The sequence below is a fragment of the Actinomadura macra NBRC 14102 genome (genome assembly GCF_001552215.1).
Classification (GTDB): Bacteria; Actinomycetota; Actinomycetes; order Streptosporangiales; family Streptosporangiaceae; genus Spirillospora; species Spirillospora macra.
The window spans coordinates 1-53,090 of sequence record NZ_BCQT01000010.1 but is presented as its reverse complement, the minus strand read 5'-3'; the positions used below and the strand labels follow the sequence as shown (position 1 = coordinate 53,090).

The 53,090-nt window shown below is 69.3% G+C and carries 63 protein-coding genes, 1 tRNA gene and 1 riboswitch (1 of these 65 running past the window's edge); of the genes, 38 read left to right on the top strand and 26 right to left on the bottom strand.

The annotated features are described in order from the left end of the window. Nucleotides 1–93, bottom strand: the beginning of a protein-coding gene (locus AMA02S_RS16945) for an RNA polymerase sigma factor (RefSeq protein ID WP_067459306.1). 1,089 nt of this gene lie to the left of the window's left edge; 93 of the gene's 1,182 nt are visible here — the first part of the coding sequence; it begins with the start codon at nucleotides 91–93; the stop codon falls past the left edge of the window. Beyond that, nucleotides 94–441 carry a YciI family protein gene (locus tag AMA02S_RS16940; protein WP_067459303.1) on the bottom strand — a complete coding sequence of 116 codons (348 nt, stop codon included), beginning with the start codon at nucleotides 439–441 and terminating at the stop codon, nucleotides 94–96. A gap of 163 nt (nucleotides 442–604) precedes the next feature. Between AMA02S_RS16940 and AMA02S_RS16935 the strand changes: the two genes are divergently transcribed. Further along, nucleotides 605–680: transfer RNA gene (locus tag AMA02S_RS16935), tRNA-Thr, on the top strand. Here the strand turns inward: AMA02S_RS16935 and AMA02S_RS40335 are convergent. The 3 genes from AMA02S_RS40335 to AMA02S_RS16925 all read right to left on the bottom strand — a co-directional run bounded on the left by AMA02S_RS40335 (nucleotide 659) and on the right by AMA02S_RS16925 (nucleotide 3,111). Continuing rightward, entirely contained in the window at nucleotides 659–1,597 is a 939-nt protein-coding gene (locus AMA02S_RS40335; protein WP_157430641.1) for a site-specific integrase, read from the bottom strand. The genes AMA02S_RS16935 and AMA02S_RS40335 overlap by 22 nt on opposite strands. A 142-nt stretch (nucleotides 1,598–1,739) precedes the next feature. Further along, the gene (locus AMA02S_RS40330) at nucleotides 1,740–2,267 is read right to left on the bottom strand and encodes an Arm DNA-binding domain-containing protein (protein ID WP_084265241.1); all 528 of its coding nucleotides are present in this window, start codon (nucleotides 2,265–2,267) and stop codon (nucleotides 1,740–1,742) included. Nucleotides 2,268–2,286: 19 nt separating this feature from the next. After that, entirely contained in the window at nucleotides 2,287–3,111 is an 825-nt protein-coding gene (locus tag AMA02S_RS16925) for a helix-turn-helix domain-containing protein (protein ID WP_157430640.1), read from the bottom strand. 160 nt (nucleotides 3,112–3,271) lie between these two features. Between AMA02S_RS16925 and AMA02S_RS44180 the strand changes: the two genes are divergently transcribed. Both AMA02S_RS44180 and AMA02S_RS16915 read left to right on the top strand, forming a co-directional pair. After that, a complete protein-coding gene (locus tag AMA02S_RS44180; protein ID WP_245667603.1) occupies nucleotides 3,272–3,628 on the top strand; it encodes a hypothetical protein in 357 nt (118 codons plus the stop codon). Then, nucleotides 3,625–4,425, top strand: coding sequence for a phage antirepressor N-terminal domain-containing protein (locus AMA02S_RS16915; protein ID WP_067459297.1), 801 nt, complete (start codon nucleotides 3,625–3,627; stop codon nucleotides 4,423–4,425). Before AMA02S_RS44180 ends, AMA02S_RS16915 begins: the two co-directional genes overlap by 4 nt. On the opposite strand, the gene AMA02S_RS41835 is transcribed toward AMA02S_RS16915, so the two are convergent. The 4 genes from AMA02S_RS41835 to AMA02S_RS16900 all read right to left on the bottom strand — a co-directional run bounded on the left by AMA02S_RS41835 (nucleotide 4,398) and on the right by AMA02S_RS16900 (nucleotide 6,326). Then, nucleotides 4,398–4,556, bottom strand: coding sequence for a hypothetical protein (locus AMA02S_RS41835; RefSeq protein WP_157430639.1), 159 nt, complete (start codon nucleotides 4,554–4,556; stop codon nucleotides 4,398–4,400). The two genes, AMA02S_RS16915 and AMA02S_RS41835, sit on opposite strands and share 28 nt — an antisense overlap. Nucleotides 4,557–5,444: 888 nt before the next feature. After that, on the bottom strand, nucleotides 5,445–5,777 hold the full coding sequence (locus AMA02S_RS16910) for a hypothetical protein (protein ID WP_067459294.1): 333 nt from the start codon (nucleotides 5,775–5,777) through the stop codon (nucleotides 5,445–5,447). After that, nucleotides 5,767–6,030, bottom strand: a complete 264-nt coding sequence (locus AMA02S_RS16905; protein WP_067459291.1) for a hypothetical protein — start codon at nucleotides 6,028–6,030, stop codon at nucleotides 5,767–5,769. The genes AMA02S_RS16910 and AMA02S_RS16905 overlap by 11 nt, the downstream gene beginning before the upstream one ends. After that, complete coding sequence (locus AMA02S_RS16900; RefSeq protein ID WP_067459288.1) at nucleotides 6,027–6,326, bottom strand: hypothetical protein; 300 nt, start codon at nucleotides 6,324–6,326, stop codon at nucleotides 6,027–6,029. Before AMA02S_RS16900 ends, AMA02S_RS16905 begins: the two co-directional genes overlap by 4 nt. A 140-nt stretch (nucleotides 6,327–6,466) precedes the next feature. Here AMA02S_RS16900 and AMA02S_RS16895 point away from each other — a divergent pair, with 140 nt between their 5' ends. Continuing rightward, nucleotides 6,467–7,720, top strand: coding sequence for a helix-turn-helix domain-containing protein (locus AMA02S_RS16895; RefSeq protein ID WP_218005001.1), 1,254 nt, complete (start codon nucleotides 6,467–6,469; stop codon nucleotides 7,718–7,720). Here the strand turns inward: AMA02S_RS16895 and cutA are convergent. The 3 genes from cutA to AMA02S_RS41830 form a co-directional block, all read right to left on the bottom strand. Beyond that, entirely contained in the window at nucleotides 7,698–8,018 is a 321-nt protein-coding gene (gene cutA, locus AMA02S_RS16890; protein ID WP_084265240.1) for a divalent-cation tolerance protein CutA, read from the bottom strand. The genes AMA02S_RS16895 and cutA overlap by 23 nt on opposite strands. A 239-nt stretch (nucleotides 8,019–8,257) precedes the next feature. After that, the gene (locus AMA02S_RS16885) at nucleotides 8,258–8,533 is read right to left on the bottom strand and encodes a hypothetical protein (protein ID WP_067459285.1); all 276 of its coding nucleotides are present in this window, start codon (nucleotides 8,531–8,533) and stop codon (nucleotides 8,258–8,260) included. Beyond that, nucleotides 8,530–8,721 (bottom strand): hypothetical protein, encoded by a 192-nt coding sequence (locus tag AMA02S_RS41830; RefSeq protein ID WP_157430638.1) that lies wholly within the window; start codon nucleotides 8,719–8,721, stop codon nucleotides 8,530–8,532. Before AMA02S_RS41830 ends, AMA02S_RS16885 begins: the two co-directional genes overlap by 4 nt. A 141-nt stretch (nucleotides 8,722–8,862) precedes the next feature. Here AMA02S_RS41830 and AMA02S_RS41825 point away from each other — a divergent pair, with 141 nt between their 5' ends. Then, a complete protein-coding gene (locus tag AMA02S_RS41825; RefSeq protein WP_157430637.1) occupies nucleotides 8,863–9,033 on the top strand; it encodes a hypothetical protein in 171 nt (56 codons plus the stop codon). Between the two features lie 440 nt (nucleotides 9,034–9,473). Here AMA02S_RS41825 and AMA02S_RS16880 read toward each other — a convergent pair whose 3' ends face one another. Further along, the gene (locus tag AMA02S_RS16880; RefSeq protein ID WP_157430636.1) at nucleotides 9,474–9,791 is read right to left on the bottom strand and encodes a tyrosine-type recombinase/integrase; all 318 of its coding nucleotides are present in this window, start codon (nucleotides 9,789–9,791) and stop codon (nucleotides 9,474–9,476) included. Nucleotides 9,792–9,943: 152 nt separating this feature from the next. Between AMA02S_RS16880 and AMA02S_RS16875 the strand changes: the two genes are divergently transcribed. The 4 genes from AMA02S_RS16875 (at nucleotide 9,944) to AMA02S_RS16865 (ending at nucleotide 12,245) form a co-directional block, all read left to right on the top strand. Beyond that, nucleotides 9,944–10,186 (top strand): hypothetical protein, encoded by a 243-nt coding sequence (locus AMA02S_RS16875; RefSeq protein ID WP_067459279.1) that lies wholly within the window; start codon nucleotides 9,944–9,946, stop codon nucleotides 10,184–10,186. 857 nt (nucleotides 10,187–11,043) lie between these two features. Beyond that, complete coding sequence (locus AMA02S_RS41820) at nucleotides 11,044–11,181, top strand: hypothetical protein (protein ID WP_157430635.1); 138 nt, start codon at nucleotides 11,044–11,046, stop codon at nucleotides 11,179–11,181. After that, the gene (locus AMA02S_RS16870) at nucleotides 11,175–11,672 is read left to right on the top strand and encodes a nuclear transport factor 2 family protein (protein WP_218005000.1); all 498 of its coding nucleotides are present in this window, start codon (nucleotides 11,175–11,177) and stop codon (nucleotides 11,670–11,672) included. Before AMA02S_RS41820 ends, AMA02S_RS16870 begins: the two co-directional genes overlap by 7 nt. A gap of 24 nt (nucleotides 11,673–11,696) precedes the next feature. Then, a complete protein-coding gene (locus AMA02S_RS16865; protein WP_218004999.1) occupies nucleotides 11,697–12,245 on the top strand; it encodes a hypothetical protein in 549 nt (182 codons plus the stop codon). Between the two features lie 8 nt (nucleotides 12,246–12,253). Here the strand turns inward: AMA02S_RS16865 and AMA02S_RS16860 are convergent, their stop codons facing one another. Then, the gene (locus AMA02S_RS16860) at nucleotides 12,254–13,075 is read right to left on the bottom strand and encodes an integrase (RefSeq protein ID WP_245667601.1); all 822 of its coding nucleotides are present in this window, start codon (nucleotides 13,073–13,075) and stop codon (nucleotides 12,254–12,256) included. A 147-nt stretch (nucleotides 13,076–13,222) separates the two neighbouring features. Here AMA02S_RS16860 and AMA02S_RS16855 point away from each other — a divergent pair, with 147 nt between their 5' ends. Then, entirely contained in the window at nucleotides 13,223–13,957 is a 735-nt protein-coding gene (locus AMA02S_RS16855) for a histidine phosphatase family protein (protein ID WP_245667599.1), read from the top strand. Here AMA02S_RS16855 and AMA02S_RS16850 read toward each other — a convergent pair. Then, a complete protein-coding gene (locus AMA02S_RS16850) occupies nucleotides 13,954–14,235 on the bottom strand; it encodes a hypothetical protein (RefSeq protein WP_157430634.1) in 282 nt (93 codons plus the stop codon). The two genes, AMA02S_RS16855 and AMA02S_RS16850, sit on opposite strands and share 4 nt — an antisense overlap. Nucleotides 14,236–14,721: 486 nt before the next feature. Here AMA02S_RS16850 and AMA02S_RS16845 point away from each other — a divergent pair, with 486 nt between their 5' ends. Further along, nucleotides 14,722–15,411, top strand: coding sequence for a hypothetical protein (locus AMA02S_RS16845; protein ID WP_157430633.1), 690 nt, complete (start codon nucleotides 14,722–14,724; stop codon nucleotides 15,409–15,411). Between the two features lie 52 nt (nucleotides 15,412–15,463). On the opposite strand, the gene AMA02S_RS16840 is transcribed toward AMA02S_RS16845, so the two are convergent. Beyond that, complete coding sequence (locus AMA02S_RS16840) at nucleotides 15,464–15,964, bottom strand: Lrp/AsnC family transcriptional regulator (protein WP_084265239.1); 501 nt, start codon at nucleotides 15,962–15,964, stop codon at nucleotides 15,464–15,466. A gap of 109 nt (nucleotides 15,965–16,073) precedes the next feature. Between AMA02S_RS16840 and pdhA the strand changes: the two genes are divergently transcribed. Genes pdhA through AMA02S_RS16825 form a run of 3 tightly spaced genes read left to right on the top strand, consistent with a single transcriptional unit; the run spans nucleotide 16,074 to nucleotide 19,431 of the window. Next, on the top strand, nucleotides 16,074–17,174 hold the full coding sequence (gene pdhA / locus AMA02S_RS16835) for a pyruvate dehydrogenase (acetyl-transferring) E1 component subunit alpha (protein ID WP_218004998.1): 1,101 nt from the start codon (nucleotides 16,074–16,076) through the stop codon (nucleotides 17,172–17,174). Continuing rightward, nucleotides 17,171–18,181, top strand: coding sequence for an alpha-ketoacid dehydrogenase subunit beta (locus tag AMA02S_RS16830; RefSeq protein WP_067459261.1), 1,011 nt, complete (start codon nucleotides 17,171–17,173; stop codon nucleotides 18,179–18,181). Before pdhA ends, AMA02S_RS16830 begins: the two co-directional genes overlap by 4 nt. Beyond that, nucleotides 18,178–19,431, top strand: coding sequence for a dihydrolipoamide acetyltransferase family protein (locus tag AMA02S_RS16825; protein ID WP_067459259.1), 1,254 nt, complete (start codon nucleotides 18,178–18,180; stop codon nucleotides 19,429–19,431). Before AMA02S_RS16830 ends, AMA02S_RS16825 begins: the two co-directional genes overlap by 4 nt. A 9-nt stretch (nucleotides 19,432–19,440) precedes the next feature. On the opposite strand, the gene AMA02S_RS16820 is transcribed toward AMA02S_RS16825, so the two are convergent. After that, nucleotides 19,441–20,052 (bottom strand): TetR/AcrR family transcriptional regulator, encoded by a 612-nt coding sequence (locus AMA02S_RS16820; RefSeq protein WP_067459257.1) that lies wholly within the window; start codon nucleotides 20,050–20,052, stop codon nucleotides 19,441–19,443. A gap of 105 nt (nucleotides 20,053–20,157) precedes the next feature. On the opposite strand from AMA02S_RS16820, the gene paaZ reads away from it, so the two are divergent. From paaZ to AMA02S_RS16765, 11 genes are all read left to right on the top strand, one after another. Then, complete coding sequence (gene paaZ / locus AMA02S_RS16815; protein WP_067459254.1) at nucleotides 20,158–22,197, top strand: phenylacetic acid degradation bifunctional protein PaaZ; 2,040 nt, start codon at nucleotides 20,158–20,160, stop codon at nucleotides 22,195–22,197. 1 nt (nucleotide 22,198) lies between these two features. Continuing rightward, nucleotides 22,199–23,128 (top strand): 1,2-phenylacetyl-CoA epoxidase subunit PaaA, encoded by a 930-nt coding sequence (gene paaA / locus AMA02S_RS16810; protein ID WP_067459251.1) that lies wholly within the window; start codon nucleotides 22,199–22,201, stop codon nucleotides 23,126–23,128. Continuing rightward, nucleotides 23,128–23,457 carry a 1,2-phenylacetyl-CoA epoxidase subunit PaaB gene (gene paaB / locus AMA02S_RS16805; RefSeq protein ID WP_067459248.1) on the top strand — a complete coding sequence of 110 codons (330 nt, stop codon included), beginning with the start codon at nucleotides 23,128–23,130 and terminating at the stop codon, nucleotides 23,455–23,457. The genes paaA and paaB overlap by 1 nt, the downstream gene beginning before the upstream one ends. 7 nt (nucleotides 23,458–23,464) lie before the next feature. Then, on the top strand, nucleotides 23,465–24,337 hold the full coding sequence (gene paaC / locus AMA02S_RS16800) for a 1,2-phenylacetyl-CoA epoxidase subunit PaaC (protein WP_067459245.1): 873 nt from the start codon (nucleotides 23,465–23,467) through the stop codon (nucleotides 24,335–24,337). Next, complete coding sequence (gene paaD / locus AMA02S_RS16795) at nucleotides 24,334–24,846, top strand: 1,2-phenylacetyl-CoA epoxidase subunit PaaD (protein WP_067460777.1); 513 nt, start codon at nucleotides 24,334–24,336, stop codon at nucleotides 24,844–24,846. The genes paaC and paaD overlap by 4 nt, the downstream gene beginning before the upstream one ends. Next, nucleotides 24,847–25,944: a 1,2-phenylacetyl-CoA epoxidase subunit PaaE gene (gene paaE, locus AMA02S_RS16790; RefSeq protein WP_305790698.1), complete on the top strand. Its 1,098-nt coding sequence runs from the start codon at nucleotides 24,847–24,849 to the stop codon at nucleotides 25,942–25,944. It begins immediately after the preceding gene. 80 nt (nucleotides 25,945–26,024) lie between these two features. Continuing rightward, complete coding sequence (locus tag AMA02S_RS16785; protein WP_067459242.1) at nucleotides 26,025–26,303, top strand: GlsB/YeaQ/YmgE family stress response membrane protein; 279 nt, start codon at nucleotides 26,025–26,027, stop codon at nucleotides 26,301–26,303. Nucleotides 26,304–26,546: 243 nt separating this feature from the next. Then, the gene (locus AMA02S_RS16780) at nucleotides 26,547–27,002 is read left to right on the top strand and encodes a DUF485 domain-containing protein (protein ID WP_084265237.1); all 456 of its coding nucleotides are present in this window, start codon (nucleotides 26,547–26,549) and stop codon (nucleotides 27,000–27,002) included. Then, complete coding sequence (locus tag AMA02S_RS16775) at nucleotides 27,002–28,666, top strand: monocarboxylic acid transporter (protein ID WP_067459236.1); 1,665 nt, start codon at nucleotides 27,002–27,004, stop codon at nucleotides 28,664–28,666. Before AMA02S_RS16780 ends, AMA02S_RS16775 begins: the two co-directional genes overlap by 1 nt. Nucleotides 28,667–28,871: 205 nt before the next feature. Continuing rightward, entirely contained in the window at nucleotides 28,872–31,184 is a 2,313-nt protein-coding gene (locus tag AMA02S_RS43340) for a S8 family peptidase (RefSeq protein WP_218004997.1), read from the top strand. 119 nt (nucleotides 31,185–31,303) lie between these two features. Beyond that, nucleotides 31,304–31,636 (top strand): SHOCT domain-containing protein, encoded by a 333-nt coding sequence (locus tag AMA02S_RS16765; protein WP_218004996.1) that lies wholly within the window; start codon nucleotides 31,304–31,306, stop codon nucleotides 31,634–31,636. 26 nt (nucleotides 31,637–31,662) lie between these two features. Here the strand turns inward: AMA02S_RS16765 and AMA02S_RS16760 are convergent, their stop codons facing one another. Then, complete coding sequence (locus AMA02S_RS16760) at nucleotides 31,663–32,289, bottom strand: MarR family winged helix-turn-helix transcriptional regulator (RefSeq protein WP_067459231.1); 627 nt, start codon at nucleotides 32,287–32,289, stop codon at nucleotides 31,663–31,665. Nucleotides 32,290–32,635: 346 nt separating this feature from the next. Between AMA02S_RS16760 and AMA02S_RS16755 the strand changes: the two genes are divergently transcribed. After that, nucleotides 32,636–32,953: a DUF3263 domain-containing protein gene (locus AMA02S_RS16755; protein ID WP_084265235.1), complete on the top strand. Its 318-nt coding sequence runs from the start codon at nucleotides 32,636–32,638 to the stop codon at nucleotides 32,951–32,953. Between the two features lie 20 nt (nucleotides 32,954–32,973). Beyond that, complete coding sequence (gene otsB / locus AMA02S_RS16750) at nucleotides 32,974–33,783, top strand: trehalose-phosphatase (protein WP_067459228.1); 810 nt, start codon at nucleotides 32,974–32,976, stop codon at nucleotides 33,781–33,783. Nucleotides 33,784–33,807: 24 nt separating this feature from the next. Here the strand turns inward: otsB and AMA02S_RS41810 are convergent, their stop codons facing one another. Continuing rightward, nucleotides 33,808–34,050 (bottom strand): hypothetical protein, encoded by a 243-nt coding sequence (locus tag AMA02S_RS41810; RefSeq protein ID WP_157430632.1) that lies wholly within the window; start codon nucleotides 34,048–34,050, stop codon nucleotides 33,808–33,810. A gap of 152 nt (nucleotides 34,051–34,202) precedes the next feature. Between AMA02S_RS41810 and AMA02S_RS16745 the strand changes: the two genes are divergently transcribed. After that, entirely contained in the window at nucleotides 34,203–34,739 is a 537-nt protein-coding gene (locus AMA02S_RS16745; RefSeq protein ID WP_157430631.1) for a hypothetical protein, read from the top strand. On the opposite strand, the gene AMA02S_RS16740 is transcribed toward AMA02S_RS16745, so the two are convergent. Then, complete coding sequence (locus AMA02S_RS16740; protein ID WP_245667597.1) at nucleotides 34,703–35,287, bottom strand: PadR family transcriptional regulator; 585 nt, start codon at nucleotides 35,285–35,287, stop codon at nucleotides 34,703–34,705. The genes AMA02S_RS16745 and AMA02S_RS16740 overlap by 37 nt on opposite strands. 200 nt (nucleotides 35,288–35,487) lie before the next feature. After that, nucleotides 35,488–37,698 (bottom strand): serine/threonine-protein kinase, encoded by a 2,211-nt coding sequence (locus AMA02S_RS44710; protein WP_439951599.1) that lies wholly within the window; start codon nucleotides 37,696–37,698, stop codon nucleotides 35,488–35,490. Between the two features lie 125 nt (nucleotides 37,699–37,823). Between AMA02S_RS44710 and AMA02S_RS16730 the strand changes: the two genes are divergently transcribed. Together AMA02S_RS16730 and AMA02S_RS16725 are read left to right on the top strand one after the other, a co-directional pair. Further along, nucleotides 37,824–38,375: an RNA polymerase sigma factor gene (locus AMA02S_RS16730; RefSeq protein ID WP_067459220.1), complete on the top strand. Its 552-nt coding sequence runs from the start codon at nucleotides 37,824–37,826 to the stop codon at nucleotides 38,373–38,375. A 169-nt stretch (nucleotides 38,376–38,544) separates the two neighbouring features. Continuing rightward, the gene (locus tag AMA02S_RS16725; RefSeq protein ID WP_067460769.1) at nucleotides 38,545–39,582 is read left to right on the top strand and encodes a sulfotransferase family protein; all 1,038 of its coding nucleotides are present in this window, start codon (nucleotides 38,545–38,547) and stop codon (nucleotides 39,580–39,582) included. 60 nt (nucleotides 39,583–39,642) lie between these two features. On the opposite strand, the gene AMA02S_RS16720 is transcribed toward AMA02S_RS16725, so the two are convergent. After that, complete coding sequence (locus AMA02S_RS16720) at nucleotides 39,643–41,100, bottom strand: alpha,alpha-trehalose-phosphate synthase (UDP-forming) (RefSeq protein ID WP_067459217.1); 1,458 nt, start codon at nucleotides 41,098–41,100, stop codon at nucleotides 39,643–39,645. 121 nt (nucleotides 41,101–41,221) lie between these two features. On the opposite strand from AMA02S_RS16720, the gene AMA02S_RS16715 reads away from it, so the two are divergent. The 6 genes from AMA02S_RS16715 to groL all read left to right on the top strand — a co-directional run bounded on the left by AMA02S_RS16715 (nucleotide 41,222) and on the right by groL (nucleotide 47,695). After that, on the top strand, nucleotides 41,222–42,232 hold the full coding sequence (locus AMA02S_RS16715) for a cation diffusion facilitator family transporter (RefSeq protein WP_084265345.1): 1,011 nt from the start codon (nucleotides 41,222–41,224) through the stop codon (nucleotides 42,230–42,232). Nucleotides 42,233–42,344: 112 nt separating this feature from the next. Next, a riboswitch (SAM riboswitch) is annotated at nucleotides 42,345–42,486 on the top strand. 14 nt (nucleotides 42,487–42,500) lie between these two features. Further along, nucleotides 42,501–43,745: a threonine synthase gene (gene thrC, locus AMA02S_RS16710; protein ID WP_067459211.1), complete on the top strand. Its 1,245-nt coding sequence runs from the start codon at nucleotides 42,501–42,503 to the stop codon at nucleotides 43,743–43,745. A gap of 18 nt (nucleotides 43,746–43,763) precedes the next feature. After that, on the top strand, nucleotides 43,764–44,042 hold the full coding sequence (locus AMA02S_RS16705) for a MoaD/ThiS family protein (protein WP_067459208.1): 279 nt from the start codon (nucleotides 43,764–43,766) through the stop codon (nucleotides 44,040–44,042). A 34-nt stretch (nucleotides 44,043–44,076) separates the two neighbouring features. Next, nucleotides 44,077–44,682, top strand: a complete 606-nt coding sequence (locus AMA02S_RS16700) for a nucleotidyltransferase domain-containing protein (protein WP_067459205.1) — start codon at nucleotides 44,077–44,079, stop codon at nucleotides 44,680–44,682. 144 nt (nucleotides 44,683–44,826) lie between these two features. Beyond that, entirely contained in the window at nucleotides 44,827–45,027 is a 201-nt protein-coding gene (locus AMA02S_RS16695) for a cold-shock protein (RefSeq protein ID WP_067459202.1), read from the top strand. Between the two features lie 1,039 nt (nucleotides 45,028–46,066). Further along, nucleotides 46,067–47,695, top strand: coding sequence for a chaperonin GroEL (gene groL / locus AMA02S_RS16690; RefSeq protein WP_067459199.1), 1,629 nt, complete (start codon nucleotides 46,067–46,069; stop codon nucleotides 47,693–47,695). Between the two features lie 316 nt (nucleotides 47,696–48,011). Here groL and AMA02S_RS16685 read toward each other — a convergent pair whose 3' ends face one another. The 4 genes from AMA02S_RS16685 to AMA02S_RS16670 form a co-directional block, all read right to left on the bottom strand. Further along, complete coding sequence (locus AMA02S_RS16685; RefSeq protein WP_067459196.1) at nucleotides 48,012–48,440, bottom strand: hypothetical protein; 429 nt, start codon at nucleotides 48,438–48,440, stop codon at nucleotides 48,012–48,014. Continuing rightward, entirely contained in the window at nucleotides 48,437–48,667 is a 231-nt protein-coding gene (locus AMA02S_RS16680; RefSeq protein ID WP_157430629.1) for a hypothetical protein, read from the bottom strand. Before AMA02S_RS16680 ends, AMA02S_RS16685 begins: the two co-directional genes overlap by 4 nt. A 184-nt stretch (nucleotides 48,668–48,851) precedes the next feature. Beyond that, the gene (locus AMA02S_RS16675) at nucleotides 48,852–50,042 is read right to left on the bottom strand and encodes a helix-turn-helix domain-containing protein (protein ID WP_067459190.1); all 1,191 of its coding nucleotides are present in this window, start codon (nucleotides 50,040–50,042) and stop codon (nucleotides 48,852–48,854) included. A 63-nt stretch (nucleotides 50,043–50,105) separates the two neighbouring features. Then, on the bottom strand, nucleotides 50,106–50,744 hold the full coding sequence (locus tag AMA02S_RS16670; protein ID WP_067459186.1) for an HAD family hydrolase: 639 nt from the start codon (nucleotides 50,742–50,744) through the stop codon (nucleotides 50,106–50,108). A 1,036-nt stretch (nucleotides 50,745–51,780) separates the two neighbouring features. Between AMA02S_RS16670 and AMA02S_RS16660 the strand changes: the two genes are divergently transcribed. Both AMA02S_RS16660 and AMA02S_RS16655 read left to right on the top strand, forming a co-directional pair. Beyond that, a complete protein-coding gene (locus AMA02S_RS16660) occupies nucleotides 51,781–52,371 on the top strand; it encodes a phospholipid scramblase-related protein (protein ID WP_067459180.1) in 591 nt (196 codons plus the stop codon). Nucleotides 52,372–52,456: 85 nt separating this feature from the next. Further along, entirely contained in the window at nucleotides 52,457–52,804 is a 348-nt protein-coding gene (locus AMA02S_RS16655) for a hypothetical protein (protein WP_157430628.1), read from the top strand. Nucleotides 52,805–53,090 lie beyond the last annotated feature (286 nt).

The following is a 53,090-nucleotide window of genomic DNA, read 5'->3' as shown; positions in this document are numbered from 1 at the left end:
GGCCTCCTCGGCGATGTCGACATCACCGAAGACCCGGACGAGCACGGCCACCGCCCGCCCATGCTCCTCCCGGAAGGCCCGCTCGACCTCCAATCAGACCTCGCCCTGGAACGGCCGCACCTCGATCGGCAGCCCGGTGATCCGGGCATACTGCCCAGCCCACTCCAGCGCCGCGTCCAGATCCTCGACCTTGATGATCGTGATCCCGCCGAGGAACTCCTTCCCCTCCGCGAACGGCCCGTCCGTGGCGACCACCTCGTCCCCCTGAAGCCGGACGACGGTACTGGCGTCCTGCGAATGCAGCCCGGCGCCGAACACCCACGCCTCCGCCGCCTCCAGCTCCCGCCGCACCTCCGCGAGCTCCGCCATCACCTTCCCCAGAACCTCCGGCGGCGGGATCGACCCCTCCGGCTGGAACATGTTCAGCGCGTACAACTTCATGCTTCCTCCTAGCGTCCGCGTCCGGGCCTGGCCGGCCCCTCACCCTCTACACGAACGCCCACCCGCCACATCGACACCCCGCACCAAAATCTTCACCAAGGCCCACCCCGGCCAACCCCCGAGCGAGCCCCCCACCACGTCGACTACGATGCGGGACGAGCCCGCCGGCGTAGCTCAATTGGCAGAGCATCTGTCTTGTAAACAGAAGGTTAGGGGTTCAAGTCCCCTCGCCGGCTCCATGATTCATCCTTGCTACCTGGGGTTTCTTAGCTTCCGATGAGCCTCTCACGCGCGGGCCGTCGTTCTGGGAGGCCAAGGGGAGGCCATCGCTCCCGGACTCGCTTACCGCGACCGCCCGGGGAACGAGCGCGACGGCCGCCTCCGCGGCCTGCCGGGCGACCTCCGAGAGCACGCTCGTGTACGTGTCCGAGGTGATCGTGATCGAGGAGTGCCGCAACATCGCTTGGACCAGCTTCATCTCCGCCCCGGCGGCGAGCATTAGCGTCGCCGCGCCGTGCCGCAGATCGTGAAGGCGGATCGGCGGAAGTCCCGCCTCGAACGCCAGGCGCTCGAACAGCTGGTAGACGTGGTCAGGGTGGAGGGCCTCCCCGTCCTCCCGGGTGAACACCTTCCCAGACTCGACCCACGCCTCGCCCCATGCGAGGCGCTCCTCGTTCTGCTGCGCCCGCCACACCTTCAGCACCTTCACCGAGGTGGAGTCCAGCGGGATCGTGTCGTCGCTGGCATCGGTCTTGGGCGCGCTGTCCTCGATGTCGGTGTAGGAGACCATGACTCGCTGGTTGCGGATCGCGATCTCTCCTGCGTCGAGGTTCATGTCGGCCCACTCGATACCGCACGCCTCACCGCGGCGCAGGCCGGTGAACGCCACCAGGTGGAACAGGGCGTACAGCCTGTGGAGCGCCGCACGGTCCAGGAACAGGCCGGTCTGCGCCGGGGTCCACACCATCACCTTCGACGGGCGGGGGAGACCCAGCCATATCCTCAACACGTTCACGGGGCGGCCGGCGGCGGCCGTGCGCGCGACCTCCACCTCCCTGTCGTACCGCTCCTGCCACACGCGGACCCGGTCCGCTGTCCATACCAGCGGCCTGGGGCGCTTTCCTGGGTCGAGCTTGACGAGCTTGGCGACGTTCACCTTCACTAGGCCCTCGGGCAGGGCGTCGTTCAGCGCCTTCCGAAGCGTCGCCTTGATTCGCTGTTTCGTCGCCGCGCTCGCCGGCCGCCGATGTGGCGGCAGCTCGGCCAGCTGGCCGAGAGCCTCCCGGTGCGCCTTCTTGTCACCGGCACGCCAGGCATCCCGCGCAGCAGCCCGCAGCCCGCAGCCCGCGTCGGTCCTCGTTCGCCTGCACAGTCACCGCGTTCTCCACGTCGATCGCCTCGAACATCGCGTCGAGGTGCTTCACGCGTAGCCGATGCAGCCTGATATGGCCGAGGTGCGGTTTCAGGTAATTGCGGATGTGCCCCTCGTAGAGTTGCCGAGTGGTCCGGCGCAGGCCCTTGTGTGCCTTTAGCCAGTCGTCGAGGTACGGCCCGGTGAGTTCGTCGGCCTGGGCGTTCCCGCCGCGAGCCTCCTTCTCCTTGGCCTCGTCCATCGCGTCCTCGGCATCGTCCTCGGACTCGAACCCGCCGCGGCGGAGCTTGCGGCGCTTTCCGTTCGGGCCGGGCTCCAGTTCGATCTGGAAGTACCACGTGCCGTGCCGAGGGTTCCAGGATCCGTCCTTACGGTGAAGCCTTGGGCAGTCGGCGCCGATCTCCTTGCCGTCGGCGCCGCGGCACCGGCACCTCTTGTAGGTGGAGCCCTTCATCTTCCCCCTCTCCTTGGGGCTACATCTCCAGAAGGAGACGCTTCGCTCGCTCAATCCATTCGCGTGTTGAATCGATCTCCCCCTGGGGGATTGTCAATTCCCCTCGGCGTCTTGCTAGCAAGGTGTAGAGGTCGCGACTCGTGATCCAGGTGCTCCTGACAGCCCGCGTGATGGTCTTCCGTTCGTCCAGAGTTGGCGGGTCTTTGGACTCTATTCGCTCAATCAGTTTACTTAGGTCATCGAGAAGCTCCAGCTGCTCATCTCGAAGCTTGTGCCATTCTTCTCCCGCCTCTGCGGCATTCTCGCGCAGGTCGGCAAGCTGATATCTAATAGCGGCCTCAGAGAGCCATCCTTCAATAACTGCTAGGGCGTCGAGATGGGAATATCCGAATCTTTTCAAGTCCTGTGTCAGACGGTTGACCACTTCCTTGTCTTGCAGGAGATCTTTCAGGCGGTCCCAAAGAGAGTTTGTTTCTTTGGCCAGATTCGCTCTTAGTTCGGTCAGGTGATTAATGTCCTGCATGAGCTTGCGAATCTCTTGGTTGAAAGCTGCCCCCATCGGCGACATCAACCCTTCCAGTGATGTCTCGAAGACCTTCGCAAACCCGATCGCCTCATCAACGCTGATCGTCCGCCGTTTTCCGTCTTTCGGCTTGATGATCTTCGAGATGGCCGACTGGTGGATCGGGTGTCCGGCCTTCGCCATCTCTGCGGCCAGGCGCTCTTGCGACCACCGGCGGTGACGCATCTCGTATTCGATGCGCTCAGCGAGGTTTTCCTCGCGCATGAGCCCTAGAGATCCCGGCTCCGGCCCGTTCGCTTCCGATGCGTGATCGTCCGTCACGTTCTGCCTCCATCCGAACGGGATGGACTCTACGCGCATCTGGGTTGCCGATCCAGTGAGACCGACCTATCCTGTTTATGTGCATGTCCCATCCGCATTGGATGACACGATCCGGCACGGTCCGACAGGCGGCAGCGTGCCCACCTGAAAGGTCAACTCCATGAAGGATCACGGCGCCATCAAGGCGAAGGGCAGGACCCTGGCGCGCGAGGAAGTCTTCGACTCTCCGACTGGGGAGGACCGAGACGAGCCCCGAGGGAAAGGCAGGCCCCTGACCCGGGACGAAGTGCTCGCCCTCCCGGTTGCCTTCGATCTCGTGACCGCAGGCCGAGCCTGGGACCTTGGCAGGACGAAGTCTCACGAGCTGGCACGCGCGGGCGAGTTCCCCTGCCCCGTCCTGCGCATCGGCAGCCAGTACCGCGTTACGCGCGCCGATCTCCTGCGCAGCCTCGGCATCGAAGACCCCGGGCAGCCGTTCTCGGCCGCTCTCGACGAGACTTCCCGGAGGTCGGCATGACCGAGCTGCAGCCGTTCGTCTTCGACGGGGAGCAGTTCCCCGTGGTTCAGATGCCCAGCGGCGACCCTGGCCTCCCGCTCCACCGCCTTACCACGCCGATCGGTCTTGATCCCAACGGCCAGAAGCAGCGCATCGAGCGTTCTCCCTGGTCACAGGGACGAGCGTGTGTCATGCACGTTCAGCTCCCCGGTGACGACCGGGTTCGCGAACACTTCGTGATCTCCTACCGGATCATCCCCACGTGGATCGTGACGATCGACTCCTCGCGGATCAAGGACGACGCAGCCCGTGACCGCATCGTCCGGTGGCAGTGCGAACTGGCCGACGCCCTCGCCGACTACGTGTTCAACGGTGGCGCGCTCAATCCGCGGGCGACCGCGGACCAGCTTGAAGTGCTCGCCGCGCGCACCCGCGCCCAGCTCGAAGCCGTCGGTGTCGCCAAGCGGTACGGCCTGGTGAACTCCTCCTACCTGGAGGGGATGTCGCGCACCCTCCTGGCGCGCATGACCGGCGAGGAACCCCAGATCGACCCCGCCGACATGACCATCACCTGCCAGGAGTACGTCGAGGACAAGGGGCTGACCGGCAAGACGATGCGGTCGGCGCGTACCCGCCTCGGGACGGCGGTGGCCGCGCTGTACCGGGCCCGCTACGGGCAGGACCCGCAGAAGATCAAGCGGCCCATCGACGGGGTGTACCGCCCTGTGGGGGTCTACACCCACCGCGACCTCGACCTGTTCCACACGGCGTGGGCCGAGGTCGGCCGGCACTACCCCGGGGCGGTGAGGTCGCCGTGACCGCCCCGCAGATCACCGTCGGTGCCCTCGTCGAGCTGCAGGTCGACCGGCACGGGTTCCTCGACGAGGGCCCTGCGGACTGAGCCTCGACACGCCGGACCCACGTCCTGGACGAGTCCATATTTGATCACCTTTCCTGCTCGGCGGTGGTACCTCCCTACCGCCGAGACATCCCTCCACCCACGACACGCCGAGGTGTCTTGTGACCGACGACCCGCCGGAGGGATCCGGCACCAGCCCCGCGGACGAGAAGCGGGCCGCGCGCAACGCCCGCGCCTCCGAGCGGGACCGTGAGGCGCAGTACGCGCCCGCCATCGTGCTCATCACCGGAGAGCTGGCCGAGCTGGTCGACCTGCGTGGCCGCATCCTCTGGTCGTCGGCAGGCGGGGAAGCCTGCCGACACGATCGGGCCTCGTCCTCCTCGCGGGAGGGCGGGGCCCGTTTCGTGCTCCACACGGAGGCGAATCGGGTTCGTGTGGAGTACGAAGACGCTCGCTTTCCTCAACCATCTCGCGGATCTAACGTTCTGCTTGATTCAGTTGAAGGACGTCGCCTGGTCGGGGATTCTGCGGAGGTCTGTTACCGATGCCTAGGGGGCCCAGGTGCGCCGCAGCTTACTTGTCGCCACGATCGCGGGGATCGCGGGGATCACTGCATGTTCGGGCAGCTCCACATCCATCGTCGGGCAGTGGCGCGAGGAGCAGGAGAGAGAAACCATCGAGTTTCGCAGCGATGGCACCGTGGCTGGGCAAGGAGAGAACGTAGGTTGCACGGGGGCCTTTAAGGCAGAGCAGCGCGACCGGACATACCGAGTCGACCTCGACTGCGGCGCGAGCAAAGTATCTGGAACTTGCGTGATCTCTTCAGATGGGAAGCATCTAACGATCACCCGTATCGATGGCAGAGCGGTCAAGTACTCGCGTCTTCCCAGTTAAGCGCATACCGCCCACCGATGGTGGCCTCTGGTAGGGGCGACGCGGCCGTCCGCAGCGGTCGGTTCCGGCGGCGCCGCCCCGGCTCTACCCCCTGGAAGGGGCTGGGGACACCGGCGCGCCGAGTGCCCTGCCCACCCGCATCGCGGCCTGCTCCGGATCGGCGGGCAACTGCACCCCGTAGTCGGGGCCGGACACCCACACGTAGGCGTCGCCGTCCCAGTGGATTCGCCGCGCCGGACGACCCTCGTAGGACACGTGCAACCGCATCCCCAGAGCCCCGACCATCCCCAGCATGGGCACGCTGTACTGCTCCGGGACACGGGCGCGCGTCACCGCCACCTGCGGAGCGCATCGCCGGACGGCGGCGTACAGCGCGTCCAACGGCCCGAACGGATCGACCTTCAGCTCATCCGGCATCCGGGGCCTCCACGGCGGCGGCGTCGGAGGTGGGGACGAACTGCTCGGCGACCCACACCGCCGGGTTCTCGACCCCGTCCGGCGGCTGGAAGGTCTTGGCCTCGCCGTCCAGGGTGCGGGCGCGCCATGTCCCGTTGCCCTGGGAGATGATCGTGGCGCGTGGGTCTTCGGTCTCCGGGTCGAGCAGCAGGTACACGCCGGTCCCGCCCTTGAGGATGTAACCGCCGACACGGGTCTCCTCGGTCCCGCTCACGGCGCCGGGGCCAGGTGGCCCGCGATGATGACCGCGGCGTCGACGATGTGCTCGGCCTCGGCGATCGGCTCGCCGTTGGCTTCGTCGAAGAACCACATCCGGTCCTGGTCGGTGACGCGCGGCTTGCACGTGATCGTCTGTGTCGCGCCTGTGGGATCGTCCGGGCGGGTCACGATGATGGCCAGCGGGCTAGCCCGCAGTTCCACGGCGAAGCGGCGACCCTCCAAGGCGTTCATCAGCATGTGGAGCCGCGGATAGGAGTGCAGATGCTCGGTGCCGTCGAAGGTGTCTGCCATGCCCGTCTCCCGGTGCGATGCACGTTGTTCTTCGGTCACTGTCAGTGAAGAGAAAGCGCTGCCACGGCGATAGAGGCAAAATGGGGGGCACCCGGGGGGCGCCCGGGGGGCATGGCGACACGCGAGGTGCGACGAACGTGATGACGCCCGACAACCGGCACGTGATCGGTGCTCGGATACGCGCCGAACGCCAGGCCCGCGCCTTAACGCAACGAGAACTGGCCGAGTTGATCAGGGGCGCGTTGACAGGTTCGCAGGTCCCTGCCCTGGAAACGCTCGTCGGATACGTCAAACGTTGGGAACGGGGCAAGACCAACGTCGGCCCGCGCTACCGCGCCGCCTACGCCGCCGCGCTCGAAATCCCCCAGCAACACCTCTTCGCTACGGGAGATGATGCCCCCGTGGAGAGAAGAGGATTCCTGAGCCTCACGGCCGCCGCGGCGGGCCTCAACATCGCCCCGGCAACGCTCACCAGCCGTACGGGACAGCGCATCGACATGAGTACCGTCGAGCAGCTCCGCCGCCGCACGGCCCGCCTCCGCCGCCTCGACGACGTCCTGGGCGGCGCGGACACCTACAACGTTTACGCCTCCGAACTGTCGGCGACCCGGCAGCTGTTCGACACTGCGACCTACCGCGAGGAAACCGGCCGTGCCCTGCTCGGCGTGCTCGCCGAGCAGGCCCAACAAGCGGGATGGGCAGCCCTGGACGGCGGCCGGATGGACGCCGCCCGCAGCCTGTTCCGGGATTCGATGACCGCAGCCACCGAAGCCGGCGACGCCGGCCTGATCGGCAACTCGCTCGCCCTGACCGCCTACCAGCGGGTGACCACGGGCCGCACCGGAACCGAGGAAGCCGACGCAGCCTGCCGTGTCGTCGACAAGCGGACCCCGGCCACGGTCCGCGCGCTGCTGCACGAGCGGGCAGCGTGGGCCCACGCCGTCGCCGGACCTGCCCATCGGGGCGAGGTCGAACACGCGCTCGGACAAGCAGCCGAAGCACTCAACGAGGACGCGCCGGAAGGCCCGGCGCCCGACTGGGCCCGCTGGGTGGACGACGTCGAACTCCAGATCATGACCGGCCGATGCTGGTCGGTGCTGCGCCGCCCCGACCGTGCCGTCCCGGCGCTGACCTGGGCGCTCGATCGGTACGACGACGCGCACGCGCGCGACAAGTCGCTGTACCTAACCTGGCTCGCCGAGGCCCACATCGACGCCGACCAGGTCCCCAAGGCCGCCCGTGCGCTGGGAGACGCGATCAGCTTGGGCGGTGACGTGGCCTCCTCCCGCCCACGGAAACGAGTGTCGGAGGTGGTCGAGAGGCTCCGCCCGCACACATCTACCCCTGCCGTGGCCGAGGTGATCGACCGGGCTAAGACGATGTCTCCCGCCTGAGCCACTCCAGGTACGCCGCCGAACCGCCATCGATCCGCGTGTAGGTCACCTCGGGGTTGTCCCAGGGGTGGTTCTCGATGAGGTGCGCTTCCAGCTCGGCGTACCGCTCGCCCGTCGTGCGCAGAAAGACCTGCCACTCCTCGCCGGCCCCCAGCTCACCGAGATGCCAGAACGCTGATCCTGCGGGCCCGAACACCTGGCCCGACGCCGCGAGCTTCGCGCCGACCGCGGAGCTGATGAGCGCCATGCCCGCCTCACGGCTGTCGGTGGTGGTCGAGACCTGCAAGTAGTCCGTCATGCGGCAGACCCTACTCGGCGAGCTGCCCCGGATCCTGGCGCCGGGGGTACTCACGAGGCGAGTAGCCTTCCGGGCCCTCGCGCGCATGGGGCGGACGGCGACCGTCAGAAAAACCTTGTGACACAAACATTCTCGCCCCCGCGCACACGGGCCGGACCCTTCGCGACCTGGACGAGGACATGAGAGCGCCCCGCTTACCTCGGCAGTGACGAGGTAAGCGGGGCGCCAGGTCGGGCCATTCAGCCGTTCCGCGCGGCCAGGACATCCGCAACGCACCAGTAGGCGCGCGTCGCGTTCACCATGGCCGCCTCGACATCCTTGCCGCTCTTACCGCTCTCGATCGCGTCCGCGAGCGTCGCGTCCGCCTCGGCCGCGCCCTCGCACGCCTCGGCCGCCTCGATGTCGCCCGCCGCACGGTAGCCGGCGCCGCGCTCGGCAAAGCGGGCACTCTTGGCGCGCATCTCGGCGAGTCCTTCGGTCATGGTCACGGCGTCGACCCGCTCGTCGCCGGTCATCGCCCGTCGCCAATCTCGTCGCGCTGCGTCGGCGGCACGGCGCCCCGTGGAACGCCGCAGTAGGGCACCTCGCCGAAGTTGGTCGTGATGTAGACCAGGACGGCAGGGTGACCGCAGGTGCACGTCTCGCCCGGCCGCGCCGGGCGCTCGGACGGGTCTGGGGTGGGATGGATAGGCTCTGTGGCCATGGGGGTGCCCTCCTAGCAGGTCGTCCCCTAGGCCATGTCAGGTGATGCAACACCAGACAGGGCCGCTTTTCTGTTCAAACAGAAATGTACTCTTGAACACTCTTCAGTGCAAGAGTTCGCAGGTCACTCTAAGATTCTGTTGTGACAGAAAAGAAGCGCGGTCGACCTGCTACCGGCGAGACCAAGATCCGGGGCGTACGTGTGCCCGATGCCGTCTGGAACGAGGCCAAGGAGAAGGCCGAGGCGGAGGGCAAGACTGTGTCGGACGTCGTGAACGAGTGCCTCCGCCGGTACCTCCGCAAGAAGGGCTGAGACGCCGAGAGCGCGTCGTCCGGTCTGCGTCGGACGGCGCCGCACCATTCGTCACGCATTTCGTGACGCAGCCTCCACGCTGATGGCCGATGCTCAGTGCCTCGGCGCAGCGCGCGGACGGGCGGCAGGGTGCCGGTCGCGAATCCACTGAGATGGACAGGGAGCAGGGGGCCGCACGGGGGGCCGTTGGGAGGCCGGAAGGACCGCACTGGCCCGAATCAGGCCGGTTCGTCCGTTCGCGTCTGATATGACGCCCTGCCTCTGACCAGCACGGACGACCGACTCCGGCACCATCCATATGTGTCCGACATGGCTGCGGATGGTCTTGTAAACAGAAGGTTAGGGGTTCAAGTCCCCTCGCCGGCTCCACGTTCTACCGGGCCGTTCGCCTCTGGTCGGCCGGACAATGATCGTTATCTGTAGCAGTTGAAGTAGCAGTTCTAGTGGCCGCCGCCAAGCAGGGGCCGGCGGATCCGTGCGGCGCCGTCGTTCATCAGCGGCGAGGCGACGTGGATGTAGCCGCGCGTCAGCCTGATATCGGAGTGGCCCAGCATGTCCGACACGACCGCGAGCGTGACGCCGGACTTCGGGGCGATCGTCGCTGCGGTGTGCCGCGCAGCGTGGACCCTGTGCTGGGCGAGGCCGGCCTCCGCGAGCAGGTCTCGCCATTCCTCCCAGTCGTCGCGTGGATCGATGGGCCGACCGTTCCACTGCGCGAACACCAGGTCGTGATCCTGCCACCGGTCACCGGCCGCCATCTTCTCTGCGCGCTGGCGGGTCCGGTGTGACTTCAGAAGCACTACCGACTCAGGGGCGACATCGACTGATGTCTCGGCACTTTGTGCCGATACTAAGAACGGTAACTCACGGCGATTGAGAAGCGCAACGCTATGCCGATACTCTGTACCGCATGAGTCCCGAAGAAGCCGACGCCAAGGTCGAACTCGCCACCACCCGCTACAACAAGGCCAAAGCCGACGCCGACGCCGCCCTCGAAGACCTCTTCACCGCCTACGTCGACGCCGCCACCAAAGGACGCACCGCCGACGAACTAGCCCAGGCTGGCACCTTCACCGCTTCCTACATCCGCAAGAAGCTCCGCGAACGCGGCGTCGAACCCCGCAAGGGCGGCCCCAAGCCCCGCGCAAACTGAAAGAGGACTGGACCCATACCCGAACACCCCTCACCCCCATGCGCGTCGTCTTCACCCCCTAGGACCGGGCGTACTGGACCACAGGCGACGAAAAGTGCCTGACCGGCTGCGCGTGGTACGCCGAGATGCCCGCCCCCTGCTCAACGAAACTGATCTGGACCATCGAGGAACACGACGGCCGGAGGTGCAGCGGCTGCGAGAAGGCCGGCCACGACGTGCTCCGCCACTATGCCCAGCAGTTGTAGAAGCGGCCTTCGTCCGGGAGCAGTTCATGATCAGGAAACTGTTAGACCTTCCCACCAGTTCCCATTGCGTGCCGTCTCCTCCGACAGAGGATGTGTAGATCGGGTCGCCGGTGAAGCCGGCCGAACTGGTGTCCACATCGATGTAGAGGCCGCGGTCGTATTTGACCCAGCCTTGTCCGGGGGTGTCCGACCGGCTCCGGTATGCCGTGGCATGGGGGGTTCCTCCGCATCGCTCCCGTTCAGGCAGCCGAGCGGCTGCCAACACGCCAAAACTACGATGCGTCGTAATCGATAACCTAGAGTAGTTCAGTTAGTCGGACTTCGTCCTTGTGACAGCACTTCGTGGCTTGCGCGGCAATGATCCTCAGCGGTTCTTCGGGTTGAGCGTGCGCGAACCTGTGGCGTCTGATGCAGGTGCACCTGGTGGTCGTGAGGTCCTCGTGTGTCCTTGGGGTGGCGGATGAGTGTCCGGGGTGGTTGTGGGCTCGGCGTCGCGTGCAGTCGAAGTGTCCGGCCCTGGTGGTGGCCTCCTGGTTCCCGGCCTGGGGCGCCGGTGGACCGTGGTGGATAGTTCTTTGACGAATTATTCGTCAAAGAACTATATTGGAATCCATGCTTCCGCTGCTCGGTCGCGGCACCCGGCTCTTCTTCGCCGTGCCTGGGGTGTCGCTGTTGGTCTGGCTGCGCTTGCCCTCGCTGTCTGCGGGCGAACCGGATCCGGATTTGCGGTTGCCCTTCGATATGTGCTGACGGGGATCTTTGATGGGAGAAGCCTCATGCCTGAACCCCTGACTTCGCGCGAGATCTTTTTGAGGCTTGTGCACGGTGTCTGCGAGGAACGCTGGGAGGATGTGGTCGAGCTCTACGCCGAGCGGACGCATGTGGAGCACCCTTTCCATCCACTCGCGGCGCCTCCGCTGCGATCTCTTGAGGAGCTGCGCGCGCACTTCGGGGTCGGCGCTCCGCCTGGTGTCTATGCGGGGAACACCCTGCGCCGTCGGCCGGCGGGCATCACTGTTCACGAGACTGCGGATCCCGAGGTCATCGTGGCCGAGTTCCGGTACGAGGGGACGGTGGTGGAGACCGGGGAGCCGTTCACAATCCCGGCGATCTTCGTCATGCGGATTCGCGACGGGAAGATCGTTGAATCCCGTGACTACCTGGACCATCTGCGCTCGGCTCAGGCCCGCGGCCAACTCGGTGAAGTCCTCGACGCCGTCAGGCATCTCCACCCAGCTTGACGGATGGGAGGGAGAAGGAGGTGAGTGATCGTCTCCTTCTCGGCGGGGAGGAAACTGGTCGCGGGGCTTGTAGCGGTGTGTGACCATGTGGCGGTGGATGTGGCGGTGCAATGGGTGCGGACCTACTGGACCCGGCGGTCGCGTGGAGCGCCGGGCGCGGTTCGGCGTGGCCGGTTGCCTGAGGGTTTTCCTCTTCCGGAGGCTGGTGTGCCCTTCGTCCATGAAGTGCGCATGTCCGAACGTGACGACTTCGCCTTTCACTCGACCGTTACCGATGGCCTTCCTGGTGATGAGGTCGAGTTGACCGAAGGCGACGGGACGCTGAAAGTGCTGCTTGTGGTCGAGCACGCGCCTGAATGGGCGAACAACGGGCTCGACCTTGCCTGGCGTCCGGGCGCGGTGGCTTTGAGGCCTCGGCAGACGTTGCGCTGGCAGATCAATCATCGATTCAGAACCCACTACGGCTGGTACTACCGGCAGGACACCCTGAACGTGTCCTACGGCAAGAGTTCAGCCGAGGTCTTTGTGCATCCGCCAACCCGCCGAGTCGACGAACGCTCCCAGTTGCCTTAGGTGTGCCTTCAGTCCGCGGTCGTCCACCAGATCGCGCTTGCGTCGTCGGACGTCCTGGCGCGGGGCCAGCGGGTTCCGGTCGGGTCGGACGCCTCTGCTTCGCGGGTGCGGGTGATGAGTTCGGCTGGTCCGCCCTTGCGGAGTACGGCGAGCAGTTCCGGCCAGCTCATCAGGTTGAAGCGGTCGGCCAGCTGAGTTGCTCCGTCGCTGAGCATCGCCACGGCGTCCAGGTCGGAGAGGGGGGTCGATCCCGTCAGTGCCTCTCCGGCTGCTTCGGGTTTCGTGCTCGCCACCCAGAACCCGCCCGGCTGGTTGCGGTAGGGAGCGAGTTGCTCGAAGCGATTCCGCCTTGCGGTGGGCCCCGGGTCGTTCAGGTTTGTGATCACCTTGGCGAGACGGTCGTCGGTGATGACCGCCGGTGGCTGGTCGGGCCGGTCGAGGACGAGTACGGCGTCCGAGAGGACGAGATGTTCGAGCCGCTCGCCGTCCACGCGGGCTAGGGCCACTGCTGCTGAGGGCGAGCCCGGATGGGACAGGTCGCATGTCCAGGCGTGGAGGGCGTTGATGCGCTCGATGCCGATGGCTAGGGCTTCGCCTAGGCCCACGCCGATGTTCGCTGCGGCGGCAAGGAGGAGTCCACCCAGGTGGCGTGCGTACCAGGCGACGGAGTGCTGGCACCCGGTTTCCGCGTCGGGTGGGGTCTCGGTGCCGTCGACGACGATCAAGAGTCCGGGCGCGGCGGCGGTGAAGTCCGCGTTCTCCTCGTCCGGACGGCCTGGTTCGCTGGCGATCTGTACGTTCATGAGCCCCTCGTCAGCTTGCCTCGTCATGCCGACTCCGTCCGCACCGGCTCATGAGTGTCCGTGCCGTGCTTGGTACCGCAGGCTCCCGATCTCGGTGGTCAGCAAGTGAACCACACCCGGCGGGACCTCACTGTGGAATCGGCAGACGTGCCGGATCTTGGGCCAGGGACCCTCGTGGTCCACGCATCCGCGGGCTTCCGTGATGGTGCGCTCGCGTGGAAGCCTGTCCATGTGATCGACGCGCGGCGGGTGTGGCTTGTCCGGCACGGGCAGAGTGAGTCGAACGCCGGACTCCCGACGAACGGGCCGAGGGTGTCTCCACTGACCCCGCTTGGACGGGAGCAGGCGGCGCGGGTGGCCGCGGCGTTTTCCGTGGCGCCCGATCTCATTGTCAGTTCGCCGTTCGTTCGGGCACGCCAGACCGCGGAGGCGACCGTGGCGCGGTTTCCCGAGACGGCGTATGAGGAGTGGCCTGTCGAGGAGTTCACCTACCTGGGGGAGCTGCACGGGCCTTCCACCACGTCGGAGCAACGGCAGCCTTTCGCGCGGGCCTACTGGGAACGGCTTGATCCCGCTTATGTGTGTGGGGGAAATGGCGAGTCCTTCCAGGCACTTGTCACTCGTGTACGCGCCTTCCTGGACCGGCTTTCCGGCCGGCCGGAGGAGGGCTTGGTGGCGGTGTTCACCCACGGCATCTTCATGAAGGCCGTGATCTGGTCGCTGTTTACTGGCGTGAGTGACCCCGATGCCTCTGCGATGCGCAACTTCCGCCAGTTCGGTGGCGTATGCGACGTCCCCAACTGCGCCATCGTCGAGCTGCGGCGCAATGGGACGAACGGTTTCCGTGTTGTCGGAGGTGGGACGACACACCTGGCGCAGGTGTCCACCGTCCAGGAGATCCTGGACTAGGATTTCGCGGACTTCTTTTTGATTGCGTCTACGACGGCGTCCCAGTCTTCGGCACGGGACATATACCGCCTGACCGGCACCTTCTTGCGCTTGCCGTTTGCCCGCACCAGGATGATCCGCTTCCCCTCGACGATGAGAGCGTTCTGACCTGTCCCCTTGTACAGGCGACGGCGGCTGAGTGGGGGGAGCCACTCGAGCGTCCGGTTACGGGGTATGTAGAAGAAGTATTCGCGGCTGAAAGATATACCGCCGAACACGATGCACAGCACGCCGCCCACCAACTAGAGTAAGGAGCCGCCGACTAATGCGAGTGCAATACTGATCACGCCGATCGCGAGGGCGATCCAGGGGACCCTTGGGTGATAGCGGACCGGAAGAGTGGTTTGTGGGCGAGTGGCCACGGGAGGATCCCTTCGTTGTCGTTTTTTGATTCTTCATCGATTGGGCGCTGGTCGTGGTGTCGGTGGCCGGTTGCGGTCTCCGGTGGATCTATAAAGCCTGACTGTTGATTTCTCAACGGTTCTGGCTGTGCACTCGCCGGCTGGGTAGGGCCTTTCTGGATCGCTGAGAATTCACCTGGTGAGAAGGTGATTGTGGACGCCTTGCCGGTGCTGGCCATGCCGGTTTGGTTCGGTCCTGGTCAGAGCGGCTTTGGTCGTCGTGTCCGGTTGCGGCGGGTGGGATGAGGAGGTGCGGGGGATTCTTGTGTGCTGCGCTTCGTCTTGGACGCCTGCCGGTCGGCGGGTCTGAGGAGGGGAACGCACATGGTCGACTTTCGTCTTCCGGTCAGTCGTCGCCTGGCAGTGCTCGCGGCGGTCGCCCTGGTGAGCGCGCAGGCATTGTCGACGGCCGCTCCTGCGCGGGCCGGCGGGGGTACTCAGGTGTATTTGGTGCCGCACCAGGGCCACAACGATCTGCGGATCAAGGACAGTGCGGGAGTGGTCAACGACCTCACCGTCTTCGAGGGGAGGGTCGTCGACAACGCGGCTCGGCTGGTCGCGGGTAACGGGTGTGTCAACGAGGATCGGCACACGGTCAACTGTCCTGAGTTCAGCGCCGCGAACGCCGAGATCAATCTTGGCGGCAAGAGCGACAGGATCGTGCTGAGCGGTCGCACCGCGCCGTATCACGTTTACGGTGAGCAGGGGAATGACTTCATACGTCTTCGGTCCGCCCATGGGTTCGCTCATGGCGGGCCGGGCGAAGACGTGCTCGAACTCAGCGGTGGTGAGTCGAACGCTTTCGGCGGGCCCGGAAACGATTGGCTCGACGGCAGGAAGGGCTACAACGGCTTCCTGTTCGGTGAGGAGGGGCACGATGTTCTTTATGGCGGTGAATTCAGCAAGCTGGTCGGGGGCGACGGGAACGACTGGTTCGACGGGGGCGGGCCGCGGGGCGCGTATGTGTGCGACGGCGGGCCCGGTGTCAATGTGAAGGAGAACTGCGTCAACTGATCCTTCTTCGGGCCGCTCATCGGTCGCTCAAGGCGGTCGGTGGGCGGTCCTTTCAGTGCGGGTGCGGGGTCGGGGTCTCGTCGAAGATCAGCCAGGTGCGGGTGGAGCGGACGCCCTCGACCGCGTGGATGCGGCCGAGGACGACGTCGCGCAGGGACGTGTTGTCGGGGGTGCGGACGAGCATGACGAGATCGACGTCGCCGCCCACGAAGGCCAGGTGCTGGATGTAGGGCACCTCGCGGAGCTGCGCGGAGACCTTGCGCCACGAGTTCTGCTCGATGTTGACCAGCACGTAGGCGGCGGTGCCGAGACCCGCGCGGACGGGGTCGAGGCGGGCGGTAAAGCCGGCGATGACGCCGTCGTCGATCAGGCGTTCGACGCGGGCGTAGACGTTGGAGCGGGACACGCTGACGCGTTCGGCCAGGGCGCGCATCGACAGGCGGCCGTCGGCGCCGAGCTCGCGCAGGATCGCGCGGTCGACGTCGTCGAGGGGTGCCGCCGAACGTCCGGCGGGGGTCGGGGGCGGCAGGGTCTCCGGCGACAGATGGTCCATTGGTGCTCCGTCTGGTGGCAGGTTGTCTTTGATTCAGGGCGGGTATTGAGACCTATGGCCGTCCTGATTCATATTTTTACCACCGATGGAATCAGGAGGTGGGGCGCGGATGACGGGTCCACAGCCGGAGGCGCTGCTTCCTTCGAGGGAGCCGGTGCGGTTCCTGACCGATACCGGCGCGGTGGCGCGCGGGCGGTCCGCGTACGAGTTGCCGAGTCCTGAGCTGCTGCGCCGGGCCTACCGATCCATGGTCGTCGGACGCCGGTTCGACACCCAGGCCACGGCGTTGACCAAGCAGGGGCGGCTGGCCGTCTACCCGTCGAGCCACGGGCAGGAGGCGTGCCAGGTCGGTGCGGCGCTCGCCTTGTCGGACGGCGACTGGCTGTTTCCGACCTATCGGGAGTCGGTCGCGCTGGTGGCGCGCGGGATCGACCCGGTGGAGGTGCTGTCGCTGCTGCGGGGTGACGCGCACTGCGGGTACGACCCCCAGCGGCATCACACGGCGCCCCAGTGCACGCCGCTCGCGACGCAGACCGTCCACGCGGCCGGGCTCGCCTATGCCGAGCGGCGCAAGGGGACGGGACGGGTCGCGCTCGCCTGTGTCGGGGACGGCGGGACGAGCGAGGGCGACTTCCATGAGGCGCTCAATTTCGCAGCTGTTTTCAAGGCGCCGGTCATCTTCCTGGTCCAGAACAATCACTACGCCATCTCCGTACCTCTGGAGCGGCAGACGGCGGCGCCTTCTCTTGCTTACAAGGGCGTCGGTTACGGGGTGCGCTCCGAAAGGGTGGACGGAAACGACCCGGTGGCCGTGCTGGCGGTTCTGGCCGCGGCGGTCGAGCACGCGCGGTCGGGTGCGGGGCCATTCCTCGTCGAGGCGCACACCTACCGGCTTGAGGCGCACACGAATGCCGACGACGCGTCCCGCTACCGGAACGACGCGGAGGCCGAGGAATGGCGGCACCGCGATCCGGTGGCACGGCTGGAGGCTTATCTGCGCAGCCACGGTCACCTTTCGGACGAGGACGTCGCCGAAGTCGCGGCCGAGGCCGAGGGGTACGCCGCGCGGCTGCGGGAGCGGATGAACGCCGATCCCGAACTCGTCCCGATGGGGCTGTTCGACCACGTCTACAGCACACCGACTCCGCAACTGGACGAGCAGCGGGCGATGCTGCGCACCGAGATCGAGGCCGAGGAGGCGCTGTCATGACGACCATGGCCCAGGCGCTGAACACCGCGCTCCGCGACGCCATGGACGGGGACGAGCGGGTCGTCGTCTTCGGTGAGGACGTCGGCGCGCTCGGCGGGGTCTTCCGGATCACCGACGGGTTGACGGAGAAGTTCGGGGACGATCGCTGTTTCGACACGCCGCTCGCCGAGGCGGGGATCGTCGGTTTCGCGGTCGGAATGGCCATGGGCGGGTTCCGGCCCGTGGTGGAGATGCAGTTCGACGCGTTCGCCTATCCGGCGTTCGAGCAGATCGCCTCGCATGTGGCGAAGATGCGCAACCGTACGCGGGGGCGGGTCGAGATGCCGTTGGTCATTCGGATTCCTTACGCGGGTGGGATCGGCGGTGTCGAGCACCATTGCGATTCGAGCGAGGCGTACTACGCCCATACGCCCGGCTTGAAGGTCGTCACGCCCGCGACGGTAGAGGACGCCTACTCGCTGCTGCGGGAGGCCGTCGACGACCCCGATCCGGTCGTTTTCCTGGAGCCCAAAAAACTGTACTGGTCGAAGTCGGATGTCGTTCTTCCCGTCCGGACGGAGCCGTTCGGCCGCGCGGCGCTCAGGCGTCCCGGCCGGGACGCGACTGTCGTCGCGTACGGGCCGAGCGTGCCCGTGGCGATGGAGGCCGCCCGCGCCGCCGAGGCCGAGGGGTGGGATCTGGAGGTCGTCGACCTGCGGACGATCGTCCCGTTCGACGACGCCACGGTCGTCGCGTCCGTCCGCCGGACGGGGCGGTGCGTCGTGGTCAGCGAGGCCGCGGGTTTCGCGGGCGTCGGCGCGGAGATCGCGGCTCGCGTCCAGGAGCGCTGCTTCCACAGCTTGCAGGCGCCGGTGCTGCGGGTGACGGGGTTCGACATCCCCTACCCGCCGCCGATGCTGGAGCATCACCATCTTCCGAGCGCGGACCGGATCCTCGACGCGCTGGACCGGCTTCAGCGCGACGATCGGCCCGACACCCGGTTCCTCAGCCTGGGCGGTGCCGCGTGAGCGCGACGGTCTTCCGGCTCCCGGACCTCGGCGAGGGGCTGACGGAGGCGGAGATCCTGGAATGGAAGGTGTCCGTCGGCGATCCCGTCATCGTGGATCAGAGCGTCGTCGAGGTGGAGACGGCGAAGGCGGCCGTGGACGTGCCGATCCCGATCGCGGGGACCGTGGCGAAGCTGTGCGCCGACGCCGGGACGGTCGTGGACGTGGGCTCGCCGCTCATCGAGATCACCGTCCAGGACGTCGCGCCTCAGCGGCAGGCGGACGAGCGGTACCGCGAGGAGGAGCGCGCCGGGTCGGGCAACGTCCTGGTCGGGTACGGGACGGGCGCTGTTCGCCGTTCCCGCCGCCGCGCGGCCCAGGCGGCGACCCCTGCGGCTGCGGGCGGGGACGGGGAGGCTCCGCGGGTGATCTCGCCCGTTGTCCGGCGGCTGGCGAGGGAGCATGGGCTGGACGTCGCCGCGCTGGCCCCGAGCGGGCCGGGGGGTGTGGTGCTCAGGCGCGATGTCGACGCCGCCATCGCCGGTGCCTCGACCCCGGAGAAGGCGGAGGAGAGCGCCGATGTGCTGCGGATCCCCCTCAAGGGGACGCGGCGGGTCGTCGCCGACAAGATGGCGCGCAGCCGTAGGGAGATCCCCGACGCGAGCACGTGGGTGGACGTCGACGCGACGCCGCTGGTGGAGCTCAAGGCGGACATCAACCGCGCCGACCCCGAGGCCCGCGTGGGGATGTTGGCGCTGTTCGCCCGGATCTGCGTGGCCGGGCTGCGGCGGTTCCCCGAGCTCAACGCCTCTCTCGACGTCGAGCGGGAGGAGATCGTCGAGGTGCCGTGGGTGCATCTGGGGTTCGCCGCGCAGACCGGCCGGGGGCTCGTGGTGCCGGTCGTCCGCGACGCGCACCGGCTCACGCTCGCCGAGCTCGCCGCGTCGCTCCGGCGCCGGACGGACGACGCACGCGAGAACCGGCTGACCCCCAAGGACCTGACCGGCGGGACGTTCACCCTCAACAACTACGGCGTCTTCGGCGTGGACGGCTCGACCCCGATCATCAACCATCCCGAGGCCGCCATGCTCGGGATCGGGCGGATCATCGACAGGCCCTGGGCCTTCGAGGGAGAGGTGCGGTTGCGGAAGGTCGTGCAGCTGTCGTTCACCTTCGACCACCGGATCTGCGACGGAGGGGTCGCGGGCGGGTTCCTGCGGTTCGTCGCCGACTGCGTGGAACGTCCCGAGGTGCTGGTCACCCACCTGTAGCGGCGGGCTTCAGCGGCGCAGCCCGTCGAACGCCATCTTGCAGAGCGCGTCGGCGATCTCCGTGCTGCCGGCGCCGCGTGGTTTGTACCACTCGGCGAGCGAGTTGACCAGGCCGAACAGGAGGCGGGCGACGGTGGCGGGGTCGATGTCGGGACGGATGTCGCCCTCGGCCCGCGCCTCGGCGACCAGCCCGGCCACCAGGTGGTCGAACTCGCGGCGGCGGGCGAGCGCGTGCTTCTCGACGGCGGTGTTGCCGCGCACCCGCAGCAGGAGCGTGACGAACGGCAGCCGCTCGACCAGGACGGCGACGCTGGCGCGGACGAGGTGCTCCAGCCGGTCGATGGCGCGGCCGTCCACGGCGGTGGCCTCGTCGGCGGCGGCGAACAGTCCGTCCAGGGCGCGGTCGACGGCGAGCTGGAGCAGCTCGTCCTTGCCGGTGACGTGGTGGTAGATCGCGGACTTGCTGATGCCCAGCCGTTTGGACAGCTCGTCCATGCTGGTGCCGTCGTAGCCGCGCTCGTTGAAGACCGTGACGACGACCCGCAGCAGGGATTCGCGGTCGTAGCCCGGTCGTCCCCGGCGCGTCGTACGGCTGTCGTCCACGTTGTTCACGGCGGTCATTATCGCAGGAGGGCCAGGGGGTCCGGGGGGTTCTCGGGAGGGCGCCCGCACGGTAATATCTGACTGAACGGACGGTTGGTAATTCGAGACGGGGAGGCCCGCCGCATGGCTCCGCTGCCCAGCTACGTGTCCGGCGCATGGCATGTTCCGAAGGACGAGGGGACGCCCCTCGCGGACGCGGTGACGGGGGAGGAGATCGGCCGGCTCTCCGCGTCCGGTGTCGACCGCGCGGCGGCGCTGGCGCACGGACGGCGGGTGGGCGGCCCGGCGCTGCGGGAGCTGACCTTCCACCAGCGCGCGGCGCTGCTGAAGGCGCTGGCCCTGCACCTGCGCGAGCACCGGGACGAGTTGTACGCGCTGTCGGCCCGCACCGGCGCGACGCTCGCCGACTCGCGGATCGACGTGGACGGCGGCATCGGCGTCCTGCTCTCGTACGCGAGCAAGGGCAGGCGGGAGCTGCCGAACGACACGATCCTGATCGACGGGGACGTGGAGCCGCTCAGCAAGGGCGGCACGTTCGCCGGACGGCACGTCTGCGTGCCCCGCCAGGGCGTCGCGGTCCAGATCAACGCCTTCAACTTCCCGATGTGGGGGCCACTGGAGAAGCTGGCGCCCGCCTTCCTCGCCGGGATGCCCAGCCTGATCAAGCCCGCGGGGCAGACCGCCTACCTCACCGCGCGCATGGTCGAGCTGATCGTCGCGTCCGGCATCCTCCCGGAGGGGACGCTCCAGCTGCTCTGCGGTGGTGCCGGTGACCTGCTCGACCATCTGACCGAGCAGGACGTCGTGGCGTTCACCGGATCCGCCGCGACCGCGCGCACGCTGCGCACGCACCCCGTCGTGGTGGGGCGTTCCGTCCGGTTCAACGCCGAGGCCGACTCGCTGAACTGCTCGATCCTCGGTCCGGACGCGCGCCCGGGGACGGCGGAGTTCGACCTCTTCGTCAAGCAGCTCGTCACCGAGATGACGGTGAAGGCCGGGCAGAAGTGCACGGCCATCCGCCGCGCGCTCGTGCCCGCGGGCCTGCTGGACGAGGTGGCGCAGGCGGCGGGCGAACGGCTCGCGCGGGTGACGGTCGGGAACCCGGCCAACCCGGACGTCCGGATGGGCGCCCTCGCCGGGCTGGAGCAGCGCGAGGAGGTCCGCCGCGGTCTGAAGGCGCTGCTGGACGCCGGACGGATCGTGTTCGGCGACCCGACCGCCGTGACCGTCGTCGACGCCGACCCCGAGCGGGGCGCGTTCATGTCGCCGATCCTGCTGCGCGCCGACGACACCGGGCGCGCCGAGCCGCACGAGGTCGAGGCGTTCGGCCCGGTCAGCACGCTGCTGCCCTACTCCTCGGCGGAGGAGGCCGTCGCGCTGGCGGCGCGCGGGCAGGGCAGCCTGGTCGGTTCGGTCGTGACCGCCGACCCCGGCTTCGCGCGCCGCGTCGTGCTCGGCGCCGCGCCCTGGCACGGCCGGCTGCTCGTCCTGAACGAGGAGGACGCGAAGGAGTCCACCGGGCACGGGTCGCCGCTCCCGGCCCTCGTCCACGGCGGTCCCGGACGGGCGGGCGGCGGCGAGGAGATGGGCGGGATCCGCGGCGTCATGCACCATATGCAACGCACCGCCGTGCAGGCCGGGCCGGCCATGCTCACCGCCATCACCGGGCGCTGGACGCCGGGTGCGCCGCACACGCGGACCGACGTCCACCCGTTCCGCAAGCACCTGGAGGAGTTGCGCGTGGGCGACACGGTCGTCGCGGGTCCCCGCGCCGTCACGCTGGACGACATCGAGCACTTCGCCGACTTCACCGGGGACACCTTCTACGCTCACATGGACGAGGAGGCGGCTAGAACCAACCCGTTCTTCGGCGGGCGGGTGGCGCACGGCTACCTCGTGGTGTCGTTCGCCGCCGGGTTGTTCGTCTCGCCCGAGCCCGGTCCCGTCCTGGCGAACTACGGGCTGGAGAACCTGCGGTTCCTCGCGCCGACCTTCCCCGGCGACGAGCTGACGGTGACGCTCACCGCCAAGCAGATCACCCCGCGCGAGAACGCCGAGTACGGCGAGGTCCGCTGGGACACCGAGGTCACGCGCCAGGACGGCGAGACCGTCGCCCGGTACGACGTGCTGACCCTGGTCGCCAAGCTCCCGGCGGGGGAGTGAGATGAGCGTGCAGGCTCACTTCGAGCGGACGATCGAGCGCGACCAGCGCGTCGAGCCGCGCGACTGGATGCCCGACAGGTACCGGACGACGATGATCCGGCAGATCGCCCAGCACGCGCACTCGGAGATCATCGGAATGCAGCCGGAGGGCGCCTGGATCACCCGCGCGCCGTCGTTGCGCCGCAAGGCGATCCTGCTGGCCAAGGTGCAGGACGAGGCGGGCCACGGGCTGTACCTGTACTCGGCCGCCGAGACGCTCGGCGCCGACCGGACGGACCTGACCGGCAAACTGATCGAGGGCCGGCAGAAGTACTCGTCCATCTTCAACTACCCGACGCTGTCGTTCGCGGACGTCGGGGTGATCGGCTGGCTGGTGGACGGCGCCGCCATCTGCAACCAGGTGCCGCTGTGCCGTAGTTCCTACGGCCCGTACGCACGGGCGATGGTCCGGATCTGCAAGGAGGAGTCGTTCCACCAGCGGCAGGGCTACGAGATGCTGATGTGCCTGATGCGCGGCACACCCGCCCAGCGGGAGATGGTGCAGGACGCGGTGGACCGCTGGTGGTGGCCGTCGCTGATGATGTTCGGGCCGCCGGACGCCGACTCCACGCACACCGCGCAGTCCATGGCCTGGAAGATCAAGCGGCACACCAACGACGAGCTGCGGCAGCGGTTCGTGGACATGACCGTCCCGCAGGCCGCGGCGCTCGGTGTCACGTTGCCCGATCCCGACCTGCGCTGGAACGAGGAGCGCGGGCAGCACGACTTCGGTGAGATCGACTGGTCGGAGCTGAAACGCGTCATCAGCGGCGACGGCCCGTGCAACGCCGAGCGGATCGAGGTGCGCCGCGCCGCGCACGAGGACGGCGCCTGGGTCCGCGAGGCCGCCGCCGCCCACGCCGCGAAGAAGAAGATCAGAGAGGGGGCGTGATGGACGGCGGGAACGAGACGGACGAGACGGACGGCGAGGCCGTGATCGGCGGGGACTGGCCGCTCTACGAGGTGTTCGTCCGGGGGAAGCGGGGCCTGAACCACGTGCACGTCGGGTCGCTGCGCGCCGCCGACGACGAGATGGCCCTGCGGAGCGCCCGCGACCTGTACACCAGGCGCAACGAGGGCGTCAGCATCTGGGTGGTGCGGGCGCGTGACATCACCGCGTCCAGCCCGGACGAGAAGGACCCGTTCTTCGCTCCGAGCGGCGACAAGGTCTACCGGCATCCGACGTTCTATGACATTCCCGAGAACGTCCCGCACATGTGAGGGTCCGATGTCCTTCGACAACGCACTCGGAGCGATCACCGAGGACAACGACGAGGCGCGCTGGGCGTTCGGCACCGGGTTCCACGACCCGCTCGCCGGGATCGACACGTCCGTCCCGGACGGGATCGACCGCGCCGACCTGGCCGCCTACTGCCTGATGCTCGGTGACGACGCGCTGGTCATGTCGCACCGGTTGCAGGAGTGGTGCACGCACGCGCCCGAGCTGGAGGAGGAGGTCGCGCTGGCCAACATCGCGCTGGACCTGCTCGGCCAGGCGCGGCTCCTGCTGTCGCGCGCCGGGGCGTCCGAGGGGACCGGCCGGGATGAGGACGACCTCGCCTACTTCCGGGACGCGCCGTGGTTCCGCAACGTGCGGTTCGTCGAGGCGCCGAACGGGGACTTCGCGTATTCCATCGTCCGGCTGCTGATGTTCTCCACCTGGCGGCTCGCGCTGCTGGACCGCCTCACCGCGTCCCGCGACCCGATCCTGGCCGCGGTCGCCGCCAAGGGCGTCAAGGAGGTGGCCTACCACCGCGACCACGCCGCGCTGTGGACGATCCGTCTCGGCGACGGCACCGCGTTGTCGCGCGACCGGACGCGGCGGGCGCTGGAGGTGCTCTGGCCGCACACCGGTGAGCTGTTCGGCACGCACGAGGTCGAGCGCCGGATGGCGAGCGCGGGTGTGGGCGTGGACCCGTCCGAGGTGCGCGCGGAGTTCGACGACGTCCTCGGCCAGGTGGTGGTGGCCGCGACGCTGCGGTGCCCCGACCCCGTCCCGCCCTCGGTGGCCGGGCGCGACGGCTCGCACTCCGGGGCGCTGGACGACCTGCTCGCCGAGCTCCAGGGCCTTGCCCGCGCCCACCCGGGAGCGGCGTGGTGAACGCGCATCCGGCGGACGGCGTCGCGACCGCCCGCGCGGTCGCCGAGACGGTCACCGACCCCGAGCTGCCGATGGTGACCCTCGCCGAACTCGGCGTCCTGCGTGAGGTGGACGTGATGGGCGGATATGTGGAGGTCTCCATCACCCCCACCTACACCGGCTGCCCCGCCCTGGACGCGATGCGCGACGACCTGCGGGCCCGGCTCCGCGAGGCCGGATACCGCGACGTCCGCGTCCGCACCGTCCTCGACCCGCCGTGGACGACGGACTGGATCAGTGAGAGCGGCCGCGCCAAGCTCGCGGCGGCCGGAGTGTCGCCCCCGGGCCCGGCGCCGCGCCGGGCCGCCGGGCCGATCCCGCTCACCCTGGGCCCGGTCCGCCGGATCCCCTGTCCCCGCTGCGGCTCCGCGGACACGGCCGAGCTGTCCCGGTTCGGGGCGACCGCCTGCAAGTCCCTGCACCGCTGCGGCGGGTGCGGGGAGCCGTTCGAGCACGTCAAGGAGATCTGAGTGACCGTCGTGGACGAGCAGGACAGCGGCGCCGCCAGCCGGAGTCGCGGCGGTTTCCACGCGCTGCGCGTCGCCGCCGTCGAGCGCGTGTGCGAGGACGCGGTCGCGGTCACCTTCGACGTGCCCGCCGAGCTGGCCGACGAGTACGCCTTCACGCCCGGTCAGTTCCTCACGCTGCGCCGCCGCGTCGCGGGACGGGAGGAGCGGCGGTCCTACTCGATCTGCGCGCCCGCCGGTGCCGCGCCGCGCATCGGCGTGCGCGAAATCCCGTTCGGGCTCTTCTCGTCCTGGCTGGTCCGCGAGGTGCGGCCCGGTGACGTGATCGAGGTGATGCCGCCGGTGGGGACCTTCACGCTCGGCGCGGGGACCGGGGACCACCACGTGCTGATCGCCGCCGGATCGGGGATCACGCCCGTCCTGTCGATCGCGGCGTCCGCGCTGGCCGACCCGTCCTGCCGTGTGACGGTCTTGTACGGGAACCGGCGCAGCGGCACGGTCATGTTCGCCGACGAGCTGGCCGACCTGAAGGACGCCCACCCGGACAGGTTCGAGCTGGTGCACGTACTGTCGCAGGAGCCGCGCGAGGCGGAGCTGTTCACCGGACGCCTGGACGCCGGCAGGCTGCGGGCGCTCCTGCCGCGCCTGGTGCCCGTCCGGGATGTCGGCCATTGGTGGCTGTGCGGCCCGTTCACGATGGTCACCGGAGCGAAAAGCCTCCTCCAAGACTTGGGCGTGCCGCCCGACCGCGTCCACCAGGAGTTGTTCCACGTGGACGACGTGCCGCCAGAGCCGGACCGCGCCCGGCCGGCGGTCGCGGGCCCGTCCAGCGAGGTCACGATCGCCCTGGACGGGCGGTCCACGACCACGACGCAGCCGCGGGACGCGACCGTCCTGGAGGCGGCGCAGCGGATCCGCCCGGACCTCCCGTTCGCCTGCAAGGGCGGTGTTTGCGGGACCTGCCGGGCGAGAGTCGTCGAGGGCGCGGTCGACATGCGCCGCAACTATGCGCTCGACCCCGCGGAGGTCGCCGCCGGATACGTCCTGACCTGCCAGTCCATCCCGGTCACCGGGCGACTCACGATCGACTACGACGGCTGACGGGACGGCGGCGCCGAAAGGTGACAAGTGGGCCTGACTGGGCACAAGGGGCCTACGCGACACCTCTAGGAGGCGGGCTCGTGACCATCTCAGGGATCATCACAGCGATCATCATCGGAGCGATCATCGGGGCGCTGGGGCGGCTGATACTGCCGGGCCGCCAGCCGATCGGGATCCTGCTCACCATCATCATCGGGATCGTGGCCGCCCTGGTCGGCACCGCGATCGCGCAGAAGGTCGGGGTGGACACCACCGACGGCGTCGACTGGATCGAACTGGTCTTCCAGATCGGGCTCGCCGTCATCGGCGTCGCCGCGGTCGCCTCGTGGAAGCGCCGCCGCGACACCAGACCGCGCTGACCGCACCAGGTCGCCGATCTCCGCCGGCATGAGGGTCCAGCGATGCGCCAGGACCTTCATCCTTCCGTCCTGACCTGGGCGTCGTGGGGGCGCTCAAGGTGGATGCCGGGGAGTGAGGGATTCCTGGCCGGCAAGGGCTTGCCTCGCGTATCGCTAAGTGGGCCTTGTGGCGCGCGGATCTTTGATCTCATAGAGGATCGGAACGGCTACGCAGAGTCATGATCGGGTCTAGAGGGGGACCGTATGGTCGGGGACTCGCAGCCGGCGCGGCATCAGGGGATCGAACGGGGCACCAGGGTTCTTCCCGGCCATTACGCGTCTGCGGCGTGCGATGACAGGTTTCGGCTGCTCAGGAGGAGGTTCGCGCATCTGGCGCTCTGGATTCTTTGTGGATCATTGGGATGGTATTTCGCTTATGTCGCGCTGTCCGGGTTCGCCCGGGGGTTCATGGCGCGGACGGTGATCGGCGACGTCAACGTCGCGCTGCTGCTCGGCGTCCTGCAGTTCGTCTCGACCTTCGTGCTGGCCTGGGCGTACGTCGCCTATGCGCGCCGGCGCCTCGATCCGCTGGCCGCCGAGTTACGGGCCCACCTGCGCGGTGAGCCACCCGTCGCGGGTGGCGGGCAGGCGGTGCGGCCGGCCGTGCCCGAGCCGAGGGGCGAGTGGAACGTCCGTCCGGGCCTGGGTGAGGTGCGGTGATGGACGAGCGGATGCTGACCTTCGGGCTGTTCATCGGGTTCGTCCTCATCACGCTCGGGATCACCGTGCGGGCGCGGGCCGACACCAAGGGCGCGGACGACTTCTACGCGGGCGGGCGGATGCTCTCCGGCCCGCGCAACGGGATCGCGCTGGCCGGCGACTACATGTCGGCGGCGTCGTTCCTCGGCATCGCCGGGATCATCGCCCTGTCCGGCTACGACGGTCTCCTGTACTCGATCGGCTTCCTGGTCGCGTGGGTCGTCACGCTGCCCCTGGTCGAGCTGATGCGCAACACGGGCCGGTTCACGATGGGCGACGTCCTGTCGCGCGGGATCCGCGGCCAGGCCCGGGTGCGCACGGCGGCGGTCGTCTCCACCGTGACGGTGTCGGTGTTCTACCTGCTCGCGCAGATGGTCGGGGCGGGCGCGCTGGTGTCGCTGCTGCTCGGCATCCACGAGGGACGGCGGTTCCTCGGGATGTCGGCGGACACCGCGCGGACGGCGACGATCGTCGCGGTCGGGGTGCTGATGATCTGCTACGTCATGTTCGGCGGGATGAAGGCCACCACCTGGGTGCAGATCATCAAGGCCGTGCTGCTGATGGCCGGCGGGGTGGTGCTGACGGCGCTGGTGCTGGCCCGGTTCGGTTTCGACGTCGGCGGGCTGCTCGGCTCGGCCGCCGACGCGAGCGGGAAGGGCGCGGACTTCCTTCGCCCCGGGCAGAAGTACGGGCAGGACGTCCCCGGTGATACGTACCGGACGATGGTGAACAAGCTCGACTTCATCAGCCTCGCGCTGGCGCTCGTGCTCGGCACCGCGGGCCTGCCCCACATCGTCAACAGGTTCTTCACCGTTCCCGACGCGCGCGCCGCCCGGACGTCGGTGTCGTGGGCGATCGGGCTGGTCGGCGGCTTCTACCTGATGACGCTGGTCCTCGGGTTCGGCGCGGCGGCGCTCGTCGGACGGCGGGCGATCGTCGAGCAGGACCCGTCCGGCAACACCGCGGCGCCGCAACTCGCGCGCGCCGTCGGGGAGCACATCGGCGGACGGGTCGGCGGCGAGGTCCTCCTCGCGTTCATCGGCGCGGTCGCGTTCGCGACGATCCTCGCCGTGGTGTCGGGGCTCGTGCTGGCGTCCGCGACGTCGCTGGCGCACGACGGGTTCGGTCAGGTGCTGATGCTCGGCCGCCCGCGCGAGTCGCAGGAGGTGGCGGTGGCGAAGGTCGCGTCGTTCCTCGTCGGCTCCGTGGCCATCGTCCTCGCGGTCGTCGCGAAGAACGTGAACGTGGCGTTCCTGGTGGCGCTGGCGTTCGCGATGGCCGCCTCGGCGAACCTCCCGGCGATCGTGCTGTCGCTGTTCTGGCGGCGGTTCAACGCGGGCGGGGTCGTCGCGGGCGTCTACGGCGGGCTCGCCGCCTCGCTGGTGCTGGTGCTCCTGTCACCGGTGGTGTCGGGGAAAGTGGATCCGGTGACGGGCGAGAGCCAGTCGCTGTTCCCGACCGGCGTCGACTTCCATCTCTTCCCGCTGGAGAATCCCGGCCTCGTCTCGATTCCCATCGGGTTCCTGTGCGCGGTCGTGGGGACGTTCGCCACCCGGCGCAAGGCGGACCCGGCCCAGTACGACGACCTGGCGGTGCGTGCGCTGACCGGCGCGGGCTCCCACTGAGGCGACGACGGGCGCGACGGCGGACGCGACGGCGGGTGTGACGGCGGGTGCGGCCGATGGCGCACGGCCCGGGAGGTAGATCCGCGCTGTCCTGGACCGTGCCCTAATGCGACGAGTGCCCGGGCCGCGGTGGGTTCGCGTGGCACAATGTTGGCTCGCGCCCCACGGGCGGACCGCGGCCAACAGCCGGGAGGAGGTGCGGCGCGTGTTCCCTGCCGGTCGAGACCCTGCCCGGCATGTTCGTCCGGCAACCCGCCTCGGGACGAAGACCACGGCGACGCTCGCCGTGCTGACGCTCGCCGCCGCGGCGGCGGTGCCCGCGGCGTTCACCGCGAAGGGCACCGCGCCGGCGGAGCGTCCCGTCCGCGGCGCTGCGGCGGACGCCCCCTACAGCGCGCGGACCGACCAGATCCGCGCCCGCGAATGGCATCTGGGCGTCCTGCGCGCCTCCCGCGCCTGGCGGTGGTCACGGGGCGCCGGCGTCACCGTCGCCGTCCTGGACACCGGCGTCGACCGGCGCCACCCGGACCTCACCGGCCGCGTTCTCGGCGGCCCCGACCTGACCGGCGGCGCGCGACGGCCCGGCGGCCGCTACTGGGGCGTGCACGGGACGTCCATGGCCAGCATCATCGCCGGACACGGCCACGGTCCCGGCCTCGCCGAGGGCATGATGGGCGTCGCTCCGCAGAGCCGCGTCCTGTCGGTGCGGGTGACCCTGGAGAACGACGACCCGCTGCGGCAGAACCCGCAGGCCGGTGGTGACCGCGACGCCATCGCCCGCGGCATCCGCTACGCCGTCGACCACGGCGCCGACATCATCAACATGTCGCTCGGCGGCGGCCAGCTCCACTACAACGGCGCCCCCTCGCAGGAGGCCGCGATCAAGTACGCGCTCGGCCGCGGCGTGGTGCTGATCGCGTCCGCGGGCAATGACGGCTCCGGCGCCAACCGCAAGAACTTCCCCGCCGCCTACCCGGGCGTGATCGCGGTCGGCGCGCTCGACCGCCGGCTCCGCCTCTGGAAGGACAGCAACCGCCGGTCCCACACCTCGGTGTGCGCGCCGGGTGTGGACATCGTCAGCGCCGACTCCAGCAACGGCTACGTCGTCGGGACGGGCACCAGCGCGTCCTCGGCGATGGTCGCGGGCGTCGCCGCGCTCGTCCGCGCGCGGTACCCCAACCTCAGCCCGGAGGAGGTCCGGCGGGCGCTCGTCCAGGGGTCGCCGCCGCGCCGGGGCCATCCGACCGGCTTCGCCGCCTGCACCGGTCCGGTCGACGCCGTCCGGACGCTTGTCGCCGCCGCCGCGCTCAACAAGACCTCGCGGGGGTCGCTCGCGGCGTCGAAGCCGCCCACCGCGCCCACGCCGGCCGCGGCGCCCCCCGAAGAGGACTCGAACCTGCTGCTCCTGGCCGTCCTCAGCGGTGGCGTCGTGCTGATCGTGCTGGGACTCGTGCTCGGCTGGCGGCAGCGGCGGCGTCCGGACGAGGAGGACGAGCCCGGCGGCGTCGTCCCCGAGTACGGCCTGCCGTCGTCGAGCGTGCCACGCGAGCAGATCGGTGCGGCGGCCGCGCCCGTCATGCCCCTCGGCGCGCCACCGCCGTCTCCGGTCGCGCCGGTCAACGTGCCGGTGTGGCAGAGCACCGAGGCGTACACCGGCCCCGAGGTCTACTCCGCGCACGGGGAGCACGGCGTGCGCGAGTTCGGTGCGCACGAGTTCGGTGCGCATGAGCATGATGGGCGCGAGTACGGTGCGCACGGCTACGGCGCCCGTGAGGAGTACGCCGAGGCCGGGGAGTACACCGATGCCGGAGGGTACGGCGGGTCCCGGGAGTACGACGACCCGGGGGAGTTCCCCCGGCCGGAGGAGTACGCCGAGCCGGGGACGTACGGCGAGCCCGGTGAGTATGCCGAGCCGGAGGTGTTCGTCGAACCGCGCCCGTTGTCGCCCATGCCGCTGTTCCCGCCCACGCCGGACGGTGCGGGCGACATGCCTCCCGAGCCGCCCGCGCAGCCGCCGATCATGGCGTCGGAGCTACGGCCGTTCGTGCCGGGCGAGTTCCCCCCGCTCGGGCCGACCGGGCTGAACGGCTCGACGGGTCTGAACGGGTCGCATGGTCTGAACGGGTCCAACGGCCTGAACGGATCGAACGGGGCGAGCGGTCTGAACGGATCGAGCGGTCTGAACGGCCTGAACGGCTCGAACGGGGTCAACGGGGCGAACGGGGCCAACGGCTTCAACGGGCTGAACGGGTCGCATGGAGGGCACGCCAACGGCAACGGTGTCGTCCCGAACGGCAGGCACCACGGTCCGCCGCCCCCGGTCGAGGACCGTCCCCCGAACGGTCATGACCTCAACGGGGCCGATTTCGGCGGGCCGCCGTCCCCGCCGCCGGACGCCGGGACCACCTCCGCGTTCCCCGCGGTTCCTCCCGAGCCGCAGGACGACCCGCAACCGCCGTCCGCGCCTCCGCCGGTACCGCCCTCCGACGATGAGGACTACCGGCCCCCCTGGTGGTGAACGTGGACGTCCCCGCTACTCCGGCGGGCGTAGCGGCGGAGCCTCCGGCTGGACGATGACGACCCCCGAACCTGTCGCCGAGCATCGACTCATCCGCACACAGGAAGGGGTCGAGCACCATGGTGACGACATTGGCGACACAGATCACGGCGCACCCGGGGGGTTGGAACGACGGCGGGGACCCGCCCGCGTTCTGGCCGGTCTTCCCGATCACGTTCGGGCTGTTCTGGCTGGCCGTGCTGGGCACGGCGTTCTACCTGATCCGCCGCCGGATGACGGCGGGCGCGGGCGGAACGGGCGGAGCAGGCGGAACGGGGGGAGCGACGGCCGCCACCGCGGCCGCGGACCCGATGGTCAAGGCACAGTCGATCCTGGCCGAGCGCTTCGCCCGGGGAGAGATCGACGAGGACGAGTACCTGATGCGCATGTCCGCCCTGCGCAACGGCGGCTGACGGCGCGCCGCCGAGCCCGGCCGCGCTCAGTCGGCTTCGGCCTCCTCGAAGATCCGGTCGATGCCGTCCGGGTACATCGGTGCCCGGGCGGCCGCGTCGGCGAACCGGGTGAGCAGCCGGGCGAACTCGGCGCGCTCCGGCCCCGTCCAGCCGGTCATGAGCTCGTCGAGGTAGGCGCGCCGGAACCGGTCGGCGACCGCCTTGACGCGCCGTCCCGCCTCGGTCAGCCCGAGGTTGGCGCGGCGCGCGTCCACGGGGGAGGGACGCCGGGACACAAGGCCCGCGTCGATCGCGTGCCCGACCAGGCGGCTCGCGGTGGACGGATCGACCTCCAGCCGTTCGGCGACCGCGCCGACGGTCACCTCGCAGGGGACGGACCGCTCGTGGGCACCGTCGTCACCCGGCGCGCCGTCGGGGTCGGGCGGTGCGGGCGGCCCGGTGGTCAGCGCGGCGACGGCGTTCACGACCATCAGGTTGGAGATCTGGAGCGGCCGTCCGTCGGGGCCGCTGGAGGTCTGGGCGCGGATGCGCTTCATCAGGTCGGGTTTGGCCCAGACGCGGCGGAGATGGAACAGCGCGACGCCGATGTCGGCGAGGACCGGGTCCGGGTCGTGCCCGGTGGGCCGTCCGGTGGCGGATGTCTCCGTCGCCATGCAAGCTCTCCCCGTTCCCATGCCTGTCGTCACCTGACGTCCACCCTAACGCATGTAGTGTGCATATTTTCTTTATGCGCTCCTTATCCGCCGGCCCGGAGGCGTCCGGCGGCTGCTGTGACTCGTGATCGACACGGGACACAAGACGACACAGAGCCGCAGGTGAACGGGGATGTGATGCACTGAAAGGGGCCTCGGTCGTTCCGCGCGAACCGCCGGAACTTGTCGGCGGGGGCGCGTAGCATGGCACCCTGCCGAACCCGGACGACCCGGGATCAGTAACCACAGAGGGGACCTCATGCGCGCGGCGGACGCCCCCAGTGATGGTCCTCAACAGGACGGAAGCATGGACGATGGGTCAGCCCTCCAACCCGTGACCGACGACAGGGAAGACGACCACGCCTTTCCCGCCGACCTCCTCTCCGAGCGTGACCGCCAGATCCTCGCTTTCGAGCGGCAGTGGTGGAAGTACGCCGGAGCCAAGGAGCAGGCCATCCGTGAGCTGTTCGACATGTCGGCTACGCGGTACTACCAGCTCCTGAACATCCTCATCGACCGGCCCGAGGCACTCGAGTGCGACCCGATGCTGGTCAAGCGGCTGCGCCGGATGCGGACGCAGCGGCAGCGCCGCCGTGCCGCGAGCCGGCTCGGCATCAGGCCCTGACATGGCCAACACTGGTCCATGTGAACTCTCCCCGCTCTGTGACGGCCGCCGGCGCTGACGGCCTGGACGCCATCCGTGACACTCCCGCCGGGGCCGTGCTCGGCTTCGACTTCGACGGCACTCTCGCCCCGATCGTGGACGATCCGTCCGCGGCCAGGGCCCATCCGGGCGCGGCCCCGGCCCTGGCACGCCTCGCCCCGCTCGTGGGCTCGCTGGTGATCGTCACCGGCCGTCCCGCCGCTCTCGCGGTGGAGTACGGCGGTTTCGAGGACATCGACGGGCTCGTCGTGCTCGGGCAGTACGGGCGCGAACGCTGGGACTCGGGCACGCTGACCGTGCCCGAGCCTCCGGCGGGCGTCGCCGAGGCGCGGGCGAAGCTGCCCGGCGTGCTCAGCGCGGCGGGCGCCCCGCCGGAGACCTACGTCGAGGACAAGGGCCAGGCGCTCGCCGTCCACACGCGCCGGTGCGCCGAGCCCGAGGTCGCGCTCGAACGGTTGCGCGGCATCCTCGCCGCGCTCGCCGAGCGGACCGGTCTCGTCGTCGAGCCTGGGCGGTTCGTCCTCGAACTGCGACCGCCCGGCATGGACAAGGGCATGGCGCTCCGGTCGTTCATCGACGACCGCGGGACGCCGCCGTCCGCCGTCCTGTTCGCCGGCGACGACCTCGGCGACCTGGCCGCATTCGACGCGGTCGAGGTCCTGCGCGCCGACGGCGTGCCGGGGGTGAAGGTGTGCAGCGGCTCCGCCGAGGTCACCGCCCTCACCGACCGTGCCGACGTGGTCGTGGACGGCCCGTCCGGTGTCGTGGCCCTGCTCGGCACCCTCGTGTGACAGGAGTGACAAGAGTCACCTCTGTCATCGTTCGGATCCCGTGAGACTCCAGCGCCCCCAGTGGCCGTGCCCGTCGACGACAGGCCGCCGGTAGGGGCTCGGGAGACCAGCGGCGTCCGGGTGCGGCTCGGCGGCCTGCCGGAGGAGGCGGGCCGAACGCGCCGGGCGCGCCGCGAGCGGAGGCAGGCGGGGCGTCGCCGCGCGCTGTTGGCGGCGGGCGTGCTCGTCCTCGCCGCGCTGGTCACGTCCGCTCTCCTGCTGACGCACGGCTCCGGCGACGGGGCCGGGCGAACGGTCGGCCCGGCGTGCCACTGCCGCGTAGCGGGACGGCGATCGAGGTTGGGACCGCAGACGGGGCCACGTACCGGATCGCGACGGTGACCGGGGGTGTGAGCGACCGCGCGGTGAATGACCCTGCCGTGAATGACTCGGCGGTGACGACGTTCCAGTCACCCACGTCGCCGGGGGCGTTCGCCTATATCGAGTACATCCTGACGAATCCGACCGGCAGAGAGGTGCTGCTCGACTTCCCGGGGGACGTGTTCGTCAAGCGTGACCTCGTCACGCCGCGGGCACGGGGGCGGTGCATGCCGCAGGCCAGCGTCCCCGAGGACATGTGCACGCCGCCGACAAGGAGCGAGGTCGTCCGGCGGCTCGCGGGCGGCGAACCGATCGCGGGGGACGGCGGCGACACGTTCATGCCGCCCGGCGCGTCCTATCTGGTGCGCGCGACGGTCGACGTGCCGGTCGAGCGGCGGCTGACCCGCGAGGACATGGGGCTGTACGTGTGGAGCAGCTCTACGTGGCCGACCGGCTGGCAGAGCATGCGCCTTTCCCGCGTTGACGCGGGCGAGGCAGGCGTCCCGGCGCGCCGGGACGGAACCGCCGTGGCCGGTAGGACGGCCACGGCGGTCGCGGTTCACTCGGCTTCCGGGTCATCGGCGAGGATGCCGTAGAGGCGGCGGCGGGCGTCGTTGACGACGTCCAGCGCTCGCGCCTTCTGGGCTTCGCTGCCGACGGCCATGACCTGTTGCAGCGCTCCGAGGAGCTGGCCGATGGCCTCGCGGCCGCGCATGACGTTCTCGCCCGCGGCCTCGGTGACCTCGTCCCAGGGGGCGGCGTTCTGTGCCGCCGCCTCCTCCCGGCCGGAGTCGGTGAGGACGAACAGCCGCTTGCCGCCCTGCTCCTCGCTGCTGACCAGGCCCTCGTCCTCCAGCATCTGGAGGGTCGGGTAGACCGAGCCGGGGCTCGGACGCCAGACGCCGCCGGTGCGGTTGTCGAGCTCCTGGATCATCTCGTAGCCGTGCATCGCCCGCTCGGCGAGCAGGGCGAGCAGGGCCGCCCGGACGTTGCCGCGCCGGGTCCGGCGACCTCGGCCGCCCCGCCCGCGGTGGCCGGACCCGGGACCGAAGCCGCCTCCCCATGGACCGAACGGATCGCCTCGGCGCTCGCGCTCCTCGGGGTTCCGGAAGCCTCCGCGCCTTCTCGTGTTGTGCTCACGCATCGCAGTCTCCTTCATGTAGTGATCGGTTGCGATGCATTAACGATATATCGAGATGGCTCGCGATGCAACACTCGGACTGTGGTGATGCCATAAGAGTGCCCCTGAGCTGCGGCGATTCCCTCTGGTGAAGGGTGGGCGCGCGGCTCAGGGGCCGATGGTGATCTAGTGATGAGGGCCGGGGGCGGCGGCCGAGCCGGAGATCAGGGCCCGGCGACCGTCAGGTGGTCGAGGATGTCCTTGGTCGCGTTGCGGCCGTCGGTCTCCTTGACCCGAATCCACAGACCGAACTTTCCTGACTTGTCTCTCAGGCCGACCTCGGTGACCGACGGCGTCCCGGACTTGCAGGCGGTGAACCGCGTGATCGTCCCGCTGAGCGCCTTGTCGGGCGAGGTGTAGTTCTCCGGCGCCGCCTTGGTGCACTGCGAGTGGACCGCGGCGCTCGGCGGCGGCAGCTTCCCGTCCTGGACGTCGGTGGTCACGCCGATGAAGACGCCGGGGCCCGCCCCGTCACCGAGGAACGCGGCCATGTTCGGCGTCGCGCGCAGCACCGGTCGTGGCTGCGTGTCGTTCAGCCGGACGGTGGACGGTGTCCACGTCGCCTCCGGCTGCTTCGGCCACGCCTTCGGTGCCGCCGCCTTGATCTTGCCGGAGGCGTCGGTGATCTGGACGAAGTCCTTCGGGATGGCGGACGCCTTCTTCCCGCCGCCGCCCTTGCCCTTGTCGTCGCCGGAGAACAGCGTCCCGAGGGCCAGCCCACCGACCAGGGCGAGCGTCAGCACGACCGCCGTGATGATCAGCGGCGTGACGAACTTCTTGGGCGGGCCGCCGGCCTGCCCACCACCCTGCCCGCCGCCCTGGGGCCCGGGACCGCCGGGGCCACCCGGGCTACCGGACTTCCCTCCGCCGATGCCCTTGAGCTTGCCGAGCAGCCCGCGCTTGGCGCCGGCACCCTGCTGTTGCCCGTGACCGGGAGGCGGCGGCTGGAAGCCGGTCGGCGGCGGAGGGAACTGACCGCCCTGACCGGGGCCTGGGCCTTGCCCCGGGCCTGGGCCTGGGCCTGGGCCTGGGCCAGGTCCTTGACCGGGACCGCCCGGACCGCCCGGACCGCCCGGACCTGCTGGCCCAGGTGGGATGGGTGCGTTCTGCGGAGGGCCGCCCCCGTGCGGGACCGGGAACGCGGTCGTCTTGTCTTCGCCGTTCGCGGCCCCGCCGCCCTGGGGGCCCGGCTGGCCGGGGTAGGGCTGCTGTTGGAGCGACACGGTGCGGTCGTCGTCGGGGTCGGTCGGCTGCCCCACCGGCCCGCCGAACGGGGTGGCGCGGCCGCTCGGCTGGTCCACGACCGTCGCGGGCTCACCGCCTGCGGGCGGCTTCGGGGGCACGCGCATCTCCGACGTGTGCACGTCGTCTTCGGTGGACGGTGCGTCGAAGCGCGTCGACGGCGCCCGGCCTGGGGGCGGCGGGCCTTGCCCGGCAACGGCGGCCCGCCCCGGAACCGGCGGCTGACCCGGGCCGGACGGTAGGGGAGCGGCTCCCTGCGCCTGCGCCGCCGAACCGTCCCGGTAGTAGTCCTGGATGGTCGCGTCCGGCTCGATGACGGGACCCTGCCCTTGCCCTTGCCCCTGCCCTCGCGCTTGCGTGGACGGCTGCGCCGGAGGCCCGTACGAAGGCGGGACGGCCCCGGGCATCGACGTCGGCCGCAGCGTGGACAGGGCCTCCGCGAACGCCTCCGCGGTCGGCCACCGCTTCTCCCGCTCGACCTCCAGCGCCCGCAGGATGACCTGATCGGACGCGGGCGGCAGCCCCTCGCGCAGCTCGCTCGGCGGGGACTTCACCGGCGCCGGGCCGGGGGCCCGCCCGGTGAGCATGTGGTACGTCAGCGCACCCAGCCCGTACACGTCCGCGCGGACGTCGAGGCCGCCGCCGAACCGTGCCTGCTCCGGCGACATGTAACCGGGGGTGCCGACCGGGAGCGTGAACGCCCCGGACGCGTGCGCGAGGGCCTTGGCGAGCCCGAGGTCGGCGATGAGCAGCTTCTCACCGCCGTCGGCCGTCGACTGGAACAGCACGTTGGACGGCTTGAGGTCGCGGTGGATCACACCCAGCGTGTTGATCACCTCGACGCCGTACGCGGTCTCCTCGGCGAGCGCAAGGGCTTCGTTGACCGGAAGTGGCCGTTCGCGCATGCGATCCGCGAGTGTCCCCCGATCGGCGTACGACATGACGAAATAGGGGCGTCCGTCGGGCAACTCCCCGATGTCGTGGACCCGCACCAGCCGCTCGGAGTCGGCGCGGCGCAGGATCCGGGCCTCCTCCAGGAAGCGATTCCGCACGTCCAGGTCGTCGATGAGGCTCCCGGACAGGACTTTTATGGCGACCTGCGACTCAAGTGCGTCGTCGTGCCCGAGCCACACAGACGCGAACGCCCCGGAACCCAGGACGCGATCGATTCGGTAACGGCCGACTGATGGTGGGAAGGACACTCCCGTATCATGCCCAACAAACGGGGTGAGTGTGCGAACGAGCATTGAGGCGCCGCATGGCATTCGATGAAAGGACCGAGGAGCTGGCCGTCAAGGCCGCCCAGGGCGATCAGTCCGCCCTCAACGAGCTCCTCCGCAAGATCGAACCGGACGTGTTGCGGCACAGCTCCCGGTTCCTGCCCTGCCGGCAGGACGCCGAGGAGGCGTGCCAGGACGCGTTGCTTCAGGTCGCGCGGAACATCCACCGCTTCGAAGGGCGGTCGCGGTTCAGTACATGGCTGCACGTCGTCGTCGCCAACTCCGCGCGTTCGACCTACCGTTCGCTGAAGCGCCGCTCCGTCGAGCAGGCCGGCGAGCTGCCACAGCAGCGTCCCGACCCGCGCCGTACCAGCGTGATCGCCGGTTCGCGCGTCGACATCCTGGACGCCATGGAGGACCTGGAGGCCCGCAAGCCGGACCTCATCCAGGCCCTCGTCCTGCGTGACGTCTCGCAACTGGAGTACGCCGAGATCGCCGAGCAGCTCAAGCTCCCGCTCGGCACGGTGAAGTCCCGCATCCACGAGGCGCGCAAGCAGGTCCGCCAGACCCTGGGAGACTCCTACACCTGACCCCCACACGTGACCCCCCATGCCTGACCCCCACGCCTGCCCCCACATGACCCCGCCGACCGGTCGGGGTAGATCATGAGCGGGCGGGCGGTCAGAGGTCGGTCATCGGTCGGCAACCATGCTCCAAGGGTCCGTCCACGGCGGGCGCGTGTCGGCCACCATGCCGTGCATGCCTCCAGGTCAGCTCGGTGCCCGTCCCGACCGTCCCATCTTCGTCCTCGGCTGTCCCCGATCCGGGACGACCGTGCTGCGGCTGATGCTGAATGCGCACCACCGCATCGCGATGCCCGCCGAGACGAAGTTCCTTCTGCCCGCCTACATGGCGAGGTGCGAGTTCGGTGACCTGCGCGTAAGGAAGAACAGACGAGCGCTGGCCGAGTGGATCACCGAACGGAAGGAGACCCGGTTCGGGACGCTCGGCCTGGACGCCGCCGAGATCGTCAGGGAGATCGTCGCCGGGCCGCCCACACTGGGGTCGGCGCTCGCCATCGTGTTCCGGGCCCATGCCCGCCAGTGCGGCAAGCCGCGCTGGGGGGACAAGCGGCCGAGCTACCTCCGGCATGTCGGGACGCTGGTACGGATGTTCCCCGACGCGCAGTTCGTTCACCTCGTCCGTGATGGTCGCGACTGTGTCGCGTCCATGGAAGAGGCGCCCTGGTACCGGCAGGACGTCCACCATGCGATCTCGGCGTGGCGCGAGGCGATCGACACCGGACGACGGCTCGCCACGCGGCTCGACTATGACGCCTACTACGAGCTCCAGTACGAGCGGCTCGTCGCCGATCCGGCCGATGAGCTGATCCGGCTCTGCGGATTCCTCGGTGAGGAGTTCGACCCGGCGATGACCCGGCCGCAAGGTCTCGTCGAACCGACCATCCCGGCGCAGCGAAGGGAGCACGCCCGGGGGACGGGCGACCTCATCACGTCCAGCCGCATCGGAATGTGGGCGCAGCGCCTCGACCCGTGGGAGATCAGCCTCGCCGAAGCCGCGTTCGGTGAGCGCCTGGCCGAGTACGGCTACGAGCCCAGCGGACTGCCCCGTCCGTCCGCGGCGCAGCTCGCACGGTTCGGCAAGACGAGCACCCACCGCCGCATGGCCCAGCGCAAGGCCGACCTGCGCGAACGCTGGCAACGCCACCATGAACCCGGCCCGGTCGAATCCCTCCTGATCATGGAACCGGCCGTCCCGGAACCCTCCGCCCCCTGAAGGACGCGCCGGGACGGGCGGGGAGCACGCCGTAACCGGGCGGCACCCAACGAGCGCGAGTCAGTCGAGCGGGGGTCGGTCGAGGGCGCTCAGCTGGTCGGCGAACCAGCGTTGCGGGGGGAGGGCGGTCGCGGCGGCGGCCAGGCGCGCGCACCGCTCGGCGCGCTGGGCGCGGGGCATCAGCAGGGCTCGGTGCAGCGTCTCGGACGTCTGCGACACGTCGTAGGGGTTGACCATGAGGGCGTCCTCGGAGAGTTCGGCCGCCGCTCCCGCCTCGCGGGACAGCACCAGCGCGCAGCCGCGCTCCGCCAGGACGGGGCCCTCCTTGGCGACGAGGTTCATGCCGTCCCGGATCGGGTTGACCAAGAGCACGTCGGCGAGGCCGTAGGCGGCGAGGGAACGCGGATAGTCGTCGTTGACCTGAAGGATCAGCGGGTCCCAGGACGGGGTCCCGAACTCGTCGGTGATCTGCTTGGCTGTCCGCTGCACCGCCGCCGTGTACTCGCGGTACTCCGGCAGGTCGTAGCGGGACGGGTAGGCGAATGCCAGGTGCACGACGCGTCCGCGCCACTCGGGATGGTTGGTGAGCAGTTCCCTGTACGCGGCCAGTCCCCGGACGATGTTCTTCGACAGCTCCGTCCGGTCGATGCGCACGATGAGCTGACGGTCGCCCACCTGTTCACGCAGCGCGCGCGCCCGCTCCGTGACGTCCTGCTTGGCGGCGCGCTGGCGCAGCGCCTGCGCGTCCACGCCGAGGCCATGGACGCCGACTCGCGTCACGTGCCCGGAACGCGTGACGGTCCTGGCCGTCCGGTCGACGCGAGCGCCCGGCAGGAGTTGCTCGCAGCAGTCGAGGAACGCCGCCGCCCACCGTTCGGTGAGGAACCCGGCGTGGTCGGCGCCGAGGATGCCGTTCAGGATCTGCTCGCCGATGTCGTCCGGGAGAAGGCGGTAGTACTCCGGCGGCGCCCACGGCGTGTGCGAGAAGTGCACGATCTTCAGGTCGGGGCGCCGGTCGCGGAGCATGCGCGGTGCGAGCGACAGGTGGTAGTCCTGGATCGCCGCCTTCGCGCCCGGCGCGGCGTCGCGGGCCAGCGCGTCGGCGAAGGCCGCGTTGTACGCCTCATACGACTGCCAGTCCCGGCGCGCGCGTGCATCGAAGTGCGGGCTGCGCGGAGTGTCGTACAGCAGATGGTGAACGAACCACAGCGTCGAGTTGGCGACGGCGTTGTACGCGCGGTGGAATGTGGCGACCGGGATGTCCAGCATCCGGACGGCTGCGCCGCCGGTGTCATGGCCCGCCTGGTCCAGCCGTCCGTCCGGGGATTGGCGCACCGCCGCGCGGTCGGCCTCGCCGAGGGCCGCGCACACCCACAGGACCTCGGGCCGGGCGGCGCCGGTGACGCCGGCGAGGCCCGACACCAGCCCGCCGCCTCCGCGCCGCATGGTCAGCGCACCGTTCTCCGACAGGGAGAACGACACCGGGCCTCGGTTCGATGCCACCAGCACTTGGCTCATACCGGCAGGGTCTCAGCTGGGACCGAAGGGCTTCAAAGTGGCCCGCGGGATAGAGCGGCCGGAAGAAGGGACGCCCGCGATATGCCCGGTTAGGGTGGTCTGCTCCGGGTACCCGGTCGGGATGAGCAGGTCCGAGACTCATAAGACCGTGCTCGTCGCCGGTGCGGCAAACCTCATTCTCGCGTTCACGAAACTGATCGCCGGGGTGCTCGCCGGGTCGAGCGCGATGCTCGCCGAAGGCGCGCACTCCGTGGCCGACACCCTGAACCAGGGCTTCCTCTTCGCCTCGCTACGGCGCAGCGCCCGTCCACCCGACCGGCGCCACCCGTTCGGATACGGCAACGAACGCTACTTCTGGTCACTCCTCGCCGCGTTCGGGATCTTCGTCGCGGGCGCCGGCTTCTCGATCTTCGAGGGCATCCTCACGATCGTCGGCCATGGCGGCGAGGGCACGCACGTGTGGCTGGCGTACGCCGTTCTCGCCCTCGGCGCCGTGCTGGAGGGCACGTCCCTGGTACGGGCCTTCACCCAGGCGCGCCGCGAGACCCGCGACAACGGGCGCGACCTCGTCGACCACGTCCGCCGGACGCCCGACGTCACCTTCAAGGCCGCGCTGTTCGAGGACACCGCGGCCATGATCGGCCTCGCGATCGCCACGGCCGGGCTCACCCTCCGCGAGATCACCGGGTCCGCGTTCTGGGACGGCCTCGCCTCGGTCCTCATCGGGCTGCTGCTCGTCGTCGTCGCCTTCGCCCTCGGCCGCGACAGCATGGGGCTGCTGATCGGCCAGGCCGCCGACCCCGCCGCCCAGCGCGAGATCCACGCCGAGATCGCCGGTGCCCCCGGCGTCACAGGCGTCGACGAGCTCCTCACCATGCACTTCGGCCCCGAAGAACTGCTCGTCGCCGCCAAGGTCCACTTCTCGGACGAGATCAGCGCCGACGAGGCCGAGGACGTCGCGGGCGCGATCGACCGGCGGCTCCGCGAACGGGTCCCGATCGTCCGGCACGTCTTCCTCGACCCCACCCAGCGGCCTGCCCGGGACTCGACCCCGGCTGACGCGCCACAGGAAGTGGCCGCCGAGATGTGCGGGGACGGAGGGGTCGGCGTGATCAAGGACTCACCCGGGTAACGTCTGGATCGGCGGCACCCACCTGTCTGGCACCAGGTCGAATCATGTAAAGTTCGCATACGAGCTGATAGCGCTCACAGCGAAGGCACTGCCGTCGCCAACAACTGAATACCGCTCATCCAGAGGGGTGGAGGGACCGGCCCTACGAAGCCCCGGCAACCACCCGGCTAGTGTGCGCTCGCGATCCTGCGAGGCCGGCCGGGAGATGGTGCCAACTCCGGCCTGCGACCAAGGTGGCGCAGGGAAGATGGGGAGAGGCCTCGCCCACATGGCACTCACGCCTGCCGTCAATCTCGGACCAGCTACCGCTCTCGTCTGCCGCGAATGCGGTACATCCCGCGAACTCGGCCCGCACTACGCGTGCGAGGAGTGTTTCGGCCCGCTGGAGATCGCCTACGACTTCGGCGGGATCACCCGCGCGGACATCGAGTCCGGACCCCGCAACATCTGGCGGTACCGCGGGCTGCTGCCCGTCCCGTCCAACATCGCGGACACCCCGAACACCGAGCCCGGTCTGACCCGGCTCGTCCGCGCCGACAACCTCGCCGAGAACCTCGGTCTCCAGAGCCTCTGGGTGAAGGACGACAGCGGCAACCCGACCCACTCCTTCAAGGACCGCGTCGTCGCGGTGGCGCTCGCCGCCGCCCGCGAACTGGGCTTCAAGGTGCTGGCCTGCCCGTCCACCGGCAACCTGGCCAACGCGGTCGCCGCCGCCGCGGCGCGCGCCGGGATCCGCAGCGCCGTGTTCGTCCCGTCCGACCTGGAGTCCCAGAAGATCATCACGACGGCGGTCTACGGCGGCACGTTCGTCACGGTGGACGGCAACTACGACGACGTCAACCGGCTCGCCTCCGAGATCGCGGGCGAGCAGGAGGACTGGGCGTTCGTCAACGTCAACGTCCGGCCCTACTACGCCGAGGGCTCCAAGACGCTCGGCTACGAGATCGCCGAGCAGCTCGGCTGGCGGCTGCCCGACCAGATCGTCGTCCCGGTCGCGTCCGGCTCCCAGCTCACCAAGATCGACAAAGCCTTCACCGAGCTGATCAAGCTGGGCCTGGTCGAGGACAAGCCCTACCGCGTGTTCGGCGCGCAGGCCACCGGCTGCGACCCGGTGGCCGCGGCGTTCAAGGCCGGGCACGACGTCGTCCGCCCGGTGAAGCCCGACACGATCGCCAAGTCCCTCGCCATCGGCAATCCCGCAGACGGCCCCTACGTCCTGGACGTGGCGCGCCGCACCGGCGGCACGGTCGAGGACGTGAGCGACGAGCAGGTCGTCGAGGGCATCCGGCTGCTCGCCCGCACCGAGGGCATCTTCGGCGAGACCGCCGGCGGCGTCACCGTCGCGACCCTGCGCAAGCTGGTCGCCGGCGGCGCGCTCGACCCGTCCGCCGAGACCGTGATCATCAACTCCGGGGACGGGCTGAAGACCCTGGACGCCGTCGCGCCCGTCGTCGCCCCGTCCGCGAACATCGCCCCGTCCCTGGAGGCGTTCCGCGCCGCCGGCCTCGCCTGACAACGAAGGAGTAACCATATGAGCAGCGTGTCCGTCCGCATCCCGACCATCCTGCGGACCTACACCGGCGGCGAGGCGGAGGTGAAGGCGGAGGGCGCCACCCTCCGCGCGGTCGTCGCCGACCTGGAGACCAGCTACACGGGCATCTCCGCCCGCATCCTCGACGACGCCGGCAAGATCCGCCGGTTCGTCAACGTCTACGTCGGGGACGAGGACGTCCGCTTCGTCGACGGACTGGACACCGCGACCCCCGAAGGCGCCCAGGTCTCGATCATCCCCGCGGTCGCGGGCGGCTGACGCCCACCGGGGCTTTTTCGGGTAAAGCCTCTTCATGGGCATTGCGGACTACATCGCTGGCTCGGTCCTGGCGCACCCCACGGTGCGCCAGGTCGAGCTCGCCGGCTCTCGGGCACGCGGAACCGCCACGGAACTCTCGGACTGGGACTTCCACGTCTTTGTCGAAGACTTCGGCCACATAGCCTCTGACCTGCCAGAACTCGCCCGCCCCCGGAACCCGCTGGCCGCCCAGTGGGACCCGCTCGGCGACGTCGCGAGCTACCTGCTGATCTTCCCCGGACCCACCAAGATCGATCTGCTCTTCCCGGACGTCCCGCGCCGCTCGAACCCACCCTGGCGCGCCGGCCCCGACACCCTCGCGGCCATGGATGCTCACTTCTGGGATTGGACTTTATGGCTGGTCAGTAAGCGTCGCCGCGGCATGACGGACCGCGTCCGCGGGGAACTGCTGCGCATGAGCCGGCACATCCTGGAACCGTTGGGCATCCCGTCCGTCCCGCCCAGCCTCGAAGAAGCGGTGGCGCGCTACATCCGCGCCCGCGACCGCCTGGAGACCCGCTACGGGCTGCGCCTGCCCCGACAACTCGAACAGGAGGTGCTCCCGCTCGTCCACTACCGGCCGTCCGGTCTGGCCTCCTGACGTCCGGCCCACCCGCTAAGGTCATCCCCGATCACGCCGAGTCGACCCCGCCGCGGCCGCGAAGCCAAGGAGACACGGGTGTTCACGGATCTCGCAAAGGGGCGAGGTCCGAGACATCACAAGGAAAAACGGGGCAGGTTCGGCATGGCGCAGGGCACGGTCAAATGGTTCAACGCCGACAAGGGATACGGCTTCATAGCCGTCGACGGCGGCCAGGACGTCTTCGTCCACTACTCGGCGATCCAGATGGACGGATACCGCAGCCTGGAGCAGGGGCAGCGGGTCGAATTCGAGATAACCCAGAGCGACCGAGGCCCCCAGGCCGAAGGGGTAAAGACCCTCTGACCAGCAGATGCCCACTTACCTGGTGATCTCCCCCGGAGATTCCCGTCGCGGAGACCCGCCCGCTATCCCGAATTTCTTCCGCGCATGCTGGTACGAACATGGCACTAATCAGGGACATACCGTGTCTCACTCGTACAGCTAACGCGTCGAACGGAGACAAAGGGCAGGGTGGGGCAGAAACCACGTCGGTGCGCAAGTAACCGGTGGGCTTCTCTGCAGCCGATAGTCACGAATAGTCGACTGCTGGCAGCGCATTCTCGACGACTCGGTGTCGGGGAGCCCGCGCTATTCCAGCTCAACCGGCAACGCCCCCTGCTCCGCGGAAACGCTTGTGCCTGCTCTTGTGCGACTGGGCGACTCGGGCGGCACCGTGACTCCTGGCGGACCGTTGGTTGGGCGCGGCCGATCGCGGTGAGGTGCGAGCGGCGCCGCCCCGCCCATGAGGGCGCGCTGGGCGGTGGGTGTGGTCGGGGCCGACCCGCAAGGTTGCGCCGGAGTTGGAGTCGTTGTGCCCGGTGGTGGTGGCGGAGTGGACCGCACGTGTGCTGCCGGTCCATTCACCGGTTCGGCCGTTGCTGTGGGCGGGGGCAGATGATGGGCCTGGGCGTCCTGGGAGCGGGACGGCTGGCTGGTGGCGGGGCAGACCGAGCAGGCGTTCCGGGGCGCTGGCTTGGTATGGGCAGGCGACCGGGTCGTGGCGAGCGATGGTGCGGGTCGTTCCTTGGACGGCTGGTGCGCACAGCCGGGGGGACAGCAGCGTACGTCTGAACAGGCTTCGCAGGACTCTGACGCAGGTGAGAACGCCTTCGGTCAGGTAAGTGAACCTTCCCTCGGCACGGATGCGCGTCGCTTGCACTCGGCAGGGTAGAGTGCTAAACAAACGGTTGGCACTCTACTGTGGAGAGTGACAGCTTCACAGTCTGGGTCGGGACGATGAGGTCTCAGTCTGGCGGCGGAATGGCAGTCGTCAGGCGGGGCCGGCCGTCGCGGGCGTCGGCTCGATCCTTTAAGCCACCTTGTTCCGGGAGGACTGGAGCCTATGGCTGCAAAGATGATCGCGTTCGACGAGGAGGCCCGCCGCGGTCTCGAGCGCGGCATGAACCAGCTCGCCGACGCCGTGAAGGTGACCCTTGGTCCCAAGGGCCGCAACGTCGTGCTGGAGAAGAAGTGGGGCGCTCCCACGATCACCAACGACGGTGTGTCGATCGCCAAGGAGATCGAGCTCGAGGACCCGTGGGAGAAGATCGGCGCGGAGCTCGTCAAGGAAGTAGCCAAGAAGACCGACGACGTCGCCGGTGACGGCACCACCACCGCGACCGTCCTGGCCCAGGCGCTGGTGCGCGAGGGTCTGCGGAACGTCGCGGCCGGCGCGAACCCGATGTCCCTCAAGCGGGGCATCGAGGCCGCGGTCGAGCGAGTGAGTGAGGAGCTGTCCAAGCTCGCCAAGGACGTGGAGACCAAGGAGCAGATCGCTTCGACGGCCTCCATCTCCGCCGGCGACGCGCAGATCGGCGAGATGATCGCCGAGGCGATGGACAAGGTCGGCAAGGAAGGCGTCATCACGGTCGAGGAGAGCCAGACCTTCGGTCTGGAGCTCGAGCTGACCGAGGGCATGCGCTTCGACAAGGGCTACATCTCGCACTACTTCGTGACCGACCCCGAGCGGATGGAAGCGGTCCTTGAGGACCCGTACATCCTGATCGTTCAGGGCAAGGTGTCGGCCAACAAGGACCTGCTGCCCGTCCTTGAGGGCGTCATGCAGTCCGGCAAGCCGCTGCTGATCATCGCGGAGGACGTCGAGGCGGAGGCCCTGGCCACGCTGATCGTCAACAAGATCCGCGGCATCTTCAAGTCCGTGGCCGTGAAGGCCCCGGGCTTCGGCGACCGCCGCAAGGCCATGCTGAACGACATCGCCGTCCTCACCGGCGGCCAGGTCATCAGCGAGGACGTCGGCCTCAAGCTCGAGAACACCTCGCTCGACATGCTCGGCCGGGCGCGCAAGATCGTCATCGCCAAGGACGAGACCACCATCGTCGACGGCGCCGGTGACGCCAACGAGATCGCGGGCCGGGTCAACCAGATCCGCACCGAGATCGACAACACCGACTCCGACTACGACCGCGAGAAGCTCCAGGAGCGCCTGGCCAAGCTCGCGGGCGGTGTCGCGGTGATCAAGGCCGGTGCCGCGACCGAGGTGGAGCTCAAGGAGCGCAAGCACCGCATCGAGGACGCCGTCCGCAACGCCAAGGCCGCGGTCGAGGAGGGCATCGTCCCCGGTGGTGGCGTCGCGCTGCTGCAGGCCGGCACCAAGGCGTTCGACAAGCTGGAGCTCGCGGGCGACGAGGCCACCGGGGCCAACATCGTCAAGCGCGCTCTGGAGGAGCCGCTGAAGCAGATCGCCGTGAACGCCGGCCTTGAGGGCGGCGTCGTGGTGGAGAAGGTCCGCGGGCTCACCCCCGGCGAGGGCCTGAACGCCGCCACCGGCGAGTACGTCAACATGTTCGAGTCGGGCATCCTCGACCCGGCCAAGGTGACCCGGTCCGCGCTGCAGAACGCCTCGTCGATCGCTGCGCTGTTCCTGACCACCGAGGCCGTCATCGCCGAGAAGCCCGAGAAGAACCCGGCTCCGGCGGGCGGCATGCCCGACGGTGGCGGTATGGACTTCTGAGCGAGTCCATAAGCCGTACGCTTCCGTGCGAGTAGAGGGGCGGTTCCCCAGGAACCGCCCCTCTTGGCTTCCGCGGACGGCGGACGTGACGATCCTGGCCGGTCGCTCCGTCCGGACGGATCGGAGTCGCTGGAGCGGTGAATGACGATGGCACTCTTTGACGCCGCCGCGCACCGGCCGCGTCCTCACTAAGGGCTTCCACGAGCCGGAACCCGTGTGGGACCACGGCCAGGGCAGGAGTGCCCAGTGGTGTCCGGTGGCCTGGCCTCGCCGTGCCGCACGCCGGGCCTGAACCGAGGTGGGACGATGCCGCCGGTCATGGCGGGCTCACCTGCACTGCGTCCACAACGTGCTTCACCGCTCCGCTGATGTCCGCGGTGGGGCCGATCTCTCGGCCACTCATCGCCCAGCAGAACATCTTGTGCTTGCAGGTGATCAGCAGCTCTCGCTCGTCCGGCGCGGTGATGATCAGGCTGGTGGGGTAGAGGCGGGTGGGCATACCGCGTTCGGTTAGCTTGGCTGCAAGTTCGCGTAGGGCCAGACGGTGGTCGCAGTGTTCTGCCTCTTCCAGCAATTCACGGAGGAGGGCTGCGTTGTCGCTGTGCAGGCCGATTGCTCCGCCGTGTCCTGGTGCGAGTGTGCGGCTGGCGTCCCAGCCGACTCCGGTGTCGTCCTGGGTCACCTCGATCTGCCAACCAGGAAATTCCTCGACCAACGCGCGGTGGATCTCTTCCTGCCCGCTCACCGCCTGGCCGCCTCGGCACGGGAGTGCTCGCGCAACTTGAGCCGCAGTCCTTCGGCGGTGTCGGCGTCCAGGGTGGCGCCTTCGACCCGGGAAAGATCCTCACTGACGAGGGACGCCCGGGTCGCCCACCACCGCCCGGTGTCGCTGGTGCAGATAATGGTCCAGCCGCCGAACTCCTGACGCAGCGCGGCCTTCTGTGCCTCCGCACCCGCCCGTGGTGACGCCATCCCCATTGCCGGACCTCTCCCTTCGCCAGGCCTCGGCTCTCCAGGCGCTCTCTGCGCCGGGCCGGGGCCGCCCTGTGTTCAGCCGGGCCGCTGGCAGCCAGTCGGCTGACCACCGCCACGCACTGATGCTGAGGGTTCACAAGGCCAGGGAGTGACACACTTGAGGTCACCGCCTCTGAGCTGGCTAGATGGCGCGCGCCCAGTCGGCAAATGCTACAAGTTGGTGCGGTGGTGACATATGCAGGCGAAGGAGGGTGACTAGGGCATCACGGACGAAAGGATGTTCGCGTACGTGCTGGGGGGCGATCCGCCGGGCCGTCTGAAGCGCTTCGAATGCCCCGTCCCGCTTCCCGAGCCAGAGGCGGGCACGGGCGAGGTCGATGAAGTAGTGGGAGCGGCGTTCTGCGAGGAGGCCGTCAAGCCCGATCTTCTGGCCGGCATCCCCGCCTCCTCCCGCCAGCTGGACGGCGCGCGCCGGGTCGCCGAGTTCCACCGCGACCGAGACCTCGTGGACTTGCAGAGAAGCCGGACCGAAAGCGGTGCCGTTATAGATTCCTTCGGGAACATCCTCGGCCCTGCGCCGGGCCTCCTGTAGATGGTCATCGACGGCAGTGAAGTCCCCGGTCAGCCGTGCCGCCACGACGGCGGCGCGCATGTGCAGGGCACCGGCTGCCGCCCAGAGGTCCGGTGATGCCAGGTCCGGGATCGCGTCAAGTGCGATCTCCAGGGCCCGCAGTCCAGATGTGAGGTCGCGGCCACCGGCGAAGAAGACCTCGGTTCGCACGTAGGCGGCGGTGGCGATCAGTGCCGGGTCCTCGGAGATCTGTGCCGACCGCCGCATTAACTCGATCAGCCGAGCGGATAAGTCGTAGTAGCCGTACTTGTATGCCACGGCATCGGCGGATCGGTATGCGGAAAACAGCAACCCCGCGGGATAACGCCGCCCAGGCCCCTCGTCCAGCACGGCGCGTGACAACTCGACGAGTAATGGCGGCAGTTCCTTCGCCAGCCGGGTGTACTGGGCGGTCAGGCGATACCGTGTCGCGGCCTCGGTCGCCTCCCGCAGCCGGTCCAGGGGACGCACGGGTCCGTCATCGGGCACGTCGTAGGCGTCGATGGCGCTGCGGATGTCCGGGATAGCCGCGTGCACGCGGCTGTCAGTGCAGATCCGGTGGCCGGCGAGGACCTCCGGCTCGACCCCGAGAGCCCCGGCGACCGATTTCAGGACGCGATCGCCCGGGCTGCGTTTGCCCTGTTCGACTTTGCGCAGAGTACTCAGCGAGATGCACGCGGCTTCAGCCAACTGCACCTGTGTAAAGCGGCGCGCAACGCGCGTGGCGGCGATGCGATGGCCTATCTGCCTGTCCGGAATCACGGCGGGCTCCGTGGGTAGATCCTGCCGCCACCGTATACAGCAATCTGTGGTGGCCACCGGGTTTCAGCGGAGCAACTCCGGAAGGTCGGTCAGCCGGTCGACCATCCAGTCGGCGGTGCCCCTCACTGCCGGGTCGTCGGACCACAGGTAGCCCCACGGGCCTCGCCGGACGAGCGCCGTCCGCAGTCCGGCGGCGTGGGCGGGAGTGACGTCGTTGGCGGGATGGTCACCCACGTACAGGATCTCGTCGGGAGTGCTCTGCGCCCACTCGATGAGCCTGGCGAAGAAGGTCGCGCTCGGCTTGGCGGCGCCCCATTCCTGTGACGTGGCGATCGCGTCGGCGGGCAGGCCGAGGCTTCGCAGGCAGTCTCCCGCGCGGCTCGTCTGATTTCCCGCAATGCCGACCCACAGGCCCTGGCAGCGCAGCGCGGCCAACGCCGGGCGGACGTCGCCGTACAGGTCGGCCTCCGTTATCTGCTCGCCGCAGCCGGCGGCCACACGGGCCTGACGTTCGGCGTCCAGGTCGAAGCCCGGTCGGATGAGGCGCAGCGCGTCGGCGTTGTCGCGTCCCTGAGCGGTCACGGCGCCGACAAGGCCAGAAAGCGTGTGAGGGGGAACGCCCAGCCATTCGGCCCAGGCCCCCCATTCGCGAGTGTCGTCCACCAGGGTCTCGCCGACATCGAACACGACAGAGGAGATCATCCACTCAAGGTATGAGTCAGACGCCGTTCGCGATTCAGGTGTTCGCTCAGAACTTTGGCCAGGCGCGGACGGTTTGGGGCGCAGCCCGCCGGAAGGAACTCTTGATGCAGGCTGTCCATTCCGTTGCCGGCCGGAGTAGATACGGGCTCGAAGCGGACACGGCGGGTCGATCACTGGGAGGACCCGGCGGCGCCTGCGCCCACGAGCCGTCGGCGTTCGCTCTCGTCCGGGACGACGCCGGGAGCGTCCTGCTGCTGCGCCGGCCTGATCGCGGTCTGTGAACCATCTCCACGGGCGGTTCGGGTGCATCAAGGTCGGCGCGCTCGACGAGGTGCACCAGCTGGTGAACGTGTGCCCTCATGCTCGGCCAGTCGGGGGGCCGACGACATCGGACGAGGTGTCGGACGTCCGGCGGGTCGCTCCGGCCGACCCTGTCCGGCACGACCATCACTTGGGCTTGCGGCGGCGTATCGAGCAGGGCTTCCCCGGCAAGGAACCGCACGTGGACCGAGCGTCTGGAGGAGTGCGGTCGACTTGCCCGGAAGGCATCCGCCCGTCGAGGACGGCAGCGAGATCGACGTCGTCTCCCTCCCTCCCTCCCTCGCGTCGCCTGCCTGAGGTCGGTGTGGAGGACTTCGATCACCGGCGCCGCTGGAGGACCTCTACGGAGTTCACACACGTGAACGATGAGCGCGAAGCCTTCGGGTCGGAGAATCACGTCAGGGTCGGATGGGACGGGGGCGCTGATACCCGGAGCGTCATCACGTCACGTCCGGGATCAACGCGCATCGCACGTCCGTTGTCGGGGTGCGGGTAGTACCTCGACGCCAGAAGGTGCTTGCCGTTACGTGAGTCCATCCGGGTACTCGCCAGGTCAGGCAGGTGTCGCACCACGGACGGCGGTCGCGCTGATCGGACGCTCCGCGCAAGTGCTTCCCCCCGCAGGCCGTGCTTGGCAGGATCGCAGCTTGGATGGACGTCCCGATACGCGAACATCGTGGTGACCCGTCGGGTGGTCGATGAGGCAGGAGGACGAGTGCGCGAAGTGTTCAGCTCACCGGTGCTCAAGATCGAACAGCCTCGCAGAGGTCCGTTCGCCAAGTCCCGGTACAAGGTGCTCGACGGGGACGGCACCGTCCTGGCCATCGCCGGGGAGGCGAGTGAGAAGGGCCGTGCGGAATCACTGCGTACCGTCTTCCCGGGCAAGTCCGACCTCGACGCGCGGGCCGTCGTGCTGACCACCCCGGACGGCGAGCCCCTTCTCGTCATCGACAAGCAGTTGGGGCGCGAGCTCACCGAGGTACGCCTGCCCGACGGTGAGACCGTCGGCACGTTCGTGACGGAGCGGGTCGGGCGGCGCTACAAGATCCGCGATGGCGAGAACAAGGCGATCGGTACGGTCTCGGTGGACGTGCCGCGCAACAACTTCGAGGTGACGGACTCCGAGGGGGGCAAGGTCGCCCAGGTACGCAAGAAGTGGGCGGGCCTGGCCACCCACCTGCTGACGACGGCCGACAAGTACAGCGCGGAGATCTTCGATCCCGTCCGGGAACCGCTGCGGACGATGGCGGCCGTGACGGCGATCGTCATGGACCTGAACCTCCACGAGTCCAAAGAGATCACCTGACCGCGAATCGTCGGGCTCCGCAGGACGTCCACGCGTAGGGCTTCCCGCGCCGCGGGTGCGGAGGTACGTTCCGATCGTGCAGGCCATGCCCGGACGCCCGAACGGCTGGTGGATCTCACCGGCCATTCCGACGATCGCGAACGGTGCGCTTGCCCTGCTCTGGGTGTTCTCGGCCCTGGGAGGCTGGGGCGATGCGGCCTTCTGCGGCGACGACGACGCGCACGACCCCAGCTGCGGCACCGCGTTCGAAGACGCCGTTCTGTTCTCGATACCCGTCACCCTCCTGGCGACCGCGCTGGCCGTAGCCGCATGGGCCATGCCCGCCGTCCGACACAACGCGGGACGGTTGGACGCTCTCCTCACGGTGGCGGCGATCGTCTGGGTCCTGGCGGAGGGGGTCCTCTTCGTCGGTGGGTACCTGGCCCAGCCGTGAGCCGTGCCGGCGGGGACGCGCCCGCTCGACGTCACCGATGGGTGCTGGAAAGAAATTTTTCAACGACCCGGCACGGGTGAATAGAGGCGTTTGATCGGGACGATACGGGACAAAACCCAAGGTCGCGCGGCTGGACGAGTAGAACGCGCGTGGGGGGCGGGGCCGAGTTCGGCGCACTGAGACGCGCGAGCCGGTTTGACGTTGCCCCCTCGGGGGCATACTGTTCACTTTGCCCCGCAGGGAGCAGCACGCCGAAAGGCGGGCGGCCCTGGATGGGGAACCCACC

What these genes read in the sequence shown, in the direction of transcription:
- AMA02S_RS16670 (WP_067459186.1), bottom strand. Translation starts at nt 50,744, where the DNA reads ATGATCTCCTCTGTCGTGTTCGATGTCGGCGAGACCCTGGTGGACGAC.
- AMA02S_RS16720 (WP_067459217.1), bottom strand. Translation starts at nt 41,100, where the DNA reads ATGAGCCAAGTGCTGGTGGCATCGAACCGAGGCCCGGTGTCGTTCTCC.
- AMA02S_RS16700 (WP_067459205.1), top strand. Translation starts at nt 44,077, where the DNA reads ATGGGCATTGCGGACTACATCGCTGGCTCGGTCCTGGCGCACCCCACG.
- AMA02S_RS16725 (WP_067460769.1), top strand. Translation starts at nt 38,545, where the DNA reads ATGCCTCCAGGTCAGCTCGGTGCCCGTCCCGACCGTCCCATCTTCGTC.
- AMA02S_RS16900 (WP_067459288.1), bottom strand. Translation starts at nt 6,326, where the DNA reads ATGGCAGACACCTTCGACGGCACCGAGCATCTGCACTCCTATCCGCGG.
- AMA02S_RS16915 (WP_067459297.1), top strand. Translation starts at nt 3,625, where the DNA reads ATGACCGAGCTGCAGCCGTTCGTCTTCGACGGGGAGCAGTTCCCCGTG.
- AMA02S_RS16830 (WP_067459261.1), top strand. Translation starts at nt 17,171, where the DNA reads ATGACGACCATGGCCCAGGCGCTGAACACCGCGCTCCGCGACGCCATG.
- AMA02S_RS16695 (WP_067459202.1), top strand. Translation starts at nt 44,827, where the DNA reads ATGGCGCAGGGCACGGTCAAATGGTTCAACGCCGACAAGGGATACGGC.
- AMA02S_RS16885 (WP_067459285.1), bottom strand. Translation starts at nt 8,533, where the DNA reads ATGACCGGCGACGAGCGGGTCGACGCCGTGACCATGACCGAAGGACTC.
- AMA02S_RS16760 (WP_067459231.1), bottom strand. Translation starts at nt 32,289, where the DNA reads ATGGCGACGGAGACATCCGCCACCGGACGGCCCACCGGGCACGACCCG.
- groL (WP_067459199.1), top strand. Translation starts at nt 46,067, where the DNA reads ATGGCTGCAAAGATGATCGCGTTCGACGAGGAGGCCCGCCGCGGTCTC.
- AMA02S_RS16705 (WP_067459208.1), top strand. Translation starts at nt 43,764, where the DNA reads ATGAGCAGCGTGTCCGTCCGCATCCCGACCATCCTGCGGACCTACACC.
- AMA02S_RS16680 (WP_157430629.1), bottom strand. Translation starts at nt 48,667, where the DNA reads ATGGCGTCACCACGGGCGGGTGCGGAGGCACAGAAGGCCGCGCTGCGT.
- AMA02S_RS16860 (WP_245667601.1), bottom strand. Translation starts at nt 13,075, where the DNA reads ATGACGAGGCAAGCTGACGAGGGGCTCATGAACGTACAGATCGCCAGC.
- AMA02S_RS44180 (WP_245667603.1), top strand. Translation starts at nt 3,272, where the DNA reads ATGAAGGATCACGGCGCCATCAAGGCGAAGGGCAGGACCCTGGCGCGC.
- paaB (WP_067459248.1), top strand. Translation starts at nt 23,128, where the DNA reads ATGGACGGCGGGAACGAGACGGACGAGACGGACGGCGAGGCCGTGATC.
- AMA02S_RS16940 (WP_067459303.1), bottom strand. Translation starts at nt 441, where the DNA reads ATGAAGTTGTACGCGCTGAACATGTTCCAGCCGGAGGGGTCGATCCCG.
- paaZ (WP_067459254.1), top strand. Translation starts at nt 20,158, where the DNA reads ATGGCTCCGCTGCCCAGCTACGTGTCCGGCGCATGGCATGTTCCGAAG.
- AMA02S_RS16730 (WP_067459220.1), top strand. Translation starts at nt 37,824, where the DNA reads ATGGCATTCGATGAAAGGACCGAGGAGCTGGCCGTCAAGGCCGCCCAG.
- AMA02S_RS16780 (WP_084265237.1), top strand. Translation starts at nt 26,547, where the DNA reads ATGGTCGGGGACTCGCAGCCGGCGCGGCATCAGGGGATCGAACGGGGC.
- AMA02S_RS16895 (WP_218005001.1), top strand. Translation starts at nt 6,467, where the DNA reads ATGACGCCCGACAACCGGCACGTGATCGGTGCTCGGATACGCGCCGAA.
- AMA02S_RS16755 (WP_084265235.1), top strand. Translation starts at nt 32,636, where the DNA reads ATGGACGATGGGTCAGCCCTCCAACCCGTGACCGACGACAGGGAAGAC.
- AMA02S_RS16775 (WP_067459236.1), top strand. Translation starts at nt 27,002, where the DNA reads ATGGACGAGCGGATGCTGACCTTCGGGCTGTTCATCGGGTTCGTCCTC.
- AMA02S_RS16765 (WP_218004996.1), top strand. Translation starts at nt 31,304, where the DNA reads ATGGTGACGACATTGGCGACACAGATCACGGCGCACCCGGGGGGTTGG.
- paaC (WP_067459245.1), top strand. Translation starts at nt 23,465, where the DNA reads ATGTCCTTCGACAACGCACTCGGAGCGATCACCGAGGACAACGACGAG.
- AMA02S_RS16715 (WP_084265345.1), top strand. Translation starts at nt 41,222, where the DNA reads ATGAGCAGGTCCGAGACTCATAAGACCGTGCTCGTCGCCGGTGCGGCA.
- paaA (WP_067459251.1), top strand. Translation starts at nt 22,199, where the DNA reads ATGAGCGTGCAGGCTCACTTCGAGCGGACGATCGAGCGCGACCAGCGC.
- AMA02S_RS16875 (WP_067459279.1), top strand. Translation starts at nt 9,944, where the DNA reads ATGAGTCCCGAAGAAGCCGACGCCAAGGTCGAACTCGCCACCACCCGC.
- AMA02S_RS41820 (WP_157430635.1), top strand. Translation starts at nt 11,044, where the DNA reads ATGCTTCCGCTGCTCGGTCGCGGCACCCGGCTCTTCTTCGCCGTGCCT.
- AMA02S_RS40330 (WP_084265241.1), bottom strand. Translation starts at nt 2,267, where the DNA reads ATGAAGGGCTCCACCTACAAGAGGTGCCGGTGCCGCGGCGCCGACGGC.
- AMA02S_RS16845 (WP_157430633.1), top strand. Translation starts at nt 14,722, where the DNA reads ATGGTCGACTTTCGTCTTCCGGTCAGTCGTCGCCTGGCAGTGCTCGCG.
- AMA02S_RS16655 (WP_157430628.1), top strand. Translation starts at nt 52,457, where the DNA reads ATGCCCGGACGCCCGAACGGCTGGTGGATCTCACCGGCCATTCCGACG.
- cutA (WP_084265240.1), bottom strand. Translation starts at nt 8,018, where the DNA reads ATGACGGACTACTTGCAGGTCTCGACCACCACCGACAGCCGTGAGGCG.
- AMA02S_RS16880 (WP_157430636.1), bottom strand. Translation starts at nt 9,791, where the DNA reads ATGGCGGCCGGTGACCGGTGGCAGGATCACGACCTGGTGTTCGCGCAG.
- AMA02S_RS16740 (WP_245667597.1), bottom strand. Translation starts at nt 35,287, where the DNA reads ATGCGTGAGCACAACACGAGAAGGCGCGGAGGCTTCCGGAACCCCGAG.
- AMA02S_RS16910 (WP_067459294.1), bottom strand. Translation starts at nt 5,777, where the DNA reads ATGCCGGATGAGCTGAAGGTCGATCCGTTCGGGCCGTTGGACGCGCTG.
- AMA02S_RS41830 (WP_157430638.1), bottom strand. Translation starts at nt 8,721, where the DNA reads ATGGCCACAGAGCCTATCCATCCCACCCCAGACCCGTCCGAGCGCCCG.
- AMA02S_RS16840 (WP_084265239.1), bottom strand. Translation starts at nt 15,964, where the DNA reads ATGGACCATCTGTCGCCGGAGACCCTGCCGCCCCCGACCCCCGCCGGA.
- thrC (WP_067459211.1), top strand. Translation starts at nt 42,501, where the DNA reads ATGGCACTCACGCCTGCCGTCAATCTCGGACCAGCTACCGCTCTCGTC.
- AMA02S_RS16820 (WP_067459257.1), bottom strand. Translation starts at nt 20,052, where the DNA reads ATGACCGCCGTGAACAACGTGGACGACAGCCGTACGACGCGCCGGGGA.
- pdhA (WP_218004998.1), top strand. Translation starts at nt 16,074, where the DNA reads ATGACGGGTCCACAGCCGGAGGCGCTGCTTCCTTCGAGGGAGCCGGTG.